We start from the raw sequence: 56,134 nt of genomic DNA, 5'->3' as shown, positions 1-56,134 counted from the left end.
AGACCCGGCCCAGGGCGAGGTAGCTGAAGGCGTCGACCAGACCGGTCACCACGGTCAGGACGAGCAGCAGCGGCGGCAGCGGACCGTGCGGGCCGGTGAGCGGAGGCGCGACGATCGACCGGATCTGGTGGAGCGTGGTGCGCACGGCGAGGTCCCTCCCGGGCGGCGGCGTTGTCCCAGCATGGTGCCCTGCCGCGCGGGTGTGCGGCGGCGCCGACCCGCCGGGGGTGGCGTGCACGCGTGTCGGGCGGCCCGGTGTGAGACTGGCCGCCGAGGAGGTGATCCGCCATGGCGACGTCCGCCGCGGACCGGTCCCGCAGCGAGGGCGGCCGCACCGTCACCACCGACGTGCCGGCCCGGCTGGACCGGCTGCCCTGGTCGGGCTGGCACTGGATGATCGTGGTGGGCCTGGGCACCGTGTGGATTCTGGACGGCCTGGAAGTCACCATCGTCGGCAACATCGCCGGGCGGCTGTCGGAACCGGGCTCCGGTCTTGCCATCTCCTCCTCCGACATCACCGGCCTCGCCGCCGCCCTCTACGTGACCGGGGCGTGCGTCGGCGCGCTCTTCTTCGGCTGGCTCACCGACCGCTACGGCCGCCGGAAGCTGTTCATGGTGACCCTCGCGGTGTATCTGGGCGCCACCGCGATGACCGCGCTGTCCTTCGCGCCGTGGTGGTTCTTCACCTTCCGCTTCCTGACCGGCTTCGGCATCGGCGGGGAGTACGCGGCGATCAACTCCGCGATCGACGAGCTGATCCCGTCGAAGTACCGCGGCCGGGTGGACCTGAGCATCAACGGCAGCTACTGGCTCGGCGCGATCGGCGGCTCGCTGCTGTCCATCGCGGCGCTGAACACGAGCCTGTTCGCCAAGGACGTCGGCTGGCGGCTGACCTTCGCGCTGGGCGTGGTGCTCGGCCTGGTCATCCTGCTGGTGCGCCGGCACGTGCCGGAGAGCCCGCGCTGGCAGTTCATCCACGGCTACGGCGACGAGGCCGAGCACCTCGTCGCCGACGTCGAGCAGCGGGTCGAGACGGAGAAGGGCACCCGGCTGCCGCGCGCCGGCCGCGAGATCACCATCCACCAGCGCAGGAGCATCGGCTTCGGGCTGATCGCCAAAACCGTCTTCGCGAAGTACCCCAGACGCGCGGTGCTGGGCCTGTCCCTCTTCATCGGGCAGGCCTTCCTCTACAACGCCATCACCTTCGGCTTCGGCACGATCCTGATCACCTTCTACGGCGTCGACTCCGGGCACACCGGCTACTACTTCGCGGTGATCGCGGCCGGCAACCTGTGCGGGGCGGTGCTGCTCAGCCCGCTCTTCGACCTGGTCGGGCGGCGGATCATGATCAGCGGCACCTACCTGCTGTCCGGTGTGCTGCTCTTCCTCACCGCCTGGCTCTTCCACCGCGGGACGCTGGACGCCACCACGCTCACCGCGTGCTGGTGCGTGGTGCTCTTCTTCGCCTCGGCCGGCGCGAGCAGCGCCTACCTGACGGTGTCGGAGATCTTCCCGATGGAGACCCGCGCGATGGCCATCGCGTTCTTCTACGCGGTCGGCACGGCGGCCGGCGGCATCACCGGACCGCTGGTCTTCGCCGACCTGACCTCCTCGGGGAAGGTCGCGGACACCGTGCTGGCGTTCTGCATCGGCGCGGGCCTGATGTGCGCGGGCGGCCTGGTCGCGGCGGTCTTCGCGGTCGACGCGGAGCAGAAGTCGCTGGAGGACATCGCCAGGCCCCTGACCGCGGCCGAAGCGGCCGAACCGGCCTGAGCGGCCGCGGTCACCCCTGCCGCACCCGTCCGTGCCGGGCGCGGGCCGTCACTGGGCGAGCAGGCCGGCCCGGAGCTTGCGGACGATACGGCTGAGCAGCCGGGAGACGTGCATCTGGGAGTACCCCAGCTCCTCTCCGATCTGCGACTGGGTCATCTCGTCGACGAAGCGCATCCGCAGCAGCTCGCGGTCGCGGTCGGACAGTTCGGCGATCAGCGGGGCCAGGCTGCCCAGGTCCTCGACCAGTTCGATCGACGGGTCGCAGTCGCCGATGGAGTCGGCCAGGGTGCGGCCGTCGCTCTCGGGGCCGGCGTCGCTATCGGACCACGGCACGTCCAGGGAGCCGGCGGTGTAGCCGTTCGCGGCGACCAGGCCCTCCAGCACGTCCTCCTCGGACATCTCCAGGTGGGCGGCCAGCTCCGCCACCGTCGGGTCGCGGTCCAGCAGCAGCGCCAGCTGCTCCTTGGCCTTGCCCAGCTCCACCCGCAGCTCCTGGAGCCGCCGCGGCACGTGGACCGCCCACGAGGTGTCGCGGAAGAACCGCTTCATCTCGCCGACGATGTACGGGATCGCGAAGGTGGTGAACTCCGTCTCCCGGGACAGGTCGAACCGGTCGATCGCCTTGATCAGCCCGATCGTGCCGACCTGGACGATCTCCTCGCGGTCGGTCGACGGGCGGTTGCGGTAGCGCCCGGCGGCGAAGTGCACGAGCGCGAGGTTCATCTCGATCAGAGTGTTGCGGGCGTAACTGTGGGCGTGGGTGCCCTCCTCCAGCTCCTGGAGCCGGTCGAAGAAGAGCTTCGACAGCACCCGGGCGTCCTTCGGGGCGACGGCTGTGGCGTCCTCGATCCAGGGGAGCCCGCCGGTCGCCTCCTGGGCCTGGTCGGCCGGACCCGGGTAGGTCGCGGTTCCGCTCGTGCCGGCCGGCTGCTGCGCGTTCACGGTCACGGTCACCTCATCGCCTCGAACTGGTAAAACGGTCATCCGCCTTCTGCCCGGACCTCGCGAACGTATTCCTCCCTTTTTCAAAAGCGGTTCGCCGCGCACCCGGTCAACGCGGCGCACCGCCCGCGCCGTTCAGACGTACTTCGGCAGCCACTCCAGCCGCAGCGCCTCGTGGTGGGCGCCGCCGCCCTCGTGGCTGTTGAAGTCGTAGACCTCGATGGTCCGGTCCTGGTGGCCGTAGCCGTTGAACGCGGCGAACACCGTGGAGGGCGGGCAGGTGAGGTCCTGGAGCGCGGTGGAGAACAGCGCGGGGGCGCTGCCGCGGGCCGCGAAGTGCACGTTGTCGAAGTAGGCGAGGGTGCCGAACACCCGCTCCCGCTCCGGGCGGTGGTTGGCCAGGTAGACCGCGACCTCGCGGTACGGGGCCGCGTCGGTGATCCGGACCGCCCGCGGCAGGTCGCACAGGAACGGCACGTCCGGCGCCACCGCGACGAGGTCCGGCACCAGGCCGCCCACCGCGATGCTCAGCCCGCCGCCCTGGCTGACCCCGGTCAGTACCGTGCGGGCGGCGTCGGCCAGCGGGTGGCTGCGGGCCGCCTCGACCGCGCGCACACCGTCGGTGATCACCCGGCGGTAGTAGAAGGTGTCGCGGTCGGCTATGCCGCGGGTCAGGAAGCCGGGCGTCGCGGACGCCGAACCCACCGGGTCGGGGGTGTCGCCGGTCGACCAGGAACCGCCCTGGCCGCGGGTGTCCATCAGGAAGTGCGCGTATCCCGCGGAGGCCCATGTCAGGTTCTGGTGCGGCAGCCCGCGCCCGCCGCCGTAGCCGACGAACTCCACCACCAGCGGCAGCGGTCCGGTGGACCCGGCCGGTACCGAGAACCAGCCCTTGATCCGGTGCCCGCCGAAGCCGGAGAACTCCACGTCGAAGATCTCCACCGTGCGTATCGCCGTCGCGACCGGCTCGAACCGGGCGTCCAGGTCATGGCTGCGGGCCTGCGCGAGGGTGTCCGCCCAGAAGCGGTCGAAGTCCGGCGGCTCGATCGAGGCGCTGCGGTACGTCCTGAGCTCTTCCAGCGGCATGTCGAACTGGGCCATCGGTTGCGTCCCCTCCGCGGCTGATCACCAAAGGTCCCGCACACCGTACTGGCCCGGTCCGCCGCGACGCGCCCCGGGCCGCACCTCCGGCAGGCGGGGGCGCGGCCCGGGGCGGCCGGGCTCACTTCTCGGGAGCGCGCTCAGCGGCGGGCCGGCCTTGACCGGGGTCGGTGGTGCAGCCGCCCTTGCGGCAGTTGACATCGGGGCAGGACATCGCGGATCACCTCTTTTCTGCCAGGTCGTCGGGCACACAGTCCAGGAGCAGCTTGTCCACCCGCCGGCCCTGCCACAGCGCGGCGCTGCGCAGCCGGCCGGCGGTACGGAAACCGGCCTTCAGATAGGCGTTGACCGCGGCGGTGTGCGGGGCCAGCACCTCCAGCCACACCGCGCTCAGCGATGCGATGGAGAACGCCCAGTCCAAGGTGAGAGCGGTGGCTTCGGACGCATAGCCCCGGCCGCGGTGCTCCGGGGCGATCACCAGGGTGAGTTCGGCGGTGTTGACCGCCTGGTCGACGCAGAGGGACGTGGTGCCCACCGGCACCGCGTCCTCGGTGGTGACCACTTCGAAGAGCTGGTAGTGCTCCGAGGTGTGACTGCTCAGGAAACGGGCCTGGAACACCTCCCAGGACACCGGCCAGCGGGCACCGAAACCGACGACCGTCTGCGGGTCGGTCTCCCACCGGTGGTAGTCCTGCATCATCTCTTCCCTCGCCAGTGCCAGTGCCAACCGCTCTCCGGCGCGCAGCGGCAGAGGTGCGGGGGAGTGGGGGGTGGTCATCACGTGTCGTCTCTCCCATACGTGTGCCCGGGACCGGGGGATCGCAGCCGTCAATAAAGCGTCATTCCGTACGGCGTCCCGCGGGGCGGGATCGGCGGTATTGCCGCGGGCGCAACGGGGTTGTGCTTGCCCCGGGCCGGGTCCCACCCGGCCCACGAGTGCACCGACGCCCCATGCGCGAGGAGAAGCCCGCGCCGGCGACTGCGGGCGGTCATGGGTGGCAAACGGGTGGCAACCGGTGGCAACGGGTGGCAAGGCGCCGAGCATGGCCGAATCCGGGTCAACCGCACCACACCGCGGCGCGTCCGCGCACCGGCGCACCCCCGGCCTGCGGCGCCGCCGGCGAACCCGGGCCGCCGCGGTGATAAGTCACCCGCAAGCGGGGAAAGCAAGGAGAACGGTCGCCGACGGCAGGAGGTCCGCGTGAAGGTCGCACTGCTGACCCGGGAGTACCCCCCGGACGTCTACGGCGGCGCGGGCGTGCACGTCGAGTTCCTCGCCCGCGAACTGCGCCGCCTGGTCGACCTCGACGTGCACTGCTGGGGCGAGGGCGACAGCCCGGGCGTCGCCCGCCACCGCGCCCCCGACAGCCTCGACGGCGCCAACGACGCGCTGCGCACCTTCGCCGTCGACCTCCAGATGTCCGCCGCGCTCCAGGGCCGCGACCTGGTGCACTCCCACACCTGGTACGCCAACCTCGCCGGCCACCTCGGCAAGCTCCTGCACGGCATCCCGCACGTGCTCACCGCGCACTCGCTGGAACCCCTGCGCCCCTGGAAGGCCGAGCAACTCGGCGGCGGCTACGCCCTGTCCAGCTGGGCCGAGCGCACCGCGATGGAGTCCGCCGACGCGGTGATCGCGGTCTCCGACGGCATGCGCGGCGACATCCTGTCCTGCTACCCGGCGCTCGACCCCGCCCGGGTGCACGTGGTGCGCAACGGCATTGACACCGCCACCTACCGGGCCGACCCGCGCACCGACGCCCTCGCCCGGCTCGGCGTCGACCCGGCCCGCCCGTACGTGCTGTTCGTCGGCCGCATCACCCGGCAGAAGGGCGTGCCGCACCTGCTGCGCGCCGCCCGCTCGATCGACCCGGCCGCACAGCTCGTACTGTGCGCGGGCGCGCCCGACACCCCCGCGCTGGACCGGGAGTTCAGGTCGCTCTTCGACGAACTCAGCTCGGTGCGCGACGGGGTGCACTGGATTCCGTCGATGCTGCCGCGCCCGGCGGTGGTGCAACTCCTCAGCCATGCCGCGGTGTTCGTCTGCCCGTCGGTCTACGAGCCGCTGGGCATCGTCAACCTGGAGGCGATGGCGTGCGGCACACCGGTGGTCGCCTCCGCGGTCGGCGGCATCCCCGAGGTCGTCGCGCACGGCACGACCGGGCTGCTGGTGCCCTACCGGGAGGGCCACGCCGCCCAGTTCGAGGCGGGGCTCGCCCGGGCGCTGGACCGGGTGCTCGCCGACCCGGCGGCCGCGGCGCGGATGGGCGAGGCGGGACGGCGGCGCGCGGTCGGCGAGTTCGGCTGGGACACCGTCGCGCGCCGCACCGCGCAGCTGTACGAGGAGGTGGCGAAGGCGGGCGCGGCGCCGTAGCGGGCGGGCGCGGGCGGGGCACGGAACGGGCACGTCACGACGACGGACGACGGCGTACAGGCAGCGTACAGACGACGGACAAGGGGGCGCCGATGCGCGGAGGTGGACCTTCGGTCCTTGGCATAGTGCTGGCCGGCGGCGCGGGCAAGCGGCTGATGCCGCTCACCGCCGACCGGGCGAAACCGGCCGTGACCTTCGGCGGGAACTACCGCCTGGTCGACTTCGTGCTGTCGAACCTGGTCAACGGCGGCATCCTGCGGATCTGCGTACTGACGCAGTACAAGTCGCACAGCCTGGACCGCCATGTCTCGACGACCTGGCGGATGTCCAGCATGCTCGGCAACTACGTGACGCCGGTGCCCGCCCAGCAGCGGCTGGGCCCGCGCTGGTACCTCGGCAGCGCCGACGCGATCCTCCAGTCGCTCAACCTCATCCACGACGAACAGCCGGACTACGTCGCGGTGTTCGGCGCCGACCACGTCTACCGGATGGACCCGCGGCAGATGCTGGCGCAGCACGCCGAGCACGGCGCGGGCGTCACCGTGGCGGGCATCAAGGTGCCCCGGGCCGACGCGGGCGGCTTCGGTGTGATCACCCCGGGCGCCGACGGCGTGACGGTGGAGCGGTTCCTGGAGAAGCCGGCCGACCCGCCGGTGCTGCCCGACGACCCCGGGCGGGTCTTCGCCTCGATGGGCAACTACGTCTTCACCACCAAAGTGCTGCTGGAGGCGCTGCAGGCGGACGCGGAGGACCCGCAGTCCGTGCACGACATGGGCGGCAGCATCCTGCCGCGGCTGACCGCGCAGGGCGCCGCCCACGTCTACGACTTCGACGCCAACCACGTCCCCGGCGAGACCGCCCGCGACCACGGCTACTGGCGGGACGTGGGCACCCTCGACACGTACTACGACGCGCACATGGACCTCGTCTCCGACCGGCCCGCGTTCAGCCTCTACAACCGCGACTGGCCGATCCACACCAACCCCGGCTCGCTGCCGCCGGCGAAGATCGCCGCCGGCGGCATCGTGGGGGAGTCAGTGGTCAGCCCCGGCTGCGTGGTGCGCGGCCAGGTCACCCGCTCGGTCCTGTCACCCGGTGTCGTGGTGGAGCCGGGCGCGGTCGTGCAGGGCTCGGTGCTGCACCACAACGTGCGGGTCGGGCGCGGCGCGATCGTCCGCGGGGCGGTGCTGGACAAGAACGTGGACGTGCCGCCCGGCGCCACGATCGGCGTCAACCCGGCGCGGGACCGCGAGCTGTACGCCGTCTCGGACGCGGGGGTGATCGTGCTGGGCAAGGGCAGCCCCGTCGGCTGAACCGGGCCGCGGCCGAGCCGCGGGCGGCGGTCCCCGGTCCCCGGTCACGTCCGCGGGTCGGGAGCTGCCGCGGTGCCGCCGGGGCCGGCCGCGGCCCGCCGGACACGTCGGCGCACGTCGGCGACGGCCGGGGAACCGGTGAACGCCGCCGTCACCTCCAGCAGCCACGCCGTCTCGGCCGCCACCGTCGCCGCCACGGCCGCCGGCGGCTGCGGCGCGGCCCCGGCCGTCCGGGCGCCCTGGGCACTGTGCCGCCGCCCGGCCCGCTTGTTCTCCAGGGCGGCGGCGATCGTGGCCGCTTCCAGCACCGCCTGCCGCGGGCGGCCGTCCTCCGCCGCGCCCGCCGTCCACCGGTCGACGTCGGCGTCGAAGTACGGCCGCAGCGCCAGGTGCCCGTCGCGGATCTCGATCACCCGCCGGTACAGCGCGAACTCCGCCCGGCGCAGACCCGGCCGGCGCTCGGCCGCCGACGGGTCGAGGGCGATCTGCGGCAGCTCGCGGTGCAGCGCCGACCACAGCGGCTCCAGCGCCCGGTAGCGGCGGTAGGCGCGCAGCCACCGCACCGGGGCGCCGAGCGGGCCGCCCCACAAGGTCGCCGTCGCCCCGCCGGTCGCCAGCAGCGCGGTGATCGCGCCCAGTAAGGAGGACACCATGTCCTCGCCCACGCCCTGGTGGCCCGCGCGCAGATCGCCGAGGACGTCGTCCAGCGCCCAGGCCGTCCAGGCGGCGCCGAACGCGGCGGCGAGCATCATCAGCCGCAGCCCCGTCCGCAGCAGCCCCGGCGCGGTCCGGGCCGCGTGGCCGGCGAGTTCGCGGGCCAGCACGAGCAGGCACCAGGCGCCGTAGACCGCGAAGAGCGCGCTGAAGGCGGCCAGCGCCCACCGGTGGCCGTCCGGGACGGACAACTCGTCACCCCGGGTGTGCGGTTGGGCGGCCAGGAACAGCAGCAGCGACGCGGCCAGCGCCGCACCCGCCAGCCGCGCCTGGCGCCGCAGCGCCGTCCGGCCGGCCGCCGGGGACTTGAGGGCGTAGGCGACCAGTGCGAGGAAGGCCAGGCCCGACAGCTTCAGGCTGTGGCTGACGAACATCACCGCCGTGTCGAGCACCGGGTCGGCCGCCAACCCGCCTGTCACCGTAGGGGAGTTGAGCAGCAGCGCGGGGCCCATGCACAGCGCGAAACCGGAGACGTAGCGCTGTGCGGGGTCCGCGCGGGAGCCGCGGGTGATCGTCAGCCGGTGGACGCCGAAGACCAGGAAGAACGCGGCGCCGAGGAAGGAGAGCAGGTCAGTCATCGAGGCGGCCCGGCGCCGGGTCCTCTGGAGTGCCGAACAGCCGGTCCAGCCGGGCCCGCCCCGGGTGCGGCGGCTGCGGCCGGGCGTCGCGGGCGTCCTGGGCGGTGCGCGCCAGGATCATGGAGGCCACCAACTCCGCCTCCTGCTCCTGCGGTTCGGTGTACACGCTGCGGCCGAGCACCCGCTGGACCAGCGACGGCGCCAGGTGCGGCATGAGCACCTCGGCGGCCGCCGACGCGGCGGGCGCGGTCTCGTGGTGGCCGCAGATCAGATGGGCCGCCTCGTGCAGCAGGATGTGCTGCTGGTGCAGCGCGCTGGTGTCGGCCGCGTACAGGATGCAGTCGGCCCGGTCGGTGGTGACCAGTAGGCCGCACGGGGTGTGCAGCGCCGCGGAGATCGGCACCAGCTCGATCGGACGGCCGCGGGTGCCGGCGAGCATCCCGATGAAGACCGCCGCGTCGAACGGGTCGGGCAGGTCGAGCCCGTCCACCGTGCGCCGGCAGCGCTTCCACATCTCCCGGCCGCCGCCGCGTCCTGCCCGCCTCACCCGCTGTCCCTCCCTCCACCGGCCGGAGCCATGAGACCTCACAGCGGAGTTCGGGCACGCTACAAGCCGCGCCCCTGGGAACTGCGCTCCCTGCGGGCGAGGACGTCGATCATGTCGCTGATCGTGGCCGCGTCCTCGGGGGACAGGTTAACCGCGCGCAGCGCCATGCTGCGCACACCGGCGTCGCGCAGCGCCCCGAGGAGTTCGAGTTCCTTGGCGATGGCCGCGCCCTGCTCGTCGTCGAAGAAGTACCCGACGGGGACGTCGAAGAACTGGGCGAGGGCCTCGAGATGGCGCTTGGTGGGATTGTCCCGGCGGCCGGTGCGCAACTGCCACAGGTACGTCGCGGAGAAGCTCTCGCCGGTGGCCTCGCGGCAGGCGCGGGCGACTTCCTCGTGGCTGTACGGCTCGCGGTTGGGGCGCCGGACGACGCGGAAGAGGGCGTCGATCTTGTCGGCGAGGGTGGCGTCCGGCTCGCGGTCGGCGGTGGTGGTGGACGACACGGCGGAAACACGCTTGTCCATGGTCCGCCTCCCCCCGAGTAGTACCGGCCAGGCCCGGGTGCCCTGCCCCCGGCCTCATCGTAGCCGGTGCCCACCCGATCCCGGAATGGCCGTCGGCTGTGTGGCCGATGTGAACCGGGTGACAGGGCGCGGGTGCCGGTGTCCGTGGGTTCGCCTCCGCCGCCGACTTCCGTGCGTGACACGGACGTTGCTGTCCGTTCGGTCCGGCGGGCTGCCGGAGCCGTCGGAACGCCGATCCGGCCGGGCAAGGGGATTTCCGGCCATGTCGGGGACTGGGGGCGGCACTTGGGTGGGGGATGCGAGCCGGTGCCTCGGTCAGACCGCGGCCGGCTCCGGCGCGGGCACAGCGGGGGCCTTTCGGGCGGCCCGCAGCGCGGCCGGCAGGCTCAGCGCGACGCCGCCGAGCGCGATCAGCCCCATCGCCCACAGCGCGCCGCGCACCCCGAGCCAGTCGCCGAGCACACCGCTGCCCAGCGCGCCGACCAGGCCCGCGGTGGCCACGCACACCTGGAGCGCGGCCATCGCGCGGCCGAGCGTCTCCTCGGACATGTCGGCGACGAGCACCGAGCTGACGGCCACATTGGCGATCGACCCGAAGAAGATGGGCAGCCCGATGCCCAGTGCCGCGCAGCACGCGGCCAGCGGCAGCGGCCCGTCGGCCAGCGGCAGCAGCAGGCTGCACGCCATCGCCGCGGTGAACGCCCCGAGCAGCACCCGTCGGGGGTTGCGCCCCGGCGCCAGCACGCGCCCGGCGACGGCCGAGCCCGACAGCCCCATCAGCCCCGACAGCGCGAAGAGCGACCCGTACGCGGCCGTCGGCAGGTGGATCACCCGCAGCAGGAACGGGCCGGTCAGGGCGGTCACCCCGGCCAGGGCCGCGGCCGGCACCACGATGAACACCGCCAGCGCGCGGTGGAAGCCGTCGCCGGTGAACAGCCGCAGGCCGGCCAGCGCGCCGCGCAGCGAGGTCAGCATCGAGGGCGCCGGGCCGCGCGGCACCAGGTCGGGCGAGCGCATGGCGAGCAGCGCTACGGCGCTGAGTAGGTAGCTGGCCACGTCGACCGACAGCGCGGCGGCCGCGCCGAGCACCGCGATCGCGGGCCCGGCCAGCAGCCGGCCGACGAGCGCGGCACCGTACTGCCCGGCCTGGAGCCGGGCCCGGGCGCTGCCGATGCCGTCGGGGCCGACGAGCTGGCGCAGGTGCAGGAAGTACACGGACATCGAGAACGTGGAGGTGGCGCCCATGACGGCGCACAGCAGGCCCAGCCACAGCAGCGAGACGGTGCCCGCGGCCAGTCCCAGGGCGACCGCGCCGACGGCCGCCGCGCAGACCAGGTCGAGCAGCACCAGGGTGCGGCGCGGGTGGGCGAGGCGGTCGGCGAGCGCGCCGGCCGGGAAGCCCAGCAGCAGGATCGGCGCGGTGGCTGCCGCGCTGATCAGGCCGATGGCCCCGGCCGAGGCGTTGAGGTGCACCACCGCCACGACGGGCAGCGCGATGGTGGTGAAGACCGAGCCGAACGCGGAGGCGGTCTGCCCGCACCAGTAGTAGTTGACGTCGCGCCGCACACCCCGGTCCGCGGGGCCGGGCGGCTGCTTCGCGCCCGCGTCCGGTCCGCCGCTCTGGATGTCGGTCGTGTCACGGTCCATCGGGGCACCTCACCTGGCTGCGGCGGTCGGGGCGGGGGCGGCGGCGAGCGCGTCCACGGTGAACAGCGGGTCGGGCGCGGGGTCCAGCAGCTGCGTCAGGAAGAGCAGCACGCCCGCCGAGCCGCTCCACAGGTCGGCGCTGAACCGCATGTTCTGGTCGCCGAGGAAGCGCACCCCGGTCGGGTGCGGCACCGCGAACTTGTACAGGGCCCGCGCGCTGCGGACCGCGGCGTCCCGGGCGGCGGCGTCGCCGGTCAGCCGGGCGTGCTCGGCAGCCGCGAACCCCAGTCCGGCCTGCCCCTGGAAGAGCCCGGACATCGCGGTGTACGGGGTGCGGGCCGCGGCCAGCAGCCGCGGCAGCGCCTGGACCAGCCGCTCGTCGCCGATCGTGCGGGTGTAGCGGACGACGGTGTGCGCCATCGAGGCGGACCCGCAGTACAGGTAGGGCAGGCTGCGGCTGTCGGCGGCGGAGATCGGGAAGGCCAGACCGGGCGCGTCGGGGTCGGTGGCGCGGTCGAGTTCGGCGTGCAGCAGCCGCACCCCGCGCTCCGTGCCCGCCGACGACCCGGTGACGGCGTCGAGTTGCTGGAGCATCAGGGCGATGCCGGTCCGGCCGTGCATCAGGCCGGTGGCGTCGTCGGCGCCGAGCAGCGCGGTGAGTTCGGCGTCGGGCGGCAGCGCCGCGGCGAGCTGCTGCGCGCGGTCGAGGTGCGCGTCCTCGCGGGTGTGCCCGTAGAGGGCGAGGTGGGCCATGGCCAGGCCCGAGCTGCCGCCGAAGAGGGTGGCGCAGGCGCCGGAGGCGGTCAGCGGGTGCCGGTCGGCGGCGGCGAGCAGGTCGCGTGCCTCGTCCAGCAGGCCGTGGTCGGCCAGCACCCAGGCGATTCCGGCGGCGCCGGCCATCAGCCCGGGCCCCAGGCGCTCGATGCCCGCGAAGGTGTCGGTGCGCAGCCGCTCCAGGGCGCCGTCCGGGAGGGCGCGCCCGGCCCGGGTCAGGGCGTGCAGCACGCCCGCGGAACCGTAGGCCAGGCACTGGGTGTTGCTGGCGTAGCCGTCGGCGATGGTGGGGAAGACCCGGGCGGGGTGGCCGGGTTCGGCCATGGCGGTCAGCGCGTCGGCGGTGCGGTCGCGCAACTCGGCCAGGTGGCGCAGCGGTTCGGCGGCCACCTGCTCGGGGGTGGGCAGGGGTACGGCGCCGTCGGCGGCGGGGCGCGGCGGGTGGAAGCGGACCGCCTTGCGCCACAGGGGTTCCGGCACCGGCGCCCGCTCCTGGAGCTCGCCGCGCAGGTGGGCGAGCGTGTCGGGGTTGCGGCGGGCCAGTTGGTGGAAGGGCCCGAGCAGCAGCAGGGCGAGGCCGGCCAGCCCGTAGGTGTCGTGGATCAGCCGGTCGTCGCCGACGAGTTCGGGCGGCGGGGCGTAGCCGGGGGTGCCGATCACCAGGATCTCGTCGCTGTCGGCGCGCTGGGCGGCCTCGAAGTCGACCAGCCGGACGCTGTCGTCGTCGCCGACCATGACGTTGCCGGGGCTGACGTCCACGAAGAGGTAGCCGGCCGCGTGCAGGCGGTCCAGCGCGGTCTCGACCCGTGCGATCAGCTTCTCGCAGCGCGCGTAGTAGTCGTCGAACTCCTCGCGGCGGCGGCCGGTGCCGAGCATGGGCTGATGGGCGACCATCCAGCGCTGGAGGGTCTCGCCCTCGACGAACTCGGTGACCAGGTAGTGGTGTTCCCACTCGCGGAAGAGCTCCAGCGGCTGCGGGGCCAGGCCGGGCACCGCCTCGTGCAGCGCGGTGAGCGTGGCGTGCTCGGCGCGGAGCTGGTCGGGCGCGGTGTGCTCGCCGTGGGCGATCCCGGTGTGCGCGCGGGCCTCCTTGATGAAGACCTGGCGGCCGGTGGCGAGTTCGCGGGCGCGGTAGGTGCCGCCGGAGTTGGAGAACTGGAGGGCCTCTTCGAAGGCGTAGCCGTGGAAGGTGACGGGTGCGGGTGCGGGTGCGGGTGCGTCCGCCGTGGCCGGGGCGCCTTTCGCCCGGGTCGCGCCCCGCGCTTTCGGCCCCTGCGCCTTCGGTCCCTTCGCCTTCGGCCGGTCGGCGGCGAACGGGTCGGTGACGCCGTCGGGCAGGTGGAAGGAGACCCCGCGGCGGTCCTCGGCCAGGACGCCGTCCGGGCGGCGCAGCAGCATGGTGTAGGTGCCGTCGGCGTTGACGCGGTCGCGCGGCAGGTAGGCGCCGTACCGGTAGTGGACGGTGCGCGAGTCGCGGTAGCGCCGGTCGGTGAGGATGAACGGGCCTTCCTCGTCGGCGAGTTCGGTGCGCAGCCGCTCCATGAGCGTGCGGGCGGCCTCGACGCTCGTGGGGTAGGCGGCGACGAACTTCCCGCTCTGCTGGCGGGCGGCCTGCTTGTGGTGCATCCACCAGTAGAACAGTGCGCAGGACATGTTCTTGAAGGCGACGTCCTGCTCGAAGCAGACCGCGGCCACGGTGTCGAGGACGTGCTGCTGGCGGCCGGGCCGCGCGGACACGTGGACCTTCCAGCCGTCCTCGACACCGCGCAGCTGCCGGCCGCGGTGCCACATCGTCCAGATCCCGGCCTCGGCCCCGGTCCAGCCGTCCGGTACGGCCGCGGGCCGGTAGACCTCCCCGCGGTCGCGGGCGGTCTCCAGCGGGGCGTAGAACTCCTTGTCCGCGACGACGTACAGGAACGGGATCATGGGCCTCTCCGGTGCGGGATCGACGTGCGGGGTACGGCGGGGAGTCAGCAGCAGACCGCCAGGCTCGTCGCGCTCGTGGAGCCGAGCAGCTGGTCGGGTTCGGGCGCCTTCACCCCGAGCTCCTGGAGGCCCAGCGGCATCGCGGTGTGCGCCTCGACCTCGGACTCCTCGGTGTCGGCGGCGGTTTCGGGCTCGGGTTCGGGCGCGGACGGTACGGGTTCGGCCATGGTCGTCTCCTGTCGGGGTGCGGGCGCCCGGGCGGCCGGCCCCGGCCGTACGGGCGCACAACGACGTGTGGGCGGCGCGCCGTCGCGGCACGCCGCCCACACGGGAGGATCAGGCGCAGGCGGCCAGGCTGACCGTGCTGCCGGGAGCCTCCAGGTTGCTGACCTCCAGGTCCTGGAGCTCCAGGGGAGCGGCGGTGTGCGCCTCGACCTCGTTGTCGGTCTCGGTCTCGGCAGCGGCTTCCTCGTTGGTCGGGTCGACGGCGTCAGCCATGATCGTCTCCTCGTGTCAGCGGATGTGAAGCGTCGTTCGGACGTTCCACACGCTAGGAGCAGGGGATTCGGAACCGGTCTACTCGCGGTATGCGCCCGGTATCGCCGCAGGTCGCGGCGGGTTGGCCGGCAACTGCCGCGGCTCGGCCGGATGTTGCCTTGTTCACCCGGGCGAATCCGTTTGATATAAGTCATCCGCCTGATGTCATTCATCTCAGCTCATGACCTGGTCCCGGGTCAGCCGGTGGGAAAGGTGAAACCAGAGATGGCCGAACCCCAGCACGACGCCCTGCGCCTCACCGTCCTCGGCCCCCTGTCCGTCGGCACGCCCGACGGCCCCCTCCCGCTCGGCCCGCTCAAACAGCGGCTGCTGCTGGCGATGCTGCTGCTGCGCGCCAACACCCCCGTGTCGCTCGACCTGTTGACCGACACCCTGTGGGACGGCCGGCCCCCGCGCACCGCGCGCAAGAACATCCAGGTGTACATCTCCGCGCTGCGCAAGCTCCTGGACACCGTCGGGGCGGGCGACCGCCTCGCGCACCACGCCGGCGGCTACCTGCTGCGGGTGCGGGACGACGAACTGGACGTGCTGCGCTTCCAGCACCTGGCCAGGGCCGCCCGCGAGGCCACCGCGCAGGGCGCGTTGGGCCCGGCGTCCCGGATGCTGCGCGAGGCGCTCGGACTGCGGCAGGAACTCCCGCTGCGCGAACTGCGGTTCTCGCCCGCGGTGCGGTCCGAGGCCGAACGCCTCGACAGCCGCCACCTCCAGGTCTACGAGGACTGGGCCGAGATCGAGCTGCGGCTCGGCCGCGCCACCGAGGTCGCCGAGACCGTCGCGGACCTGGTCGAGCGGCACCCCGAGCGGGAACGGCTCAGAGCCGTGCAGATGACCGCGCTGTTCGCCCAGGGCCGGCAGACCGAGGCGCTGTCCGCCTACGCGGCGCTGCGCCAGCTCCTCGCCGCCGAGTACGGGCTCCAGCCGAGCGCCGCGCTGGAGACGCTCTACCGCTCGATCCTCGACGGCGGCCCCCAGCAGCCCGGCGGCACCCTCGGCCCGCTCGGCGCCGCCGACCCGCGGACCGCGCCGCGCCGCGCCGGCGGCGAACTGGGCGCCGTACTCCCGCAGGACCTCGCCGACTTCACCGGTCGCGTTCCCCAACTGCGCGAACTGTGCGGCCTGTTGGCGGGCGAACGGCGGCTGACGCTGCTGACCGGGCCGGTCGGCACCGGCAAGACCGCGCTCGCGGTGCACACGGCGCACCTGCTGGCCGCGGAGTTCCCCGACGGGCGGGTGCTGCTGCGGATGCGCGACGAGCACGGCCGGCCGCGCCCGGCCGCCGCCCTGGTGGCCGAGCTGTCCCGGCTGGCCGGCCTGCCGGAACCGCCGCACGGGGCCGGCGCCCTGGACCCCGGGACCCGGCGGCCCGGCGCCGAGGAGGCCGCGGCCGCGTGGCGGGCCTGGCTGGCACCTCGACGCGTCCTGCTGGTGCTGGACGACGCGGCCGACGAGGCGTCGGTGCGGCCCCTGGTGCCCGACAGCGGCGGCAGCGCCGTCCTGGTCACCGCCCGCGCCCAACTGGCGGGCCTGGCCGCGGCCAACCGGCTGGAGCTGGCGCCCTTCGAGCGGGCCGAGAGCCTGGAACTGCTCGGCCGGATCATCGGCACCGACCGCCTGCGCTCCTGTCCGGCCTCGGCCGAACGGATCGTGGCCGCCACCGGGATGCTGCCGCTGGCCGTACGCGTCAGCGGCTTGAAGCTCGCCGTACGCCGCCACCTGCCGCTGGGCGAGTACGCCGCCCGGCTCGGCGACGACCGGACCGTCCTGGACGAACTCGTCGCCGGGGACGCCGACGTCCGGCCGAGCCTGGCCGGCTGCTGGCAGGACCTCGGCCCGGCCGACCGGGCCGCGCTGTGCCTGCTGGGGGAGCTGCCGGACCGGCCCTTCACCCTGCGCCAGGCCGCCGAGGCGCTCACCTGCGACCAGGACGACGCCCTGCACCGGCTGGAGTCGCTGATGGACGCCGGCGTGCTCATGGCACCGCGCAGCGAGGTCACCGCCCACGCCGCCCGCTACGAGCTCCCGCGCCTGACGAAGGTCTACGCGCGTGAACAGGCGCAGCGCCACCTCCTGCCGCTGCCGCGGGCCACCGCCTGAGCCGCACGCGCCGACCCGGCGCGCGCCCCTTCGGGGGCCAACGGTGTCCCGGGCCGCCACCTGCGGATTTACCGCTCCCATACCGCTTCTTACCCCACCTCGAACCGCTCCCGCCGACACTCGGGAGGACGATGAGGAGCGTGCGATGGAACTCGCCGAACTGATGACACAGCGCCCGCTGCCGGGCGCGGGCCTGCTCCTGACCGTCACCGGCCGCTGCCCGCTGCACTGCGCGCACTGCTCCACCGCCGCCACCATGGCCTCCGGCGAACCCGACGCCGCCCGGCTGCGGTCCTTCGTCGGCAGCTTCACCGCCGAGGAGCACCCCGCGGTGCTCATGATGACCGGCGGCGAACCGCTGCTGCGGCCCGGCCTCGTCACCGAACTCGCCGCGAGCGCGCGGGCGGCCGGCACCAGGACCGCGCTGCTCACCGGCGCCTTCTTCGTCGGCCCGGCGGCCCGCGCGGAACGGCCGGGCGCCCACGCCGTGCCGGAGCGGATCTGGCGGGCCGTGACGTCCGTCGACCACTTCTCGGTGAGCATGGACGCCTTCCACGAGCGCGAGACCGGCCGCGCGCCCGTCCTCGCCCTCCTGGCGCAGGTGCTGGACGCCGGGGTCGCCACCAGCGTCCACCTGGTCGGCAGCGGCCCCGACGACCCCTACCTCGCCGATGCCACCGCCGACATCCGCCGCACCTTCGGCGCCAGGGTGCCCATGCTCGTCAACTCCCTGCGCCGGGTGGGCCGGGCCGCCTCCTGGGCCGCCGCGGACACCGCGGCGCCCGACCCGGAGCGCGCGCTGCCCTGCGCCATGGCCGCCTGGCCGGTGGTCGCCGCCGACGGCGCCGTGCTCGCCTGCTGCAACCAGGACGTCGTCGACCGCAGACCCGCCCCCGCGCACCTGGCGCTCGGCCACATCGGCGCCAACGGCTGGCCGGAGATCAGCGCCCGGGTGCGGCGGTCGCCGGTGCTGCGGATGATCAGGACGGTCGGCCCCGCGAACCTGCGGCACCGCTACGGCGCCGCCGACCCCGCCGCCCACGCCGCTCAAGCCGACCCCGCCGCCCAGCCGGCCCCGGCCCGCGGCTACTGCGACGGCTGCCGCGCGCTCGCCGACCAACCGCGCGTCCTGGCCGCCGCGGCCGCCGCGGGCGCCGGACCCGCGGGCGCGCTGCTCGACCGGTACGCCGCCGACGGCCAGGCCGCGGCCGGCGCCGTCGCCCTGGTCCGGCGGCACGGCTGCGCCCCCTACGCCGACCTGGTCGCACCGCGCGGAGCCGCGCGGTGAGCGCGGCCACCGCGGTCCCGCCCGGCACCGCGCTGCGCGCCCGCCTGGCGCTGACCGCGCCCGCGGTGCAGGCGGCCACCACCGCCATGTGGCGCCCGCAGGGCCTGAGTTCGCGCTACGACCGCTACCTGGCCGCCATGCACGGGCTGATCCGCGCGTCCGTGCCGCTGATGGAGCACGCGGCAGGCCGCTGCGCCCGGCTGGGCCCGAGCGACCCGGTTGCCGCGCCGCTCACCGCCTACCTGCGCGCGCACATCGAGGAGGAACGCGGCCACGACGCCTGGCTGCTCGCGGACATCGCCGCGCTGGGCGGCGATGCCGCGGCCGTCCGCGACCGGCAGCCGTCCCCCGTCGTCGCCCGGCTGGCAGGCGCCCAGTACTACTGGATCACGCACCACCACCCCGTCGCGCTGCTCGGCTACATCGCCGTGCTGGAGGGCAACGCGCCCGCGCCCTGGCTGGCGGACCGGATCGCCGCCGCCGGAGTGCCCGCCGCGGCGCTGCGGACCGTACGCGGCCACGCCGAGCTGGACGGCGGGCACACCGCCGCGCTGTTCGCGCTGCTCGACGGGCTGCCGCTCGACCCGCCCCTGCTGCACGCGGTCGTGATGAGCGCGCTGCACACCGTGGACGGGCTCGTGGAGCTGTTCGCGCACATCGGCCGGGCAGCGCAGCAGGAACACCCCAGGGAAAGGACGCACACCTCATGAGCGACGGGGCGGCGCAGAGCCGGGAGCGCGACGGCGGCCACGGCGGCGCGGACATCGGCGGGGCGGACATCGGCGGGGCGGGCATGGACGGCACGGCCGACGACACCCTGGAGGTGCTCCAGGCGCACGGCTTCGGCGTCGCCGACCTCACCGAGGAGCAGCGGGACGTGCTGCGGGCGCTGAGCGCGGAGGAGCTGTCGGTGATGCTCGACATCAAGGCGCGGCTGGACGAGGTCGGCCCGGAAGTGCAGGCGCACAGCGAGATCGCCGGCGGCGCGCTCTTCTGAGCCGCTCCACCACCAGCGGAAGGGACCGAGCATGCACTGCACCGCGTGCGACGCCGAACTGCCCGCCGAGGCGCGCTTCTGCCCCTCCTGCGGCACCCCGGCCGCCCCCGGACCGGCCGGGGTGCGGCAGGAGGAGCGCAAGGTCGTGACCGTGGTCTTCTGCGACCTGGTGGGCTCCACCGCGCTGTCCGGCGTGCTCGACCCGGAGACGCTGCGGACCGTGGTGCTGCGCTACTTCGAGCGGATGCGGGAGTGCCTGGAGCAGTTCGGCGGCACCGTCGAGAAGTTCATCGGCGACGCGGTGATGGCCGTCTTCGGGGTGCCGGTCACCCACGAGGACGACGCGGCGCGGGCGCTGGCCGCGGCACTGGCGATGCTGGACGCCGTACAGCGCCTCAACGACGTGGAGTTGGGGCCCTCGCTCGGCATCCGGATCGGGGTGCGGATCGGGGTCAACACCGGGCCGGTCGTCACCGCCTCCGACGTGTCCTCGCGCCAGGCGCTGGTGTCGGGCGAGACGGTCAACGTCGCGGCCCGGCTGGAGCAGAACGCCGCCGAGGGCGAGGTGCTGATCGGCCCGGAGAGCCGCCGCGCGGCCGGCGCGCGGGCCAGGACCGAACCGGTGGGCGCGCTGCGGCTGAAGGGCAAGGAGGACGCGGTCGACGCCTACCGGCTGGTCGCCGTGGTCGAGGAGGAGCCGGAGGTCAGCCGCCGCTTCGACGTGCCCTTCGTCGGCCGCGACCGCGAACTGGCGGCGCTGCGCGAGGCGTTCACCGCCACCGCCGCACGCGACGGCCAAGGGCCCGACCTGGTCGTGGTCTTCGGCGAGGCCGGCATGGGCAAGACCCGGCTGATCCACGAGTGGCGCAAGCAGTCCGGGCGGGCCTTCGCCCACGGCGCGGGCCGCTGCCGGCCCTACGGCGAGCACGGCAGCCTGGCGCCGCTCGCCGAAGCGGTGCGCCAACTCCTCGACAGCGAGCCGGACATGACTGATGTCACGGACGCCACGGGCATCGCGGACCGCACGGATCGCGAGGAGGCCGCCGCCGCGCTGGCCGTGCTGTCAGCCGGGCTGCTGGAGGACGGCACCCCCAACCCGTCGACCGACGACACCTGCGCCGCGCTGACCGGCCTGCTCGCCGTACTGGCGCGCCGCCGCCCGGTCGTCCTGGTGCTGGACGACCTGCACTGGGCGAGCGAGCCGCTGCTGGCCATGGTCACCGCGCTGCGCGCCGAACTCGCCGGCGCCGGCGTGCTGTTCGTGTGCGCCGCCCGCCCCGACCTCGCCGACCGCCACACCGGGTGGGGCGGCCCCCGGGCGCGCACCCTGACCCTGCCCGGCCTGACCACGGCGCAGGCCGAGACCGTCGCCGAAGCGCTCACCGAGGTCGGCGCGCACTGGGACGGCGCCGCACCCGCCCGCGGGCGTACGGGCGTACCGCCGCAGGTGCTGGAGTCCGCCGGCGGCAACCCCTTCTACCTCGAACAGCTCCTCGCCGCCCTCACCCAGCCCGACTCCGGCTACCGCCCCGACGGCGGCGGCGACCTGCCGACCACCCTCCAGGCGCTGCTCGGCGCGCGGATCGGCGCCCTCGGCCGGGCGGAGCGCGCCGCGCTGGACATCGCGGCCGTCGCGGGCCGGGAGTTCACCGCCGACCAGGTCGCCGACCTGGTCGCCGACGACCCCGAGGGCGCGCCCGGCGGCGCCCTCTACGACGCCGCGGCCCGTACCCCCGCGCCCGGGCCGCTGGGCGACGCGCTCGCCGGACTCGGCCGCCACCGCCTGCTCGCCGGCACCCATCCGCTGCGCTTCAGCAGCGGCCTCGTCCATGAGGTCACCTACCAGTCCATGGCCAAGCGCACCCGTGCCGAACGCCATGAACACGCCGCGCTGGCCCTGTCCAGGCGCCTGTCGCCCGCCGCCGAGGAGGCGCCCGCGGGGCCCCGGGAGGAGGGCGGCCCGGGCGAGGTGCTGCTGCGGGCGCGGTCCGGCGGGGTCGAGGGCGTGGCGGCCGTCGCGGCGCACCTGGAGCGGGCCTACCGCTACCGGGCCGAGCTGGGCGTGTTGGACCCGCACACCGACCACCTGCGGGTGCGGGCCGTGCGGTTGCTGGTGGAGGCGGGCTCGCGGGCGCTGGCGCGGTCGGATCTGGCGTGGGCGGCGGGGCTGTTGGAACGGGCGGTGGAGCTGGCGGCCGAGGACGAGCCCGAGTGGGGCGCGGCGGCGCGGCGGCTCGGCGACGTCCTGCTGGCGACCGGCCGTACCGACCAGGGCCGCGCGCTGCTGCTCGACGTGCTCGGGCGGGAGGCGGTGCGCCCGGTGGAAGCGGCCCACGCGCGGCTCGCGCTGGCCGCGGTGTCGGCGGCGCCGGACGGCAGCAGCGCGGGGACCGTCGCCCAGTGGGCGCTGCCGGTCTTCGAGCAGGCGGGCGACGACCTCGGCCAGGCGCGGGCCTGCATCCGGATCGCACAGGACCGGCAGTCGCAGGGCCGCCATGTGGCCGCGGACGACCTGCTGTCGCGGGCCCTGGCCCACGCGCGCCGGGCCGGCGCCGAGCCCGAACGGGCCCTGGCCCTCGGCGCGATCGGCGTCTCGCTGTGGCGCGGCCCCGAACCGGTCCCGTCGGCGGTCGCCCGCAGCCGCGACCTGCTGGCCGAGCACGGCGAGCAGCGCCCTACCGTACGGCTGACGCTGAACTGCCCGCTGGCGGTGCTGTTCGCCCTCCAGGAGCGGTGGGTGGACGCCGAGGCGTGCCTGAGCCGGGCCCGCCGGCTGGCCGGCGAACTCGGGTACGCCGAGGGCCGCGTGGTGCTCCCGCTGTTCGCCGCGGCGGTGGCGACCCTCGGGGACGACCGCGCCCGGGCCCTGGACCTGCTCGAGGAGGCCGACGCCGCCGCGGCGCGCCTGAAGGCCGACGGGCTGCGCGGTGTGGTCGCCCGCGAGGCGGCCCGGCTGCTGGTGGACGTCGGCCGCCACGACGAGGCCGCCGCCCGCCTCGCCGCCGCCCCCAACGGCTCGGGCCCGGCCGCCGCCTCGGCCGCCGGCCCCGGGGCGCGTACCGGCAGCGGCTCGCACACCGGCCCGGACCCGTACGCCCCGGGGACACCCGCCGAGCCCGGCGCGGCCACCGGTGAACGTCCCGCCGACCACCCCGGCGCGGGCCTGGACCCTGCCACCGGCCCGGGCACCACCACCGCGGACTCCGGCGCCCCCGCCGCCCCCGGCGAGGCCGCCTCCGACACGGCCGACCTCGACGGTCTCCTCGCCCGGATCGCCGCCGCGCGCGGCAGCGCCGAGCAGGCCGAGGCGCTGTCCGCCCGCGCGGTGCGCACCGCCGCCGGCACCGACTCCCCGGTCCTGCTCGCCGTCGCCTGGCTGGACCGCGCCGACGTGCTGCGCCGCGCCGGGAACGCCGAGGCCGCGGGCGAGGCCGCAGCTCAGGCCGCCCGGCACTTCGCGGCCAAGGGCCACCTGCCCGGCGCGCGCCGCGCCGCCCGCCGGCAGCAGGCCCCCGCGTGAGCCGCCCGCCGCCGCTGCCGCCCGTACGGCACGTCACGCCCCGAGAACCCGCGCGGGCCGCCCACCGCACCCGCGACCCCGTCAGAACGCGAGAGGCTGCTGCATGGGAACCGTCGAGAAGGGCGCCGTCCCCTCACTCACCTGGAGCCTGCGCGGCAAGCGCCCGGAGGACGTGCTCGTCGCCGCCGACGGCGAGCCGCCGGCGCCCGGCCGCGGCTGGGCCGACGCGCTCGGCACCGGCGTGCGGGTGTGCGTCGTGGACTCCGGCGTGGAGGGCGGCCACCCGCTGATCGGCCGGGTCGACGGCTCCTGGACGGTCCGCAAGGACGCCGCCGGCACCAGCGTCGTGGCGACCGAGCCGGGCGACTCCTGCGGCCACGGCACCGCCTGCGCGGGCATCATCCGCAGGACCGCGCCGGAGTGCGAGCTGTACAGCGTGCAGGTGCTCGGCAAGGGCTTCGGCGGCACCGGGGACGTGCTGCTCGCGGGCCTGCGCTGGGCGATCCGCCAGGGCTTCGACGTGATCAACCTCAGCCTGTCCACCACCCGCCCGCAGTTCGCCGAGGAGCTGCGGGTCCTCGCCGACGAGGCGTACTTCCGCGGCACCGCGATCGTCGCCTCCGCGCACAACACCCCGGTGGAGAGCTTCCCGTGGCGGTTCGCGTCGGTGATCTCCGTGGGCAGCCACCAGGAGGACGACCCCGAGCTCCACCTGTACAACCCGAGCCCCCCGGTGGAGTTCTTCGCCCCCGGCCAGAACGTCCAGGTGGCCTGGCTCGGCGGCGGGTCGATCAGGACCACGGGCAACAGCTTCGCCACGCCCTACATCGCCGGGCTGTGCGCCCGCATCCTGTCCCGGCACCGCCGGATGACGACCTTCCAGCTCAAGAACGCGCTCTACCTTTCCGCGGCCAACGTCCAACTGGGCATCAGGGGTGCTTCGTGACACAGAGCAACGAGAGCAACGCAGTGACCGACCCGCTCTCCCAGGAGCTGATGCAGTCGGTGGTCGACACCGCCCGGGCCATCTTCGGCGCCCAGGCCAGTTCGGTGTTCCTGCTCGACGAACCGGCTCACGAGCTGGTCTTCCAGGCCGTCTCCGGCCAGGGCGAGAGCTTCCTGGTCGGGCGGCGCTTCCCCGCCGAGAGCGGCATCGCCGGGTGGGTGGTCTCCTCCGGTGAGCCCGTCATCGTGGACGACCTGTCCCGCAGCTCCTCCTTCGACCGGGACTTCGCCGAGTCCACCGAGTACGTCCCCGACGCGCTGATGGCCGCGCCGCTGACCCACGGCGACCGGGTGCTGGGGGTGCTGGAGGTGCTCGACCCGGTGCCGCAGTCCCGCTCCAGCCTGAGCGAGCTGGACCTGCTGGCGCTCTTCGCCCGGCACGCGGCGGCCGCGCTGCGGGTGGTGGTGGACCGGGCCCGGCCCGCGCCGGCCGGCGCGCTCGGCGGCGACGGGCGCGCCGCGGCGCTGCGCATGGCCGAGGACCTGCGCAGGCTGCTGGAGACCTCCGTCTGACCCCCGGCCGGGCGGCGCGCCCCCTCCCGCGACCCGGGGCGCGGGAGGCGGCGCGCCGCCCGGCCGGGGTACGCCCCTACGGCACCCAGTTGAAGGTGTCCGGGTCCGGGCCGGTCCGCTCACCGCGGTCCAGCGCGGAGATGTCCGCCAGATCCTGGCCGGTCAGCTCGAAGTCGAACAGGCGCAGGTTCTCCGCCACCCGCGAGCGCGTCACCGACTTCGGGAAGACGATGTCGCCGCGCTGGAGGTGCCAGCGCAGCGTCACCTGCGCCGCGCTGCGCCCGACCCGCTGGGCGATCGCGGTGATCACCGGGTCGTCCAGGACCATGCCCTTGGCGATCGGGGACCACGCCTCGGTGGCGATGCCGTGCTCTTCGCCGAAGGCGCGCAGCTCGTCCTGCACGAGGTAGGGGTGCACCTCGATCTGGTTGACCGCGGGCACCACCGAGGTCTCCTCGAACAGCCGCTTGAGGTGCGCGATCTGGAAGTTGGAGACGCCGACCGCCTTGACCCGGCCGGACCGGTAGATCTCCTCCATCGCCCGCCACGTCTCGGTGTAGTCGCCGACCTCCGGCAGCGGCCAGTGCACCAGGAACAGGTCCATGTACTCCATGCCGAGGTCGTCCAGGCTGCGGGTGAAGGCGGTCAGCGCGTCACCGTAGGCGTGGAAGCCGTTGTTGAGCTTGCTGGTCACGAAGACCTCGGAGCGGTCCAGGCCGGATTCCGCGACGGCCTGCCCGACCTCCTTCTCGTTGCCGTACATCTCGGCGGTGTCGATGTGCCGGTAGCCGATCTCCAGCGCGGCCAGGACGGCGTCCTTGGTGTCCTTCGGCTCGATCTGGAACGTGCCGAAGCCGAGCTGCGGGATCGTGACGCCGTTGTTGAGGGTGACGTCCGGGATGGTGGGCGCTGAGGCCATGGTGAGCGCCTTCTTCCTTGCGTGGCTGCCGGGGCAGGGGGGGTGCGCGGATACCTACGCGGCCGTACCCCCGCAAACCACCGTAAGGGCACCGGCGCGCCGCGGCCCGCCGGAAGCCCGCGGCCCCCGGAATCGGTCAGATGTACGAACGCGCGGCGCGTTCGACGCGCCCGGCGGGCCGCGGCGCGCGATGATCGGAGCATGAGGCGGATCGGCGCGGGCCCCGGCGTGCCCGAACTCGAACCCGAGGTGTTCGACCGGGCCATCGTGGCCGTCGCGATCACCGCGGGCGAGGACCACCGGCTGGTCTACGTCAACGAGGCATTCCGCGCCCTGTTCGGCCCGCGGCAGCTGGGCGCGCCCGCCGCCGAGGTGTTCACCGAGCCCAATGCCGCCCGCTTCCTGAAGATGCTCGACCAGGTCCACCTCGACCGCGCCGCCCGGCAGGTCACCGAGACCCGCACCACCGAGGGCACCGCGCCCGGCGCGCCCGGCCGCCGGCACTTCGTCTACAGCTGCTCGCCGGTGGTCTCCCGGTTCGGCGCGGGGGTGCTGGCCGTGGCGGTGGACACCACCCCGCAGGTGGAGGCGGTCGAGGCCGCGCAACTGCTCTCCGAGCAGCGGCAGAAGGCGCTCCAGCGGTACGAGGCGCTGATGTCCGCCGTCACCCAGATCGTGTGGCTGATGAAGCCGAACGGCGAGATCGTCGAACTGGTCGGCGGCTTCGAGGAGTTCACCGGCATCCCGTGGCGGCCGGTGATCGACCAGGAGTGGATGGCCGCGGTGCACCCGCACGACCGGCAGCGGCTGGTGCGGACCTGGAACGAGGCGGCCGACGGCCGCGCGCGCTTCGAGTGCACCTTCCGGATGCGCACCGCCACCGGGGAGTACCGGCACGTGCAGTCCCGGGCGGTGCCGGTCGAGCGCGGCGGGGAGCTGGTGGAGTGGATCGGCGCGACCGCCGACATCGAGGACCAGTGGCGCAACCGGCTGCGCGAGCGGCTGCTCGCCCGGGTCACCACGGTCACCACCGCCGACGACGTGCCGGACGCGTTCGCCGCCGTGGCCGCCGCGGTCGTGCCGGAGCTGACCGACGCGTGCGCGGTCTTCATGCTGCCCGCGGCCGGCGTCGGCGGCCCGCTCACCGCGGTCCGGGTCGCCACCACCGCCCGCGCCGGACTGCCGGCCCTGCCCCCGCTGAGCAACCGGCCCTACCTCGTCGGCCAGGCGGCCCAGCAGGTCATCGAGAGCCGCCGCCCCCGGCTGATCACCTTCCCCACCGGCGACCCGCCCGACAGCGTGCTGTCGGAGATGTCCCGGCGGTGGCTGCGCGAGGCGCGCGCCACCAGCCTGACCATGGTGCCGATCGTGATCGACTCGGCCGTGGTCGCGTTCGCCTGCGCGGCCAGCTGCGCCGACAGCCCGCCGCCCGGCGCCGCGGACCGGGCGCTGCTGCGGGAGATCCTGTACCAGGCGCGCGAACCGCTGCGGCAGGCGGTGGAGCTGCAGCGCACCCGGCACACCGCGCTCACCCTCCAGCGCGCGCTGCTCACCGCGACCCCGGTGGTGCCCGGCGCGGAGCTGGCCGCGCACTACCAGCCCGCGAGCAAGACCGCCGAGGTCGGCGGCGACTGGTACGACGCGCTGCTGCTGCCCGACGGCACCGTGGCCCTGACCATCGGCGACATCGCCGGGCACGACCTGGACGCCGCCACCTCGATGAGCCAGCTGCGCAGCATGCTGCGGGTGATCGCCTACGACCAGGAGCACCCGGGCAGCCCGGCCGAGAGCCTCGCCCAGCTCGACCGGGTGGTGGACGGGCTGCGGATCGCGCCGCTGGTCACGGTGGTGCACGCCAACCTGGCGCCGCGGTCCGACGGCCGCTGGCACCTCGCGTGGTCCAACGCCGGGCACCCGCCGCCCCTGCTGCTGCCCGCGGCCGGCGAGCCGCGCTACCTGCTGGGCGACGGCCCCGACCTGCCGCTGTGCGTGGCGCCCGACGCGCCCCGCGCCACCTGGCACCACGAACTCGACAGCGGCGACACCCTGCTGCTGTACACCGACGGCCTGATCGAGGTGCCCGGCACCGACCTCGGCCAGGGCATGGCCGCGCTCGCCGCGACCGCGCAGGCCGCCCGCGCGGACGGGCTGACGCTCGCGCAGATCTGCGCCCAGATGCTGTCGGGCGCCGGCAGCCGCCGCGACGACGCCGCGGTGATCGGCTTCCGCCCGATCCGGCAGGGCCCCAGCCGCGGCGCCCTGCCGCGCGGACGGCTGCTGCACTGAGCGGGCCCGCGTACGGCACGGGCCTCCGCGTACGGCACAGCCGCCGCGCGGTCAGGCCCGGGTCGCCATCAGCACGCCCATGCACACCATCGTCACCGCGATCACCGCGTCCAGCACCTGCCACGACCCGGGCCGGGCGAAGGGGCGGCGCAGCAGCCGCGCGCCGAAGCCGAGCCCGGTGAACCACAGCGTGCTCGCCGCCGCCGCGCCCGCCCCGAACAGCCACCGCGCGTGGCCGTAGCTGTTGGCGACCGAGCCGACCAGCAGCACCGTGTCCAGGTAGACGTGCGGGTTGAGCCAGGTCATCGCCAGGCAGGTCAGGACGGCGGTGCGGGCGGAGGCGCCGGCGCCCTCGGCCGCGGTCAGCTGCTGCGGGCGCAGGGCCCGGCGGGCGGCCAGCACCCCGTACGCCACCAGGAACGCCGCGCCGGCCCACGCGGTGACCGTCAGGGCGGTCGGCCAGCGCCGTACGACCGTGCCGATGCCGCCGACGCCCGCCGAGATCAGCAGCAGGTCGGAGACGGCGCAGATCACGACCACCGCGGGCACGTGCTGCCGCAGGATGCCCTGGCGCAGCACGAACGCGTTCTGGGCGCCGATGACCACCAGCAGGGACAGACCGGTGCCGAGGCCCGCCAGGACGGCGAGGAGAGCTGCGTGCATGCCCCGAGGCTAGGAGCAGGGTGATCTTTCAGGCCAGCTAAGGATTCTTAGGTAGCATGAGCAACACTTAAGGTGTGCCGCCTGTGCTCGGAAGGACCCGGCGGGCGGTGCGGGAAAGGGGCGCGGCGACGGTGGACGGGCTGCCGCTGGACCAGGTGCGCACGCTGCTCGCCGCCGTGGATGAGGGCACCTTCGAGGCGGCCGCCGAGGCCCTGCACGTCACGCCGTCGGCGGTGAGCCAGCGGGTCAAGGCACTGGAGCAGCGCACCGGGCGGGTGCTGCTGCTGCGGACGAAGCCGGTGCGGCCCACCGCGTCCGGCGAGGTGCTCATCCGCTACGGGCGGCAGCTCGCGCGGCTGGAGCAGGACGCGGGCGCCGAACTCGGCCTCGACGACGCGCTCGGTCCGGCCACCCTGCCGATCGCGGTCAACGCGGACTCGCTCGCGACGTGGTTCCTGCCCGCGCTCGTGGACGCCGCCGCCGACCGCGGCATCCTGTTCGACCTGCACCGCGACGACGAGGACCACACCGCGGCACTGCTGCGCCAGGGCCGGGTGATGGCCGCGGTGACCTCCTCCCCGGTGGCGGTGCAGGGCTGCTCGGTGCGGGCGCTGGGCCGGATGCGCTACCGGGCGATGGCCGCGCCGCGGTTCGTCGCCCGCCGGCTGGCCGGCCGCCCGCTGCGCGAGGCGCTGCCGGCCGCGCCCGCGATCGTCTTCGACCGCAAGGACGAGTTGCAGGACCGGTTCCTGGACCTGCTCGCCCCGCGGCGGGCGGCCGGCTCCGCGCGCCTGACCGCCGCGACGCGCGCCCGGCACTGCATGCCCTCGTCCGAGGCGTTCCTCGCCGCGGTCGCCGCCGGGCTCGGCTGGGGCATGATCCCCGAGGCGCAGGCCGGCCCGCACCTCGCGGCGGGCACCCTCGTGGAGCTGGCCGCCCGCCGCCCGGTGGACGTCCCGCTGTACTGGCAGCAGTGGAAGCTCGACTCGCCCGACCTGGCGGCCGTCGCCGACGCCGTCCACCGCACCGCGGCCCGCACCCTCTCCCCGCCCGCCCCCGCGCCCGCGCCGGGCTGACCGGCCGCCGGGCCGCGCCGGGCCGCGGGCGCGCGGGGCGTCACGCGACGGCGCGCCCGCCGTCGACCGGCACCGTCGCGCCGGTGACGTACGCGGCCCGGGGCGAGGCGAGGAAGACCACCGCGGCGGCGATCTCCGCGGTGCTCGCGTGGCGCTTGAGGAGCGTGGTGGCGCCGAGCGTGTCGACCATCTCCAGCGGGGCGCTCTCGGTGAGGGTCGGGCCGGGGGAGACGCTGTTCACGCGGACCCCGGAGGTGCCGAACTCCGCCGCCCAGGTGCGGGTCAGCGAGTTCACGGCGGCCTTGGTCGCGCTGTAGACGGACCCGCCGGGCAGCGCCACGGTCGCGGCCATCGTGCTGATGTTGACCACGCTGCCGTCGCCGCGCTCGGCCATCCGCGGCGCGATCGCGGCGGTCAGGAAGTACAGCGCCCGCACGTTGACCTGGAACATCGCGTCGTAGGACGCCACGGACTGCTCGCCGGTCGGCGCGAAGTCGAAGACGCCCGCGTTGTTGACCAGGATGTCGACGTCGGCGGCCTGCTCGGCGAGCCGGCCGACCGAGTCGAGGTCGGCCATGTCGGCGGCGAAGAAGCGCGCCTTGCCGCCCGCGGCCTCGATCGCGGCGACGGTGGCCGCGCCGCGCTGCGCGTCGCGGCCGCTGACGAGGACCTCGGCGCCCCCCGCGGCGAGTTGTCGGGCGATCTCCCGGCCGATGCCGGAGGTGCCGCCGGTGACCAGTGCCTTGCGGCCTTCGAACTCCATGGTGATCCGCCCTTTTCGGTGGTGGGGGTGTGCGTGGTGGATTGTGTGTGCCGCGCGGCACGGGTGCGCCGCCGGGGATGATCGCCCGCCGCTGAACATTGGAGCGATGACTCCATTCTTGTCACCCAAAGATTGGAGTGTCAACTCCAGTTTTTCCGTGGCGGGCGCCCCGCGGGCCGGGAGGAAGCGCTGGGCAGGGCCTACGCTGAACGCATGAGCATCGACTCGCCCCCCGTGTCCGACCCGACGGCGCCGCAGAAGCTGACCCGCAAGGGCGCCGCCACCCGCGGGCGGATCGTGGCGGCCGCGGCCGGACTGATGCTGGAGCACGGCGTGGCGGGCACCAGCACCGACGACGTACGGGCCGCCGCCGGGGTCAGCACCTCGCAGATCTACCACTACTTCGCGGACAAGAGCGCCCTGGTCCGCGCGGTGATCGCGCACCAGACCCAGGCCGTGCTGGACGCGCAGCAGCCGCTGCTGGGCAGCCTGGACTCGCTGGAGGCGCTGCGCGCCTGGCGCGACCTCGTCGTGGGCATCCAGCGCGAGGCGCACTGCCAGGGCGGCTGCCCGATCGGGTCGCTGGCCAGCGAGCTCGCCGAGACCGACGAGGTGGCGCGCGCCGACCTCGTCGGCGGCTTCGCCCGGTGGGAGGCGGCGATCCGCTCCGGCCTGCACGCGATGCGCGACCGCGGCGAGCTGCGCGGCGACGCCGACCCGGACCGGCTCGCCCTTGCCCTCCTCGCCGCCCTCCAGGGCGGCCTGCTGCTCACCCAGGTCCGGCGCGAGACGGCTCCGCTGGAGGCGGCACTCGACGCGATGCTCGCGCGGATCGCCGATCTGACGGTGCGGCGCGGCGGTTGAGGCCGGGCGCGGCCGGGCGTCAGTGCGAGGTGGGGGTGCCGTGGGTGTCGTCGGGGTCGTCGATCGGGCCGGGGCTGGTGAAGTCGGGGCTGGTGAAGCCGGGGCTGGAGAACCCGGCCTCCTCGGGCACCAGCTCGTCGGCGTCCTCGGCCTCGTAGTCGGGGCCCTCGAAGGGCGGCACCTCGAAGTCGGGCGGGGTGAAGTCGCCGATCCGGTCGCCGCCGGGGCCGGTGAAGTCCGGACTGGAGAAGTCGGGGCTGGAGAACCCCGGCCGGTCGAAGTCCGGGCCCTCGTCGGCGCCCGGCCGGTCGTGGTCCTGCGGTGCTTCGGTCATGGTCTGCCCGTCCCCTCCTGGAGGACCGCCCGCCCGCGCGGAATGAACGCGCGGGCACCGCGGTTGTCGCACCTGCAACCGTAGAGACTACGAGCAGAAGGGCGCCACCATGAAGGTACGCAACTCGCTTCGCTCCCTGAAGGGCCGCCCGGGCGCCCAGGTCGTCCGCCGCCGCGGCAAGGTCTACGTGATCAACCGCAAGGACCCGCGGAGCAAGGCCCGCCAGGGCTGACCCCGCCACGGGCCGGCCCCAGCCTGCCCCCGCACGCGGCCGCCGTACACCCGGGACACGGGCGTACGGCGGCCGCGGCCGGTTCGGACCGCGATGCGGAACGGGGCGGGCGTGCCGGGTGGTGACCGTGGGGAGCGCGGGGGCGCAGCGGTGTGCCCAGCAGCGCCAAGGGGGCGCCCGGATGTGGGAAAATGCAGGGTGCTTGCGGCGCCGTACCCGGCCCGCAGAACCGGCAGCGGCGGACGGGGCGTCCGTTGCCGGTAGGGGACGACCGGCGGGCAGGGGCCCGGCCGGAGGCTGCTCGGGGAGGGCGACCGGTGACCGCGGAGATCTACTTCAGCAACAACTACCGTGATCTGTGCGAGCAACAGGGCACGGGTGCGGGGTTCCAGTTCGAGTTCTCCTGCCACCGCTGCTACGACACGTGGCGCTCGCCGTTCGTGCCGTACACCGGTGGCCGGATGGCCAGTTGGGTCGGCAAGGGGGTCAACGCGGCCTGGGGGATGCTCGGCCGGGCCGGCAGCGGCGTGTCCACCGCGGCCGACGGGCTGGCCGGCGCCGGCTACGGCACCGCCCGCGACGCGGCCTTCCAGCGCGCGATATCCACCGCGGAAGGGCACTTCAACCGCTGCCCGCGCTGCACCGGCTACGTCTGCAACCGCTGCTGGAACGCCGGGCAGGGCATCTGCCTGACCTGCGCCCCCGACACCGCCGCCGAGGCGCTCGCCGCCCAGCAGCGCGGCCTCAACGACATGGTGACCGAGCGCGCCTACGCCGTCGGGCAGACCGCCGGGCAGTCGTTCGACGTGAACACCCCGCGCCAGCTGGTCTGCCCGCAGTGCCGCGCCGAGACCCACGGCTCGGCCTTCTGCCCCGGCTGCGGCAACCGGCTCGCCCAGCCGGACACCTGCGGCTCGTGCAGCGCGCAGCTCCCGGCGGGCGCCGCCTTCTGCCCGGACTGCGGCACCCGCCGCTGACCCCCGCGCCGCGCTGACCTGCGGATGTGTGAGGCTGGGGGCATGAACGACCGCCCCCGGCCCGCCGCCGAACAGACCCCCGCCGAACAGACCCCCGCCGAACAGGCCCCGGCCGAAGCGACCGCCGCCACCCCGGCCTCGGCCGCCGTGCCGGCCACCACCGTCGTGCGCTGGCCCGGCCCGGGCCTCGCCGACGGCCAGGGCCCGGCCGGGCTGCTCGCCGCCTACCACCTCCAGACGCAGGCGGAGAAGGGCGAGGCCGTCACCGACGTGGCGGACCTGCCGGAGCGCTACCGCGCGGAGGTCCTCGACCCGCGGACCGCGTTCGCGGCCGACACGGTGCTGCTGGCCGTCGCCGGGGACGCGGTGCCCGGCTGCCTGGTGCTGACCGGCGCGGTGGGCGGCGCGGCCGAGATCAAGCGGCTGTGGACCGCCCCGGAGTACCGCGGCCGCGGGATCGCCGCGGCCTTGGTGCGCGCCGCGCTCACCGAGGCGGCCGCGCGCGGGGTGGACACCCTGCGGCTGTCGGTGTGGGACTGGCGCACGGGCGCGATCGCCCTCTACGAGCGGCTGGGCTTCGCCCCCGTACCCGCCCGGGACGACCGTCCCCGCCTGCTCCACCTGGCCCGCCCGGTCTGAACGGGCCCGGGCCGCCGCGGTGTCGGGCGGAGCCGGCAGGGCGGGCGGCGCGGGGGAGTTCAGCCCTGGGCGTTGATCCGGGTGAGCTGCTCGCGGGTCACCGCGGGGCGGTCCGGTGCGGGGGAGTGGGCGCGCAGGCCCGCCAGGTGGATGTCGGCGTAGCGCCGCCAGGCGTCCGGGGTGACCGCGCCGCTGGTCTCCACCACGCCGCGCAGCCCCCACATCAGGACCATCACGTCGCCGAGTTCGATGTGCGCGGCCACCCGCCCGGCCGCCTTGGCCTGGTCGAGCAGCAGGTCGACCAGGTCGCGCAGCTGCTCCACGCAGGCGGCCTCGGTGCGGCCCACCAGCTTGTCGGCGTAGCCGCGGTGCAGGCTCACCCAGCGGCCGAACACCCCGACGAACACGTCGAGTCCGGTGCCGTCCGGCAGGGTCAGGGCGCTGCGCGCCTGGTCGACGAGCTCGCGGAGCATCTGCCCGGCGATCTCGTCGACCAGCGCCTCCTTGTTGGGGAACCGCCGGTAGAGGGTGCCGACGCCGACGCCCGCACGGGAGGCGATGAGCTCCATGCTGGCGTCGGTGCCGTACTCGGTGAACACCTCGCGGGCCGCAGCGATCACCAGTTGGTGGTTGCGCGCGGCGTCGCGCCGCATCGGGCGGTGCGGGGCCGCGCCGCCGGCGGGTGTCGGGTCGGCAGCGCCCTTCGGCGCCGGGTGCTCACCGCACACGGCACCGTGCCCCGTGCCGTGCCCGGTGCTGTCGGCTACGGGGCCGTGCCCCGCCTTGTGCGCTGCCATCGTCCACTTCCGATCGGTGCGGCCCTGCCCGGTGCCGGCCCCCTGTGGTGCGGTCGGCACCGGAGTGTCCGGTGCCGGACCTCACTCCGACGTGTCGCTCATGACCGTACCGCCGGGTACGGCCGTGAGCGCGGTGCCCGCCGGCTCGTTGTCCTCGGTGGAGCCGGCCACCAGGGTGGCGCGCCGGGAGACCGGGATCAGCAGCGCGGCCAGCGCGCCGACCAGCAGCGCGACGCCGAGCATCGCGAAGCCGTGGGTGTAGCCGGCCTCGCGGGGCAGGCCGTCGGCCGCCGGGCTGGAGGTCACGACGCTGGCCATCAGCGCGGCGCCGATCGAGCCGCCGATGGTGCGGATGTTGGCGTTCATGCCGCTGGCCACGCCGGTCTGCTCGGCCGGGACCGCGCTCACGATCAGGCTGGACATCGCCGCGAAGGCGAGGCCGAAGCCGACGCCCATCACCGCGGTCGCGATGTACAGCTCCCAGGTGGCGCCGTGCGCGAAGGCGAGCAGCGCCATCGACACCGCGCTGATCAGCGAACCGAGCAGCACCACGGTCTTGCCGCCGATCCGGGCGGCCAGCGAGTTGGCGCCCAGGCCCACCAGGAACATCGCCACCGACATCGGCAGCAGGATCAGCCCGGACTGGGTGATGGTCGAACCGAAGCCGTAGCCGGTGGACTTGGGGGTCTGCACGAACTCCGGGAGGAAGGCGAAGACGGAGTACATGCCGACGCCGAAGAGCAGGGCCACGGTGTTGTTGGTCCACACCGCGGGGCGGCTCATCATCTTCATGTCGATCAGCGGCGTCGCCGACCGGCGCTCGGTCTCGACCCAGGCGACCGCCAGCACCACGGCGGCGACGATCAGGCCGATCACCTTGCCCGAGCCCCAGCCCCACACCGACGCCTGGCTCAGCGCGACCAGCAGCGCCACCAGCCATGCCGACAGCAGCAGCGCGGGCGCCCAGCTGATCCGGCCCTCGGTACGGGTGCGGCTGGCCGGTACGAACAGCACCGTGGCGACCGCCGTGAGGATGGTGAGGATCATCGGCAGCCAGAACAGCCAGTGGTAGTCCAGCGCGTTGACGATCGGGCCGGCCAGCACGATGCCCAGGCCGCCGCCGACCGCGACGAGCGAGGCGATCGCGCCGACCGCGCCGCTCATCTTCTCGCGCGGGAACTCCTCGCGGACGATGCTGAACGCCAGCGGCAGCACGCCGCCGCCGATGCCCTGGATCACCCGGGCGACGATCATCACCCCGACGTTGGTGGCCAGCGCGGCCAGCAGCGAGCCCGCGGCCAGCGCGACCAGGGTGGCCACGAAGACCGGCTTCTTGCCGACGATGTCCCCGACCCGGCCCATGATCGGGGTGAATATGGACGCGGAGAGCAGATACGCGGTCAGGACCCAGGTGACCGTGTTCTGCGAGGTGTGCAGCGACTCCTGGATCGTCGGCAGGACCGGGGTCACCAGCGACTGGAGCAGTGCGTACGCGCTGACGCTCGCCGCCAGCACCGCGAACGTCACCTGGTGAGGGGTGCGCCGGGTTTCGGACGCCATGGAACTCCTTAACGGACGCAAAAGGGGCGGCGCGGACGCGGTGGTCCGGGCCGTACGGAGAACGGGACGAGCGACAGCGCTCGGAGGTGTGCGCGGAGATCCGGAACTGTGATTCCGCTAAAGCCAGCATACGTCAACGGGAATGGCGGTTCCGTTTCGTTCGGGTGAGATCTCGCGCACATCGCGCCGCACCCGGTTCTAGGGTGGGCCGGGTGTTCTCCTCCCAGGGCCCCTCCGTACGCGAGCTGGCCGTCCAGGCGCTGTCCTCCGTCGAGCACGGGTACGACCTGCTGGCACCGGCCTTCGACCACACGCCCTTCCGCACCCCGGACCGCTTCCTCGACGCCACCGCGGCGGCGCTGCGGCCGTACGGGCCGTTCCGCACCGGGCTCGACGTGTGCTGCGGCACCGGCGCCGGCGTCAGGGTGCTGGCCGGGCTGTGCCCCAACGGCGTCACCGGCGCGGACATCAGCCGCGGCATGCTGGAGCGCGCCCGCGCCGCCCACCCCGAGCACGGCTGGGTCAGGGCCGACGCGCGGGCGCTGCCGTTCGACACGGAGTTCGACCTCGCCGTCAGCTTCGGCGCGTTCGGGCACTTCCTGCCCGCCGAGCGGCCCGCGCTGTTCGCCGGGGTGCACCGCGCGCTGCGCCCCGGCGCGCTGTTCGCCTTCCCCGTCGCCGCGCCGCCCCCGGTCGGCTCACCCTGGTACTGGGCACTGGCCGGCTTCGACGCCGCGATGCGGGTGCGCAACGCGCTGTGGCGCCCGCCGTTCGTGATGTACTACCGCACCTTCCCGCTGGAGCCGGTGCGGGCGGACCTGGCGGCCGCGGGCTTCGAGGTGAGCACCCTGGCGCTGGAGGAGTTCGGCCGGCGCCCCGACGGCAGCCCGCGCTGCCGCCTGGTACTGGCCCGCCGGATCGGGTGAGGCGCGGCCGCCCCCTCCCCGGTCAGCGGGCGCTGCCCGCGCCGCGGCCGGACGGCGGCCGGCGCGCGGCGTCGGCGAGGTCCTGGCGCAGCAGGTGGGCGACGCCGGCCGAGCGCAGGCGCTGGGCCAACTCCGCCGGGGTGAGGCCGAGGTCGGCGGCGGTGTCGGCGAAGTGCCAGTCGTGAGCGGCGAGCCGGGACAGCAGGTGGCCGCGGCGCACCTGGGCCTCGGAGAGCCGGAAGGTCTTCAGGTAGGCGATCCGGCCGTCGGCCGCGGTGATGGCCTCGCCGATGTGGTTCTCCTGGCGCGGGCGGAAGGCCGGCAGGAAGCGGTGCAGGGTGAACGGCCCCGCGCGGTGGACCCGTTGGGCCCGGTACTCCCCGTCGAGCAGTCCGGCGGCCATGGTGCCGTCGTGGAACGCGCGCCAGGCGCGCTCCTCGCGGGCCACGGCCGCGCGCAGCTCCGGCACCGACCCGGGGTCGCCGAGTGCGGGCCGGTAGTCGGGCAGGGCGGCGCCGAACAGGGCGTACTGGTAGACGAGTTCGCCGTACAGGTCGAGCAGCAGGGTGTCGTGCAGCGCCCGGTAGTCCGCCGGGTGCGGCACGGCGAACACCGCGGCCAGCGCGTCGGCGACGTAGAGGGCGAGCCCGCACTGCCCCGGATGCACCTCGAAGACCCGCAGCGCGTCGTCGAGGCCGCGCACGTCCGCGCCGAGGTACGCCTCCTCCACCCGCGGCGACAGGCCGTGCCGCAGCGCCTGCCTTGACCACTCGGCCCAGGCGATCGACGGGCCGCCGAAGTGCAGGCTCAGCAAGCCCTCCAGGGCGAGGTGCAGCGGCAGGAAGCGGAGCCGGTGCTTCGCCTCCCGGCGGGCCATGCGCCGGTGCACGCTCAGCGGCATGCCCGCCACCGCCTCCTGACCGCCCTGCCCGCCGCGCAGCTGGGTACCGTACGCGGCGGCCGGGCCGCGCTGCCCGGCGTCCGCGCCCCAGTCCGCGACGAAGCCGTGCGGGATGTAGGAGGTGTACGTCGTGCGCGGCCCGGTCACCACGCTGCCGAACCCGTCGCGGTACAGCTCGGCGTGCAGCCGCAGCCCCTCCACCGGTGCGGCCCGCAGCAGCGGCACCAGCCGTACCCCGCCCCACACCTGGGCGGGACCCGGCTCCAGCCCGGCCAGGTCCAGCCGGAAGGCGGCCGTCACACGGCACCCCCGGCGGCTCCGGGCCCGGGGCCGGAGCCACCCGCCAGGAACTCCGCGACCCGCGCGTCCAGATGCGCCCTCAGCCGCGGCAGGCCGCCGCGGCCGGTGGCGAACGCGGCCAGTTCGGTCAGGGCGGGCAGATCCTCCGCATCGCGGATGCCCACTGTCGGCACTGCGGGTGACAGCCGGCGCATATCGAAGCCTTCCGCGTCGTACACCGGGTTGAGGTGGACCACACCGGTGCGGCCGCCCGGGTCGATCCGGGACCGCCACACTCGCAGCACCTCCGCGGCCAGCCCCGGCGGGGCGTTGTCGAAGCCGTCGGAGACCACCAGCACCAGGTCGGGGCCGGGCTCCAGCGCGTCCAGCAGCCGCGTGCCGAGCGGGGTCGGGCCGTAGGGACCGGCCAGCAGCGCGTCGGTGCGGCCGGACGTCCACAGTGCCCGGTACGAACCAGCCAGCACGGCCAGCAGGAAGTGCGCCGCCAGCGCCACGGCCAGCGGCCGGCGCCGCTTGTGGCCGGAGGCGTACGTGGAGGAGGAGTCGTCGAGCACCGCCGTCACCCGGCCCCAAGTCCCGGCACGCGCACCGGCGACACGGCGCGCTGCGGTCGTCAGCGCCGCGGTCAGCTCGGCCCGGCGCGCCACCCGGTCCGCGCGCGGCAGCCCCAGCACGTAGGAGGCGAGCCTGGTCAGCGGCATCCGGGTCAGGTCGGTGCCGACGGCGCCGACGCCCGACCTGCGGGCCGCCTCCTGGAGGCGCAGCCGCTCCAGCCGGGTCAGGCGCGGCGCGATCCGCTCCAGGAAGACCTCGCGCGGGATGCGATGCCGCGCCGCGAACCCCTCGGCCACGGTGAACGGCAGTTCGAAGACGGCCGCATGCTCGTAACGGGCGCGCCGGTGCGCGTCCAGCAGCGGGTGCCCGTAGCGGGCCCGACTGCGCGGCGCGAACAGGAACGGCCCCAACTCCTCGGGGCCCAAACGCAGATGGGTGTGGCGCAGCGCGGCTTTCAGGCCCGCGCGGTACTTCACCGCGTCGAAGCCCGGGTCGGGCCGCGCGGCGAGCCAGTCCCGGACGATCGCCCGGGTGCGGCGGTTGTTCACCCGGGCCGCGCGCAACTCGGCGAAGAGCGCGTACACCCGCTGGGGCGGCAGCAGGTGCAGCCGCCGGGCGATCAGCGCGCCCTCGGTGCGACGCTGTTCGGGGCTCGCCTCGGCGGCGGTGCGCAGCAGTTCGCGGACGATCAGCGCGGCGTTGTGGTCGTTGACGCCCAGCGCGAGGGCGGCCGCGTACAGCCCGCGGTAGTTGCCGAGCATGTACGCGTGCAGGAACTCCAGGGACATCCGCTGCTCGGCGGCCCCGCTGTGGAACTCGCGCTGGCCGGTCGAGGTGACGGCCGCGTTCACGAAGAGCAGCACGTCCTCGGCGGCGACCAGACCCTCCAGCGCACCCGGCACCGCACACACCCCTCCCCGGTGGATGGATGCCGGCCGGGGTGTGAGGGCGCGAGCTGCGAATCATTGCTTCAGAGGCAGGTTCCGGAAGTCGCGCCGGAGTCCCGCGGCCGGCGCCTCGTACCGTAACAGCGCGGGCATGCCGGATCGACCGGGTATTCGACCGGTGGTCGGGCCGGCCGTACGGCCGTGCGGTCGCGGCTAGTCGGCCGGGTGCGGCGCCGGGGACGGGGGGAACTCGGCCTTGCGCAGCCGGTAGACCTGGAGCCGCAGGTCGTAGTACTTCTCGGTCTCCCCGACCCACTCCATGCCCACCCGCCGCGCGGTCGCGGCGCCGCGCTCGTTGCGCGGGCGCACCACCGCGAAGATCTCGTCGACGCCCGCCTCGAAGGCGTAGTGCGCGACGGCGTGCCCGGCCTCCGAGGCGTACCCCGCGCCCCACGCGGTCGGGGCGAGCTGCCAGCCGACCTCCAGGTCCACGCCGTACGGGGGCAGCGGCAGCAGCGCCGCGCCGCCGACCAGTTCGCCGGTGTCGCGCCGGGTGACCGCCCAACGGCCGGCCGGCGGGTCCAGCTCCTCGCAGTTCGCCCGCCAGCAGGCCAGCAGTTCGCGCATCGCCTCGGCGTCGGGGGTGCGGTGCATGGCCGGGGCCAGCCAGCGGGTCACCTCGTCGGCGCCGTAGACCGCCAGGGCACCCGCCGCGTCGGCGTCCTCCCACGGCCGCAGCAGCAGCCGGGGGGTGAGCACCCGGGCACCGTCGATCTCGACCCGGTATTCGCTGTCGGCCATGTCGCGCCTCCTGCGTGGTTTGGGGGGACTCGGCGGATCGTAGCCCACCGGGTGCGGCCGCCCGCGCCCCACCCGCCTGGCGGGGCGCGGCACGCCCCGTTCGGCGCACGGCGGGGCGGCCGCCCGGCCGCGGCTAGCCGTCCGAGCGGCGCCGGTGCAGGGTGAACCGCTCGAAGACCGACAGCTCGCCGGCGGGCTTGTCCACGTTGTAGTACGTGACGTGCAGCCGGGTGGTGTCGCCCGCGAAGCGGCCCGGGTCCACGGTGAAGGACGCGAAGCCGTAGGGGTGCTCGATGTCGCGCACGCCCGTCCAGACCGCCTCCTCCTTGACGTACGTGGCCGCGCGCTTGCCGCCCTCGGGGCGGCTGTCGGCCACGGCCGTGATCACCTTCGCGGTGCCGTCCTTGAAGAACGACTGGTTGGTGGTCCCGGAGACCCCGCCGCCGCCGAGCACCATGTGCACGGTGCCCAGGCTCGTGTCGATGTCGTCGGTGCGGGTGGAGGCGGGGTTCGGGGTGAGGGTCTCGCTGCCGCTGACCACCCCGCGCACCGCGAGCGACCGCTCATAGTTGTGTTCGTGCCCGCAGACCACAAGGTCGACCTGGTAGCGGTCGAAGAGCGGGCCGTACTTGGCGCGCAGGCCCAGGTCGGCGCCGTTGGCGTCGGAGGAGGAGATCATCACCTGGTGCATGGCCACGACCACCCAGTCGATGTCGCGGTCGGCCCGCGCGGCCTTCAACTCCCGCTCCAGGAAGGCGAGCTGGCGGCCACCGGAGTAGCCGCTGATGTAGAGGTCGCCGCCGTCCTGGAGGCAGTTGTCGTCGTTCTGGAGCACGATGACCCGCACCGAGCCGGCGGTGAACGCGTACCACAGGCCCGCGAGTTCGGCGTCGGTCTCGGTCGACGGCAGCGCGAAGTACGTCTGGTAGGCGCCCAGGCCGATCTCGCCGTTGCCCGACTCGATCTCGTGGTTGCCCGCGGCCGGCATCCAGGGCCGGAAGCGGGCCGAACGGGTGTTGTTGGTGAAGAAGTTGTTCCAGGTCCGCACCCGGTCGACGTCCAGGTTGGCGTAGCACAGGTCGCCGTTGAGCAGGTGGAACAGCGGCGCGACCTGCTCGATGCCGGTGACGATGTCCTTGGTGGCGGGCGTGGAGTTGGCGTCCAGCGCCACGCTGCCGTCCGACGCCCAGGTGACCTGCGGCGCGGACTGGTCGCCGAAGCTGGTGAAGGTCAGCGGGCGGCGACCGCGCGGCGCGGTGGCGAAGGTCCCGCTGTCGGGCGTGGCGCCGTCGTGCGAGACGACGTAGAAGTACTGCTTGCCGGGGGAGAGCCGGTTCAGCGCCGCGTGGTGGACGTAGACCCTGCGGCCGGACTTGCCGTCGGCGTAGCTGCGGGTGACCGCGTCCACGCCCGAGCCCAGGCCGTGTTCGAGAGTGCCGTACATCACCCGCGGCCGCTTCACCGGGGCGTCGGTGAGCCAGGAGACGACCATCTGGGTGGCCGGGTCCTTGCCGAACGTCAGGTGCAGGCCCTGCACCGGCGGGGCGCCGCCCGCGTCCGGCGACGGCAGGAACGCCGGGGCGCCCGCGGTGGCGCTGCTCGCCGGCGCGGCGGCGGCCGGCGCCGCGGTCAGCAGCGGCGCGGCCACGGCGGCGGCGCCGGCGGTGCCGAGCAGGCCGACCGCGGCCCGGCGGCCGATCCGCGGCCCGGCCGGGGCCTGCGCCGCCGCCTGCTCCCCGGGCTGCTGCGACGACGGCTCGGAAGGGTGCGACGGGTCCAACTGTGCGGCCATCAAGACTCCTTGACGCGGGTGCGGTGCGGTGCGCGGTCGTGCCGGGCGGTGCGTGGAGGTGCGGGCGGTGCGGTGCCGTGCCGAGCGGTGCGCAAAAGTGCGGGCCCGCGCCAGGGCGGCGCGGTGACGTCGTGCAGAATCCCGCCCGGCGGCGACGGCCAGTTGAACGGCGCCTTGCGCGCCGGCGACGGAACCCACCGTGACGGGACGGTGCCAAAGGCCGTCGCGGGCGCGGCCGCAACCTCCCCCCGCCGGCGGGCTGTTCGCGGTCCGTACGGCGCCGCGCCACCCGTACGACACCCGCACGTCGCCGGCGCTCGGTGATCTGGGACCGCCCGGCCCGGGCCGCCACCGCCGGGCCCCGCACCACCCGACGTCAGCGGTACGCCGGCCCGCGCACGCCAACTTGTCCGCGCCGCCCGGCCCAGCATCCGCCCCGAGCCCAAGAGGTCCCGCGAGCATGACCGAACTCAACCGGCGCCGCTTCCTTCAGATCGCGGGCGCCACCGCCGGCTTCTCCGCGCTGTCCGGCAGCATCACCCGGGCCGCCGCCATCCCGGCCGGCCGCCGCACCGGCACCATCAAGGACATCGAGCACATCGTCGTCCTGATGCAGGAGAACCGCTCCTTCGACCACTACTTCGGCTCGCTGCGCGGGGTGCGCGGCTTCGGCGACCCGCGGCCGGTCACGCTGCCCAGCGGCAAGTCCGTGTGGCACCAGCCGAACGGCACCGGCGAGGTGCTGCCCTACCACCCGGACACGCAGGACCTCGGCATGAAGTTCATCGAGGGCCTCAACCACGAGTGGACCGGCAGCCACAAGGCGGTCAACGGCGGCCGGTACGACCAGTGGATTCCGGCCAAGTCCGCGGCCACGATGGCCCATCTGACCCGCGACGACATCCCGTTCCACTACGCGCTCGCCGACGCGTTCACCATCTGCGACGCCTACCACTGCTCGCTGATCGGCGGCACCGACCCCAACCGCTACTACATGTGGTCGGGTTGGACCGGGAACGACGGCAAGGGCGGCGGCCCCGTCGTCGACAACTCCGAGGCCGGCTACAACTGGACCACCTACCCGGAGCGGCTGGAGAAGGCCGGCATCTCCTGGAAGATCTACCAGGACATCGGCGACGGCCTCGACGCGGCCGGCGGCTGGGGCTGGATCGAGGACCCCTACCGCGGCAACTACGGCGACAACTCGCTGCTCTACTTCGACCAGTACCGCAACGCCGCCCCCGGCGACCCGCTCTACGACAAGGCCCGCACCGGTACCGACGCCAAGGCCGGCGACGGCTTCTTCGACGTGCTGCGCGCCGACGTCAAGGCCGGGCGGCTGCCCCAGGTCTCCTGGATCGCCGCCCCCGAGGCGTTCTCCGAGCACCCCAACTGGCCCGCGAACTACGGCGCCTGGTACATCTCGCAGGTCCTGGACGCGCTGACCGCCGACCCCGAGGTGTGGAGCAGGACCGCGCTGCTGATCACCTACGACGAGAACGACGGCTACTTCGACCACGTCGTGCCGCCGTACGCCGCCGCGGCGGGCCAGGGCGGCTCGACCGTCGACACCTCCCTCGAGCTCTTCCCCGGCAACTCCACCTACGCCCCCGGCCCGTACGGCCTCGGCCAGCGCGTGCCGATGCTCGTGGTCTCGCCCTGGAGCACCGGCGGCTACGTCTGCTCCGAGACGTTCGACCACACCTCGATCCTGCGGTTCATCGAGCAGCGGTTCGGCGTGCACGAGCCGCAGATCTCGCCGTGGCGGCGCGCGGTGTGCGGCGACCTGACCTCCGCGTTCGACTTCTCGCTCCAGCACGACCGGCCCGCGCGCCTGCCCGGCACCGACGGCTACCAGCCGACCGACTCCGACCGGCACGACTCCTACGTGCCGGTGCCGCCCGCCGAGCAGGCGGTGCCGCGCCAGGAGAAGGGCTCCCGGCCCACCCGGCCGCTGCCGTACGCGCCGCACACCGACGCGGCCGTCTCCGCCGCCGGCCAGGTCACCCTGACGTTCGGCGGCGGCGCCGGAGCGGGCGCGTGCTTCCACGTCACCTCCGGCAACCGCACCGACGGCCCGTGGACGTACACCACCGGCGCCGGGCACACCCTCACCGGGCAGTGGGACACCGACGGCACCTCCGGCACGTACGACCTGACCGTGCACGGCCCGGCCGGCTTCCTGCGGGCCTTCGGCGGCACCGCGCACCGCGCCGGCGCCGAGGTCACCGCCCGGCACGACGCCCGCACCGGGCAGGTCGAGCTGACCCTCGCCAACTCCGGCGCCGGCGACATCCGCTTCACCGTCCGCAACGCCTACGACGGCAGGCAGCGGATGCTCGTCGTACGCGCCGGGCGCCGCGAGACCTACCGGCCAGCCCTCGCCGACCGCTGGTACGACGTGACCGTGCAGTCCGACCACGACGCGGCCTTCACGCGGCGCTTCGCCGGGCACGTCGAGACCGGCCGCCCCGGCGTCAGCGACCCGGCGATCGCGACGGCCTAGGACACACCCTGGTGGGCGGGGGAGCCCTGGCGGCCAGGCCGCCGAGGCTCCCCCGCCCGACGTTTCGTCCCGGCTCGGTCACAGCCGCCGTGCGGGTACGGATTCCGGAGCCCTGCGCCGCTACCGTGGAACGGAACTGACCGGACGCGCGCGCACGGACGTGACGGGTGGTGCGCGCGCCCACGACGTGTACGGGGGACCGATGACGGACTTCGCGGGTGTGAACCCGCAGCGCTTACGGCAACTGGCCAACCGCCTGGCGGATCTGGCCGCGGCACTGGCCTCGGACGGCGGCACGATCCGGACGGACTTCGACCGGTGGGGCGGCTCCCTGAACCTGAGCGCGATCGGACAGCAGGCCCAGCAGGTCGGCGACGACGCGCACGCCATGGCGCTGCGGGCCGACGAGGCGCTGAACCTGCTGGACGGCGCGGGCCAGCCGTACCTGTGCGGCATCAACGGCGACATGTACCAGATTCCCTGGGACACCAAGGACATCGACCCGGCCAAGGAGGCCCAGCAGGAGGCGAGCGAGCTGAGCAAGGCGCTCGCCAACCCCAAGGACCCGAACTCCCGGCAGATCATCCTCAACGTGGCCCAGTCGCTGTCCGACCACGGCAAGGACTCCGCCTACATGACGGCGTTCATGATCAACGGCGGCATCAAGGACATGACCGGAGCCGCCAACGCCCTGCACGCCGAGGACGGCACGCACGACAACACCCTGCTCAGCAAGGAGTCCGTCGCCGCGATGGCCCAGTTCGGCCAGGCCACCCAGACGCTGGCCGACCTCGCGGTCAAGGGCGACTACCCCCATCCCGCCCCCGACTACCTGGCGCCGCTCACCCACCCCACCGACGACGACGCCTGGTCGATCGGCATGCTGCTGAAGTACGGCCCCTCCGGTGACAAGTGGAACGCGCAGGTCCTCTCCGACATCAGCGGCGGCATGCTGGACTGGCGCGAGAAGCAGGGCGCGATGCGGCCGGACTACGAGATGTTCCCCGGCGGCGGCGCCTACCCCGGGTACTACGGGGACGGCAAGGCGTGGTTCGACGACCTGGGCCTCACCGGCGCGGTCGGCTCCAAGTCCGGTGCGGACCAGACCGTCGCGGCCATCCGGGCCAACGACCCGGTGCTCGCCGTCCTGGACCGGCTCGGCGACAACGCGCAGGGCTCCCGCGACCTGCTCGGCCAGAACACCGCCGCCAGCAAGGGGTACGCGGCCGACCTGCTGGAGTACAACTGGCAGACCACCAGCCGGACCGGCACCGTGGACGACTCCGAACCCATCGGCCGGGTGCTCACGCTGGCCGCCAGCGACCGCAGTCCCGACTTCGCCGACCAGTCCGGCCAGGCCGCGTACAACATCCTGGCCGCCGCGGCGAAGGAGAACAGCACCTTCGCCGGCCGCTCCCAGAAGGAGCAGCTCGCCTATTTCACCTATCCGCAGAGCACCGCCGTCGCCCTGGCCGGCATCACCGCCACCTGGGCCGACCAGCTCGGCGCCTCGTCCAAGATCGCCGGTTCGCAGGCGGGCGGGTACTCGACCACGGAGCACGGCCTGGTCCTCCCGCACGACGACCTGCAAGCGGCGATGGAACTGTTCACCCGTGACGACCCCAGTGCCGCCGCGATGTTCGACACCGCGATGCACGCCCAGCTCAGCGACGCCGCCGGCTCCAGCGACGACATCACCAACCTGGGCAACATGATCGGCCTGTTCACCAAGGCCAAGAACAACATCAGCTACAGCGCGGCCCAGCAGCTGGACGAGCAGCACAAGGCCAACCTGGCGGTCCTGAACACCGCGGGCGTCCTGTTCAGCGGTACCTCACTCCCCAAGGGCGTCACCGACAAGGTGGTCACCAAGGGCTTCAAGTACTCGCAGACCCTCGCCACCTGGGGCCGGTCGGTCAAGGCGCCGACCACCGACCCGTTCTCCACCGACAACGCCGCCGCGCAGCAGGCCGTGAACTCCAAGGACGCCAAGGACGTCGAGAAGGCGTACGCGCCGGCGCTGGCCCAGGGACTCATCCGGTCGGGGAAGATCCCCGCGCCCGCCGGCCAGACGTGGTACGACCCCAAGACCCAGACCGTGTCCCCGGACGCGTGGCAGAACACGGATTTCACCAGCTGGTTCACCGGCACGAGCGTCGCCTCCACGACCAACGGCGTCATGGGCGACCTCGACAGCGGCTTCAGGACGTACGAAGGATCACTTGATGGCAACTAGGGCCTGTCGCCCGGGGTCCGGCACCCGGACCAAGCGCACCCGGACCAAGCGGTACCTGGCGGCGGCGGTGGCGGTGGCGGGGCTGCTGGCCGGGTGCTCGGGCGGCGGCGGCCACAAGAGCGCCCGGGCCGGCCTGCCGACCCCGGCCGCCGGGAAGATCGCCGCTTTCGACCTCGGCGCGCTCAGCGACACCTACGACCTCAACGAGGACGTGATGTCCGGCGACACCCTGGTGACCACCAGCCGGTCGGGCGACGTGTACATGGTGGAGTGGGACGGCGCCGACCATCCCGACGTGCTGCGGATGACCCCGCAGGGCGTCGTCGCGAGATACGTGCGGGTCGACCACCGGGTGGGCAACGCCTCCCTGGTGGTCCGCTCGGACGGCTCCGTCGTCTTCGGCGTCCTCAGGCAGAGCCCGCCCACGCGGGTCGCGAAGCTGCCCGTGACGGACAAGGACGGCCGCACCACCGCCCTCGCGATCCCGCCGACCTCCGACAACGCGCTGCCGGTCGGCGAACGCCCGGACGGGTCGCTCGTCATCAGCGAGGGCGGCGACCTCTGGGCGCTCGGGAACGGCACCTCCACCCGCCTCTACCACCAGTCGGCACCGATCTTCACCGGCGCCGTGGTGGACCCGGCGGGAACGGTCTACTCCGCCACCGGCGACCTCTCCGACATCGTGGCCATCCCCGTCGGCAAGGCGCCCGAGCACCTGCACCTGTCCGGCACGCTCCCCGGCACCCACACGGCGATCGCGTCGCTGCGCCTGTCGCACCTGGCCCCCGCGACCGGCGGCGGCTTCTACGCCCTGGCCCAGGACACCGCCGGCTCGTCGGCAGCCGTCGTGTATGTCCACAACGGCCGCGCGACCGTGCTGGCGAAGACCCCGAACGACGGCCACGCCTGCACGCCCGGCCACCAGTACCCCGCCCTGACCAGCACCTGCGGAACCCAGGCGTACATCGCCCAGAGCGGCAAGCGCGTCCTGCTCCTCGGGAACCTGGTGCACCGCAGCTCCGCAGACCCCGCCCTCGCCCTCGCCGCGGCCGGCTCGTGAGCGTCGCGGCGAGGGGCAGGGCGGCGGACGACTTCTCCGAGGAGGACAGATGAGTGACGTGGACGACTGCAAGAAGGACATGGCCGCGGTGAAGACCGCCGAGGGGAACATCCGGGCGGCCATCGAGAAGGTCAACCAGATGATGACCGGGACGTGGGTCGGGACCGCCGCCGACCGGTGGGGCACCGACTTCCACGGCCGGATGGGCACGCTGAGCAAGCTGTTCGACCAGTTCCCGACGGAGGAGCAGCGGCTGATCGACAAGGTCGAGAAGGCGGACAAGACGCCGAAGGGGGCGTCCTGACGTCGGACGGCCGCTCCGGCGTGCTACCGGGCCAGGCGGCGGCGGGCGTAGGCGGCCGGGGTGACGCCGAGGTGGCGCTTGAAGTGGCGGTTCAGGTGCGCCTGGTCGTAGAAGCCGACGGCCGCCGCGACCGAGGCGGGCCGCTCGCCGGTGAGGAGCAGGCGCCGGGCCCGGTCGATCCGCAGCCCCGTGAGGTAGGTGTGCGGGGGCAGTCCGTAGGCGCGGGAGAAGCTGCGGATGAGGTGGGTGGGGTGGGCATGCAGCAGCGCGGTGGCCTCGTCGAGGGTCAGGCCGTCGGCGACGCGGGCGTCCAGCAGTTCGCGCAGCCGGGCCGCGAGCCGGTCGCCCTCCCGGCCCGGTGGCCGGACCCGGTGCGCGTCGAGGTGCACCAGCAGGCGTTCGCGTACGAAGGCGAGGCGGGACTGCGCCTCCAGCGCGTCGTCGCGGTCGCGCAGGGCCGCGTGCAGGCGGTGCACCCTCGCGCGCAGGGCCGCGTCGCCCAGGATCGGGCCGGCCACCGCCTTCCCCGCCAGGCGGGCGGGCAGCACGTCCGTGCTCAGGTACAGCACGCGCTTGCGGAACCCGGCCGGGTTGACGGTGCGGCCGTCGTGCGGGACCCCCGGGGGCAGCAGCACCACGCGGCTGGCGTCCGTCGCGCCGTGCCGCCTGCGGTCCAGGGCGAAGTCCACGACGCCGTCGTCCAGCAGCATCAGGTCCCACGTGGTGTGGGTGTGCACGGGGTACGCGTGGTGCGTGAAGTGGGCGTGCAGCACTTCGGTGATGCCCGGGACCTTCGGGCGCCACGCGTCCACCTGGTGGATTTCGCCGCCGGCCATAGCCCCCAGTCTGCCCCGTCGCCGCAGTCGCCTGGCGTCGCGGTCCGTCCTGGCCGGTCGGCTCCGGTGGCGGACGGGACCGCGGCGAGACGCTGTCTTAAGAAAGCGAGACAGCGGAGCATTTAGCGTCTCACCGTCCCTTCCTACGGTGAGGGGGTGAAGAAAATCATTCTGGGTGATGTCGAGGTCTCGCGGGTGGTCGAGTGGCAGGGGGCCTTCGCCACCACCGATGTCCTGTTCCCGTCCGTTCCCGGCGAACTGTGGCGCCGGCACGAATCCTGGCTGGCGCCCGACTTCCTGAACGCCGAGACGGGTGCGTGGCAGGCACACGTGCAGACCTGGGTGCTGCGCAGTGCGGGCCGCACCATTCTGGTCGATACCGGCCTCGGCAACGACAAGCAGCGCGAGGTCGAGGTGTTCCACCAGCGCGACGGCGACTTCCTCGACCGGCTGGCGGCGGCCGGGGTGCGGCCGCAGGACGTGGATCTCGTCGTCAACACCCACCTGCACAACGACCACGTGGGGTGGAACACCCGGCTGGTCGACGGCGAGTGGGTACCGACGTTCCCGAACGCGCGGTATCTGATCAGCCGGGCCGACTTCGACTTCTGGAACCCCGCAGGCGGCCATGTCCCGAAGTCCCCGTTCCAGTCCGCCGCCGACACCGGGGTGACGTTCAACGACAGCGTCCTGCCCGTCCACCGGGCCGGCCAGACGGTGCTGTGGGAGGGCGACAGCCACCGCATCGACGAGAACCTGGTCCTGGAACCGGCCCCCGGTCACACACCCGGCTCGGCGGTGCTGTGGCTGGAGTCCGGCGCCGACCGGGCGGTGTTCGTCGGCGACCTGGTCCACACTCCGCTGCAGATGATCGAACCCGACCACGACACCTGCCTGAGCGAGGACCAGGCCGAGGCCACCCGGTCCCGGCGCCGCGTCCTGGAGCGGGCCGCCGCGACGAACAGCCTGGTCGTGCCGGCGCACCTGGGCGGCGCGGGTGCCGCCGAAGTCGCGCGGTCGAACGGGGCCGTCTCGATCAAGCGGTGGGCGCCGTTCTCGGACACCTGACGCGGTGCGGGAGGATACGGCGATGGACGTGCTCAGCGACGCGATCGGCACCATGCGCGTGGGACGCCCCTCCCTGACGCTGGAGGACGCGGACCCGTGGTGGGAGAAGGACGCCGGGATCTTCGACGGTGCCCGTTTCTACGTGGGCACCACGGGACGCATCGAGGTGACGGCACCGGACGAAGCGGTCGTCACCTTGCGACCGGGCGACGCCGTTCTGCTCCCGCACGGGACCGCGCACACGCTCGCGAACGCCACCGACCGCACGGCCCGCTTCCTGTCCGGCGCCTACCGGCTGGAGCGGGCCCGCCCGCATCCGCTGTTCCAGGACCTCCCCGACCTGGTGAGCCTTCCGGCGCGGCCGGACCGCTACCAGGGTCTCCAGGCGTCGATCGACCTGCTGCTCGGCGAACTGGGCGAACCGATGCACGGCAGGGACCTGGTGCTGCCGGCGCTGCTCGAAGTGCTCCTGGTGCACCTGATCCGGGCCTGCCTGATCGAACGTGCGGGAGCGCGGGCCACCGGCTGGTGCGTCGCCCTCGACGACGAGGTGGTCGCGCGCTCGCTCCGGGCCCTGCACGAACGCCCGGCCGACCCCTGGACCGTGGAGTCGCTGGGCGCGCACGCGGGCCTGTCCCGTGCCGCCTTCGCCCGCAGGTTCACCGCCATGGTGGGGCAGCCACCGCTCACCTATCTGACGTGGTGGCGCCTCACCGTGGCGGCACGCCTGCTCCAGACGACCGACGTCCCGCTGTCCACCGTCGCGCAGCGCACCGGCTACGGCTCCCCCTACGCCTTCGCCAACGCGTTCAAACGCGAGTACGGGATCTCGGCCGGCCGCTACCGGCAGCAGCACCGCACCGGCCGTTAGACGCGTGGGAAGGCGGCCCATGCGGTGAGGGCGAAGCCGTCCCTGTCCTGCCGGACCTCGGCGGCTCCGTGCCCCGGCCAGTGGGCCGGGATGACGAGCTCGCGCAACTCGGCGGCGCGGGCGAGATAGGCGCGGCGGGTCCTGGCCGCGAGGGGGAGGTCGTCGCAGAAGCAGCTGTTCCAGCCGGGTTCGAGGACCTGGACGGGGCTGTGCAGCATGTCCCCGACGAAGACGGCGCGGTCGGTGCCCGAGCGCAGGGTGAGGACGGACGAGCCGGGGGTGTGGCCCGGCGCTGCCTCCAGCCGCAGGTTGCCGTCGATGCGGTGGGTGTCCTCCCACAGCAGTGCCTGTCCCGCTCGGTGGATGGGGGCGATGCTGTCGTTGAACACGAGTCTGCTGCCCTCCCAGCGCAGGCGCTCGTGCTCGTCCCGCGGGGCCCGGCTGCGGACGGCGCTTTCCGGGTCGAAGTACAGGTTGTCGGCGCGGGGGATCAGGTAGGTGGCGTTGGGGAAGGTGGGCACCCACTGCCCGTCACGCGACTCGGTGTTCCAGCCGACGTGGTCGTAGTGGATGTGGGTGTTGACGACGATGTCGACGTCCTCGGGTGCGACGCCGGCCTCGCGCAGGCGGGCGAGGTAGTCGGTGCGCAGCCCGGTGAACTGCGGAATCTGCGGGCGTTCCCGGTCGTTGCCGACCCCGGTGTCCACCAGGATGGTCCTGCCCTCGCTGCGGAGGACCCAGGTCTGGATGTGGCAGCGGTAGGCGTCGTCGGCCGGGGTCCAGAAGTCCGGCGCCAGCCAGTCCTGATGGCGCCGCCAGGTCTCCCCGTCGCTGTCCGGGATGACGAAGCGGGCGGTACGGATGGGGCCGGACCACTCGACGACGCGCGTGATCTCGACATCGCCGAGTGAAATGGTGGGTGCGGGCACGACGGGTCCTTCGGAGAGCGCGGAACAGGTCGGAACAGGTCGGAACAGGTCGGGAAGAGGCGCGGTGGTCAGGCGGCGGGCGGATCAGGCAGGCCGGCCCGGGGCGTTCGGCCCGGGTGCGTAGCGGGCCAGGAAGACGCGTACGGCCTCCTCGATCACCACTTCCGCGGCCGGCTGGGCGGTGGTCTCCTCCTCGAAGGCCATGACCCTCGGCCAGACGAGGAACTCCTGGACGAGGCCCATGAACTGGCGCGCCGCGAGGTAGGTGTCCGGGCATCGCAGGCGCCCGCTGCGGACCAGGTCGTCGAGGCAGCCGACGAACGCTTCCACGACAGGGCCCTTGCCCACCCGGTAGAACTCGTCCGCGATCCACGGCCGACGCACGGACTCGGCCACCACGAGCCGGGCGAAGCGGATCTGGTCCGTCTCGGCGGCGAAGCGTTGGAGCGACTCGGCGAACCCCTGCAGAACCTCCTCCGCGCTCGCGCCGGCGTCGCACTCGACGCCCCGTCGGTCCGGGCCGGTGAACGCCGACCAGTGGTAGCGGACCATCTCCCGGAAGACGGCGTCCTTCGACCCGAAGCGGTTGTAGACGGTCTGCCGTGAGACTCCCGCGCGCTCGGCGATCCGCTCCAGGGTGACACCGTCGTAGCGGTCGGCCAGGAAGAGGTTCTTCGCCGCCGCGAGGATCTTCTCGTCGGAGCCCGACCTGCGGCGTCCGGGCTCCTTCCGCCGCGCCCCCGGTCGGTCCGCGCTCAGCTGTTCGGTCATGCCGGTCCTCCCCTCCGCCGTTTATTAGACTTGACAGTACAGTCTAATAAACGGACCGGCAAACCCCGAACGCCCCAGCTGCGGTTGTGCGGCGGACTCAGATGCTGTTGGCGATGCGCTCGTGGTCCCGTTCGCCCTCGCGGGTCTGGATGCCGGCGGCCAGCAGCTTGTGGGCGAGTTCGGTGACCTCGTCGCCGAACGCCGCGAACAGGCCCTCGTTCTCCACCGCGTACGCCGCATGAGGGATCGGAGGCGCGACCGCGTCGACCGCGGCCTTGGTGGCGGAGATCACCTCCGGTCGCAGGCCGGCGATCCGCCGGGCGAGGGTGTCGACGAACGCGTCGAGTTCTGCGGCGGGCAGGGCGCGGTTGATCAGGCCGTAGCGTTCCGCGAGCTCCGCGCCCACGAGTTCGGCGCCGAGGATGAGCTCCAGCGCGCGGGCCCTTCCGGCCAGGCGCGTCATGTTCACCGTGCCGCCGCCTCCGGGGAGGATGCCCAGCAAGGACTCCGGCTGCCCCTGCCCCGACTTGCCGATCGCCGCGAACCGCATGTCCAGGTACATGAAGAACTCGTTGCCCGCGCCGCGTGCGAAGCCCGCCAGCTTGCCGATGGTGACCTGCGGCAGCGAGCGGACCTCCTCGCTCATCGCCTGGAGGATGTTCATGCCGTCCGGGACGGTCGCGCCCGGCGCGGCCGCGATCGCCGCGCGAGTGGCCGCGGGCAGCGCGTCGGGGTCGGTGAGGTAGGCCATGTCGCCGTGGGCGACGAAGAACTCCGGGTCGGCGCTCTCGAAGACGATGACGCGGACGTCGGCGTCGTTCCGCACCCGCGCGACGAATGCCCGCAGTGACGGCAGGAGCACCGCGTCCATCAGATTGAGCGGCGGGTGGTCGATCGTCACCGTCGCGACCCCGTCCGAGACGGCGATCGTCAGGGCGGGAAGGTCTTCGTAGGTCATGAGGTGGCTCCGTACCGCGGTAGGGGACAGCCCGTGACCGGGCCGTCGACTGGGGACAGCAACGCGAATCTCAGCATCGCGGCTGACACTGAGTATCAGGTTAGGAACTCATATGCGAAGAAGCAAACGAGTGTGGCGGAGTACACTTGTCCTCATGAGTGCAGCGCCGGTCGGTACCCGTGAGATCAGCCGCCACGCGGTGCAGGCAGAGCTGGCCCGCGTCGCGTTCAACCGCTTCTGCCTCACCGGCTTCAACCAGGTCACCTTCGCCGACCTCGCCGAAGCCGCCGGGGTGTCGCGAAGCACCTTCCTGCGGTACTTCGGCACCAAGGAAGACGTGGTCCTGTTCGTCTTCGACCCGGTCGGTGACGTCATCGCCGACGCGCTCGAGGCCGAGCGGGCCGGACCGGACGACTGGGACAGGCTGCGCAACGCGGTGGAGGCGGCCACCAGGTTCCTCGTGCGCGACGTGCGGGAACTCGTGACGATCCTGGGCCTGGTCGACCAGACCCCGGCCCTGTGCGCACGCCTCCGCGAGAAGCAGGCCGAATGGCGGCCGGAGATCGTCGGCCGCCTGCGGCGGACGGCCTCCTCGGCCGACGCCGACGGGGCGTCGGTCGTCGCCGACGTACGCGTGGCGGCGGCGTTGGAGATCCTGTGGATCGTCCTCGGGCGATGGAGTGCGAGCGACGGCCAGGAGGACCTCGGCGACCTGCTGGACGCCGCGTTCGCCGCCTTCTCGACCCCGGCGCGCCGGCAGGCGGACGCCCCGTCGTAAGAGGCCGAGGCTTCGTCCGCGGCCGGCCCGCCGCCGGCAGGTGGTCCCTCCGCCGGCAGGGCGGAGGAAGCCGGGGGGTCAGGGGCGCGAGGGGACCGCTTCCGTGAGGATGACCTGCTGGAGGACCCGGGCCGCGCGCGGCGGGGCCACATCGCTGCGGTGGGCGAGCGCCACGGTGCGCCGCAGCCCCGGGGCCGCGAGCGGGGTGACCCGAAGGCCCTCGCCGGCGCGAGCCGCCACCGTGGAGGGCACGACACCGATCCCGAGCCCGGCCCGTACGAACCCCAGGACCGCGTCCATCTCGCCGCCCTCGATGGTGAAGGTCGGCTCGAACCCCGCGGAGCGGCACGCCGAGACGGTGAGGTCGCGCAGATCGTAGCCGTGCCGGAACATCACCATGGGCTGCCCGCGCAGGTCGGCGACCCGCAGCGGTGACGGCGGCGCGGCGGCGTCCAGCGCGGAGACGGCGACCAGGTCCTCCTGGAAGAGCTCGACCGTGGTGAGCGCGGGGGAGGGGCTGGGCAGGGGCAGGACCACGAGCGCGAGGTCGAGGGCGCCGCGGGCGAGCTCGCGCACGAGGTCGTGGGAGCCGCCCTCCTCCAGGAGCAGCCGGATACCGGGGTGCCGGTCGTGGAAGGCGCGCAGCACGTCGGGGAGCATGCCCGTGCACAGGCTCGGCGTGGCGCCGAGCCGGACCCGCCCGCTGCGCAGCTGCGCCAGCTCCAGCACCTCGTGCCGCGCGGTGTCGGCGTCGGCCAGGATGCGCAGCGCCAGCGGCAGCAGCGCCTCCCCGGCGTCGGTGAGCGTGATGTTGCCGCGCGCCCGGCTGAACAGCGGCGCCCCCAACTCCTTCTCCAGCGCCCGGATCTGCTGCGACAGCGACGGCTGCGAGACGTGCAGGGACTGCGCGGCGCGGGTGAAGTGCCGGGCCTGCGCGACCGCCGCGAAGTACGCGAGCTGCTGGAACTGCATCCCCCCACGATAACTGTCGATAGGCAGTGGCTATGGAAACAAGCCGAATCATGTCTTGGACCACTCGTCACTCCGCGTCCTACCGTCGTGGACATGGCACTGGCAACGCGGACCGACCGGCGGCCGCCCACGCTGCGCACCGCATGGGACTCCACCGTCGGCAAGAAGGCGGTCATGGCGGTGAGCGGCCTGATCATGCTGCTCTACCTGGTCGCCCACATGCTCGGCAACCTCAAGATCTTCTTCGGCGCCGACGACTACAACGGCTACGCGCACTGGTTGCGCACCCTCGGCGAGCCCGCGCTGCACTACGAGTGGGCGCTGTGGATCATCCGGGTCGTCCTCGTCGCGGCGGTCCTCGCGCACGGCGTGAGCGCCTACCAGCTCAGCCGCCGCGACCTGCGGGCCCGCCCGGTCGGCTACGTCCACCGAAAGGCCCGCGCGAGCTACGCGACGCGCACCATGCGCTGGGGCGGGGTGATCCTCGCGCTGTTCATCGTCTGGCACCTGCTGGACCTGACCACGCTCACCGTCAACCGCAACGCCCAGCCCGGCCACCCGTACCAGAACGTGGAGGCGACCTTCCACACCTGGTACGGCGACGTCATCTACATCGTGGCGATGCTCGCGCTCGGCCTGCACATCCAGCACGGCTTCTGGAGCGCCGCGCAGACCCTCGGCGCGGGCAGCCGCCGCCGCGACCGCGCGCTGAAGGCCACCGCCACCGGCCTGGCCGTGCTGCTGACCGCCGGCTTCATCGCCGTACCGGTCGGCGTCATGACCGGAACCGTCCACTGAGGGAGCCGAGTTGACCGACTACACCCGCTACGGCACCGGCGCGCCCATCGCCGACACCAAGGCCCCCGACGGCCCGATGGCCGACCGCTGGGACACCCGCCGCTTCACCGCCAAGCTCGTCAACCCCGCCAACCGCCGCAAGCACCGCGTGATCGTGGTCGGCACCGGCCTGGCCGGCGGCTCCGCGGGCGCGACCCTCGCCGAACAGGGCTACCACGTCGTGCAGTTCTGCTACCAGGACTCCCCGCGCCGGGCCCACTCCATCGCCGCGCAGGGCGGCATCAACGCCGCGAAGAACTACCGCAACGACGGCGACTCCATCCACCGGCTCTTCTACGACACCGTCAAGGGCGGCGACTTCCGCGCCCGGGAGTCCAACGTGCGCCGGCTGGCGCAGATCTCGGTGGAGATCATCGACCAGTGCGTGGCGCAGGGCGTGCCCTTCGCCCGCGAGTACGGCGGCCTGCTCGACACCCGCTCCTTCGGCGGCGTCCAGGTCTCCCGCACCTTCTACGCCCGCGGCCAGACCGGCCAGCAACTGCTGCTCGGCGCCTACCAGGCGCTGTCGCGGCAGATCGCGGCCGGCA

Annotated in this window: 52 protein-coding genes (2 of these 52 only partly in view); 26 read left to right on the top strand and 26 right to left on the bottom strand. The window is 74.0% G+C overall.

Annotated features, from left to right (window positions below):
• Positions 1–145: the beginning of a YoaK family protein gene (locus tag WA788_RS24885; protein WP_335980912.1), read on the bottom strand. Its footprint begins 596 nt before the window's first position; the window shows 145 of its 741 coding nt (coding positions 1–145); it begins with the start codon at positions 143–145; its stop codon lies off the left edge, out of view.
• Between the two features lie 143 nt (positions 146–288).
• On the opposite strand from WA788_RS24885, the gene WA788_RS24880 reads away from it, so the two are divergent.
• On the top strand, positions 289–1,773 hold the full coding sequence (locus tag WA788_RS24880; protein WP_335980911.1) for an MFS transporter: 1,485 nt from the start codon (positions 289–291) through the stop codon (positions 1,771–1,773).
• Between the two features lie 48 nt (positions 1,774–1,821).
• Here WA788_RS24880 and WA788_RS24875 read toward each other — a convergent pair whose 3' ends face one another.
• The 3 genes from WA788_RS24875 to WA788_RS24865 form a co-directional block, all read right to left on the bottom strand.
• Positions 1,822–2,757, bottom strand: coding sequence for an RNA polymerase sigma factor SigF (locus tag WA788_RS24875; protein WP_435127965.1), 936 nt, complete (start codon positions 2,755–2,757; stop codon positions 1,822–1,824).
• A gap of 93 nt (positions 2,758–2,850) precedes the next feature.
• On the bottom strand, positions 2,851–3,816 hold the full coding sequence (locus tag WA788_RS24870) for an acetylxylan esterase (protein WP_335980908.1): 966 nt from the start codon (positions 3,814–3,816) through the stop codon (positions 2,851–2,853).
• A gap of 220 nt (positions 3,817–4,036) precedes the next feature.
• Positions 4,037–4,594 (bottom strand): GNAT family N-acetyltransferase, encoded by a 558-nt coding sequence (locus WA788_RS24865; protein WP_335980937.1) that lies wholly within the window; start codon positions 4,592–4,594, stop codon positions 4,037–4,039.
• Between the two features lie 423 nt (positions 4,595–5,017).
• On the opposite strand from WA788_RS24865, the gene glgA reads away from it, so the two are divergent.
• Entirely contained in the window at positions 5,018–6,190 is a 1,173-nt protein-coding gene (gene glgA, locus WA788_RS24860; protein WP_335980906.1) for a glycogen synthase, read from the top strand.
• 92 nt (positions 6,191–6,282) lie between these two features.
• Positions 6,283–7,503 carry a glucose-1-phosphate adenylyltransferase gene (glgC, locus tag WA788_RS24855; RefSeq protein ID WP_335980905.1) on the top strand — a complete coding sequence of 407 codons (1,221 nt, stop codon included), beginning with the start codon at positions 6,283–6,285 and terminating at the stop codon, positions 7,501–7,503.
• Positions 7,504–7,547: 44 nt separating this feature from the next.
• Here glgC and WA788_RS24850 read toward each other — a convergent pair whose 3' ends face one another.
• From WA788_RS24850 to WA788_RS24820, 7 genes are all read right to left on the bottom strand, one after another.
• Complete coding sequence (locus tag WA788_RS24850) at positions 7,548–8,795, bottom strand: MAB_1171c family putative transporter (RefSeq protein ID WP_335980904.1); 1,248 nt, start codon at positions 8,793–8,795, stop codon at positions 7,548–7,550.
• Positions 8,788–9,342: a ParH-like protein gene (locus tag WA788_RS24845; RefSeq protein ID WP_335980903.1), complete on the bottom strand. Its 555-nt coding sequence runs from the start codon at positions 9,340–9,342 to the stop codon at positions 8,788–8,790. Before WA788_RS24845 ends, WA788_RS24850 begins: the two co-directional genes overlap by 8 nt.
• A gap of 59 nt (positions 9,343–9,401) precedes the next feature.
• Positions 9,402–9,866 (bottom strand): XRE family transcriptional regulator, encoded by a 465-nt coding sequence (locus tag WA788_RS24840; protein WP_335980902.1) that lies wholly within the window; start codon positions 9,864–9,866, stop codon positions 9,402–9,404.
• A 315-nt stretch (positions 9,867–10,181) separates the two neighbouring features.
• Positions 10,182–11,513, bottom strand: coding sequence for an MFS transporter (locus WA788_RS24835; RefSeq protein ID WP_335980901.1), 1,332 nt, complete (start codon positions 11,511–11,513; stop codon positions 10,182–10,184).
• A 9-nt stretch (positions 11,514–11,522) separates the two neighbouring features.
• Positions 11,523–14,213 (bottom strand): class III lanthionine synthetase LanKC N-terminal domain-containing protein, encoded by a 2,691-nt coding sequence (locus WA788_RS24830; RefSeq protein ID WP_335980900.1) that lies wholly within the window; start codon positions 14,211–14,213, stop codon positions 11,523–11,525.
• A 44-nt stretch (positions 14,214–14,257) separates the two neighbouring features.
• The gene (locus WA788_RS24825) at positions 14,258–14,440 is read right to left on the bottom strand and encodes a hypothetical protein (RefSeq protein WP_335980899.1); all 183 of its coding nucleotides are present in this window, start codon (positions 14,438–14,440) and stop codon (positions 14,258–14,260) included.
• A gap of 109 nt (positions 14,441–14,549) precedes the next feature.
• A complete protein-coding gene (locus WA788_RS24820) occupies positions 14,550–14,711 on the bottom strand; it encodes a hypothetical protein (protein ID WP_335980898.1) in 162 nt (53 codons plus the stop codon).
• A gap of 264 nt (positions 14,712–14,975) precedes the next feature.
• On the opposite strand from WA788_RS24820, the gene WA788_RS24815 reads away from it, so the two are divergent.
• The 7 genes from WA788_RS24815 to WA788_RS24785 all read left to right on the top strand — a co-directional run bounded on the left by WA788_RS24815 (position 14,976) and on the right by WA788_RS24785 (position 24,188).
• Positions 14,976–16,865: a BTAD domain-containing putative transcriptional regulator gene (locus tag WA788_RS24815; RefSeq protein WP_335980897.1), complete on the top strand. Its 1,890-nt coding sequence runs from the start codon at positions 14,976–14,978 to the stop codon at positions 16,863–16,865.
• Between the two features lie 145 nt (positions 16,866–17,010).
• Positions 17,011–18,153 carry a radical SAM protein gene (locus tag WA788_RS24810; RefSeq protein WP_335980896.1) on the top strand — a complete coding sequence of 381 codons (1,143 nt, stop codon included), beginning with the start codon at positions 17,011–17,013 and terminating at the stop codon, positions 18,151–18,153.
• A gap of 86 nt (positions 18,154–18,239) precedes the next feature.
• Positions 18,240–18,863, top strand: coding sequence for an iron-containing redox enzyme family protein (locus WA788_RS24805; RefSeq protein ID WP_335980936.1), 624 nt, complete (start codon positions 18,240–18,242; stop codon positions 18,861–18,863).
• Positions 18,864–18,946: 83 nt separating this feature from the next.
• A complete protein-coding gene (locus WA788_RS24800; protein WP_335980935.1) occupies positions 18,947–19,150 on the top strand; it encodes an aroma-sacti cluster domain-containing protein in 204 nt (67 codons plus the stop codon).
• 31 nt (positions 19,151–19,181) lie between these two features.
• Positions 19,182–22,670, top strand: coding sequence for an adenylate/guanylate cyclase domain-containing protein (locus WA788_RS24795; RefSeq protein WP_335980895.1), 3,489 nt, complete (start codon positions 19,182–19,184; stop codon positions 22,668–22,670).
• 103 nt (positions 22,671–22,773) lie between these two features.
• The gene (locus WA788_RS24790) at positions 22,774–23,616 is read left to right on the top strand and encodes a S8 family peptidase (RefSeq protein ID WP_335980894.1); all 843 of its coding nucleotides are present in this window, start codon (positions 22,774–22,776) and stop codon (positions 23,614–23,616) included.
• A 50-nt stretch (positions 23,617–23,666) separates the two neighbouring features.
• A complete protein-coding gene (locus WA788_RS24785; RefSeq protein WP_335980934.1) occupies positions 23,667–24,188 on the top strand; it encodes a GAF domain-containing protein in 522 nt (173 codons plus the stop codon).
• A 76-nt stretch (positions 24,189–24,264) separates the two neighbouring features.
• Here the strand turns inward: WA788_RS24785 and WA788_RS24780 are convergent, their stop codons facing one another.
• Positions 24,265–25,107: an aldo/keto reductase gene (locus tag WA788_RS24780; RefSeq protein ID WP_335980893.1), complete on the bottom strand. Its 843-nt coding sequence runs from the start codon at positions 25,105–25,107 to the stop codon at positions 24,265–24,267.
• Between the two features lie 201 nt (positions 25,108–25,308).
• On the opposite strand from WA788_RS24780, the gene WA788_RS24775 reads away from it, so the two are divergent.
• Positions 25,309–27,393 carry a SpoIIE family protein phosphatase gene (locus WA788_RS24775; RefSeq protein ID WP_335980892.1) on the top strand — a complete coding sequence of 695 codons (2,085 nt, stop codon included), beginning with the start codon at positions 25,309–25,311 and terminating at the stop codon, positions 27,391–27,393.
• A gap of 51 nt (positions 27,394–27,444) precedes the next feature.
• Here WA788_RS24775 and WA788_RS24770 read toward each other — a convergent pair whose 3' ends face one another.
• Complete coding sequence (locus WA788_RS24770) at positions 27,445–28,056, bottom strand: LysE/ArgO family amino acid transporter (protein WP_335980890.1); 612 nt, start codon at positions 28,054–28,056, stop codon at positions 27,445–27,447.
• An 83-nt stretch (positions 28,057–28,139) separates the two neighbouring features.
• Here WA788_RS24770 and WA788_RS24765 point away from each other — a divergent pair, with 83 nt between their 5' ends.
• Complete coding sequence (locus tag WA788_RS24765; protein WP_443034092.1) at positions 28,140–29,132, top strand: LysR family transcriptional regulator ArgP; 993 nt, start codon at positions 28,140–28,142, stop codon at positions 29,130–29,132.
• A gap of 40 nt (positions 29,133–29,172) precedes the next feature.
• On the opposite strand, the gene WA788_RS24760 is transcribed toward WA788_RS24765, so the two are convergent.
• On the bottom strand, positions 29,173–29,895 hold the full coding sequence (locus tag WA788_RS24760) for an SDR family NAD(P)-dependent oxidoreductase (protein ID WP_335980888.1): 723 nt from the start codon (positions 29,893–29,895) through the stop codon (positions 29,173–29,175).
• 213 nt (positions 29,896–30,108) lie between these two features.
• Here WA788_RS24760 and WA788_RS24755 point away from each other — a divergent pair, with 213 nt between their 5' ends.
• Positions 30,109–30,759 (top strand): TetR/AcrR family transcriptional regulator, encoded by a 651-nt coding sequence (locus WA788_RS24755; protein ID WP_335980887.1) that lies wholly within the window; start codon positions 30,109–30,111, stop codon positions 30,757–30,759.
• 19 nt (positions 30,760–30,778) lie between these two features.
• On the opposite strand, the gene WA788_RS24750 is transcribed toward WA788_RS24755, so the two are convergent.
• On the bottom strand, positions 30,779–31,093 hold the full coding sequence (locus WA788_RS24750; RefSeq protein WP_335980886.1) for a hypothetical protein: 315 nt from the start codon (positions 31,091–31,093) through the stop codon (positions 30,779–30,781).
• 109 nt (positions 31,094–31,202) lie between these two features.
• On the opposite strand from WA788_RS24750, the gene ykgO reads away from it, so the two are divergent.
• From ykgO to WA788_RS24735, 3 genes are all read left to right on the top strand, one after another.
• Positions 31,203–31,325, top strand: coding sequence for a type B 50S ribosomal protein L36 (gene ykgO, locus WA788_RS24745; protein WP_335980885.1), 123 nt, complete (start codon positions 31,203–31,205; stop codon positions 31,323–31,325).
• Positions 31,326–31,642: 317 nt separating this feature from the next.
• Positions 31,643–32,302 carry a zinc ribbon domain-containing protein gene (locus WA788_RS24740; RefSeq protein ID WP_335980883.1) on the top strand — a complete coding sequence of 220 codons (660 nt, stop codon included), beginning with the start codon at positions 31,643–31,645 and terminating at the stop codon, positions 32,300–32,302.
• Between the two features lie 42 nt (positions 32,303–32,344).
• Positions 32,345–32,941: a GNAT family N-acetyltransferase gene (locus tag WA788_RS24735; protein WP_335980882.1), complete on the top strand. Its 597-nt coding sequence runs from the start codon at positions 32,345–32,347 to the stop codon at positions 32,939–32,941.
• Between the two features lie 59 nt (positions 32,942–33,000).
• On the opposite strand, the gene WA788_RS24730 is transcribed toward WA788_RS24735, so the two are convergent.
• Both WA788_RS24730 and WA788_RS24725 read right to left on the bottom strand, forming a co-directional pair.
• Complete coding sequence (locus tag WA788_RS24730) at positions 33,001–33,738, bottom strand: TetR/AcrR family transcriptional regulator (protein WP_335980881.1); 738 nt, start codon at positions 33,736–33,738, stop codon at positions 33,001–33,003.
• A gap of 81 nt (positions 33,739–33,819) precedes the next feature.
• Positions 33,820–35,298: an MFS transporter gene (locus tag WA788_RS24725; protein ID WP_335980879.1), complete on the bottom strand. Its 1,479-nt coding sequence runs from the start codon at positions 35,296–35,298 to the stop codon at positions 33,820–33,822.
• A gap of 212 nt (positions 35,299–35,510) precedes the next feature.
• Here WA788_RS24725 and WA788_RS24720 point away from each other — a divergent pair, with 212 nt between their 5' ends.
• Positions 35,511–36,224, top strand: coding sequence for a class I SAM-dependent methyltransferase (locus WA788_RS24720; protein ID WP_335980878.1), 714 nt, complete (start codon positions 35,511–35,513; stop codon positions 36,222–36,224).
• 22 nt (positions 36,225–36,246) lie between these two features.
• On the opposite strand, the gene WA788_RS24715 is transcribed toward WA788_RS24720, so the two are convergent.
• The 4 genes from WA788_RS24715 to WA788_RS24700 all read right to left on the bottom strand — a co-directional run bounded on the left by WA788_RS24715 (position 36,247) and on the right by WA788_RS24700 (position 41,460).
• On the bottom strand, positions 36,247–37,425 hold the full coding sequence (locus tag WA788_RS24715; protein ID WP_335980877.1) for an ARPP-2 domain-containing protein: 1,179 nt from the start codon (positions 37,423–37,425) through the stop codon (positions 36,247–36,249).
• Positions 37,422–38,882, bottom strand: a complete 1,461-nt coding sequence (locus WA788_RS24710; protein WP_335980876.1) for a hypothetical protein — start codon at positions 38,880–38,882, stop codon at positions 37,422–37,424. Before WA788_RS24710 ends, WA788_RS24715 begins: the two co-directional genes overlap by 4 nt.
• A 198-nt stretch (positions 38,883–39,080) precedes the next feature.
• The gene (locus tag WA788_RS24705; protein WP_335980874.1) at positions 39,081–39,668 is read right to left on the bottom strand and encodes a GNAT family N-acetyltransferase; all 588 of its coding nucleotides are present in this window, start codon (positions 39,666–39,668) and stop codon (positions 39,081–39,083) included.
• Between the two features lie 133 nt (positions 39,669–39,801).
• Entirely contained in the window at positions 39,802–41,460 is a 1,659-nt protein-coding gene (locus tag WA788_RS24700) for a purple acid phosphatase family protein (protein ID WP_335980873.1), read from the bottom strand.
• A 460-nt stretch (positions 41,461–41,920) separates the two neighbouring features.
• On the opposite strand from WA788_RS24700, the gene WA788_RS24695 reads away from it, so the two are divergent.
• The 4 genes from WA788_RS24695 (at position 41,921) to WA788_RS24680 (ending at position 47,566) form a co-directional block, all read left to right on the top strand.
• Positions 41,921–43,966 (top strand): phosphocholine-specific phospholipase C, encoded by a 2,046-nt coding sequence (locus tag WA788_RS24695; RefSeq protein WP_335980871.1) that lies wholly within the window; start codon positions 41,921–41,923, stop codon positions 43,964–43,966.
• A 202-nt stretch (positions 43,967–44,168) separates the two neighbouring features.
• Positions 44,169–46,202, top strand: coding sequence for a hypothetical protein (locus tag WA788_RS24690; protein WP_335980869.1), 2,034 nt, complete (start codon positions 44,169–44,171; stop codon positions 46,200–46,202).
• Entirely contained in the window at positions 46,192–47,262 is a 1,071-nt protein-coding gene (locus WA788_RS24685) for a hypothetical protein (RefSeq protein ID WP_335980868.1), read from the top strand. The genes WA788_RS24690 and WA788_RS24685 overlap by 11 nt, the downstream gene beginning before the upstream one ends.
• 49 nt (positions 47,263–47,311) lie before the next feature.
• Complete coding sequence (locus WA788_RS24680; protein ID WP_335980867.1) at positions 47,312–47,566, top strand: hypothetical protein; 255 nt, start codon at positions 47,312–47,314, stop codon at positions 47,564–47,566.
• Between the two features lie 23 nt (positions 47,567–47,589).
• On the opposite strand, the gene WA788_RS24675 is transcribed toward WA788_RS24680, so the two are convergent.
• Positions 47,590–48,402: a helix-turn-helix transcriptional regulator gene (locus WA788_RS24675; RefSeq protein WP_335980865.1), complete on the bottom strand. Its 813-nt coding sequence runs from the start codon at positions 48,400–48,402 to the stop codon at positions 47,590–47,592.
• A gap of 156 nt (positions 48,403–48,558) precedes the next feature.
• Here WA788_RS24675 and WA788_RS24670 point away from each other — a divergent pair, with 156 nt between their 5' ends.
• Both WA788_RS24670 and WA788_RS24665 read left to right on the top strand, forming a co-directional pair.
• Positions 48,559–49,470 (top strand): MBL fold metallo-hydrolase, encoded by a 912-nt coding sequence (locus tag WA788_RS24670; RefSeq protein ID WP_335980863.1) that lies wholly within the window; start codon positions 48,559–48,561, stop codon positions 49,468–49,470.
• 22 nt (positions 49,471–49,492) lie between these two features.
• Positions 49,493–50,341: an AraC family transcriptional regulator gene (locus WA788_RS24665; protein WP_335980862.1), complete on the top strand. Its 849-nt coding sequence runs from the start codon at positions 49,493–49,495 to the stop codon at positions 50,339–50,341.
• Here WA788_RS24665 and WA788_RS24660 read toward each other — a convergent pair.
• From WA788_RS24660 to WA788_RS24650, 3 genes are all read right to left on the bottom strand, one after another.
• Entirely contained in the window at positions 50,338–51,270 is a 933-nt protein-coding gene (locus WA788_RS24660) for an MBL fold metallo-hydrolase (protein WP_335980861.1), read from the bottom strand. The two genes, WA788_RS24665 and WA788_RS24660, sit on opposite strands and share 4 nt — an antisense overlap.
• Before the next feature lie 84 nt (positions 51,271–51,354).
• Positions 51,355–52,041 carry a TetR/AcrR family transcriptional regulator gene (locus WA788_RS24655; RefSeq protein WP_335980860.1) on the bottom strand — a complete coding sequence of 229 codons (687 nt, stop codon included), beginning with the start codon at positions 52,039–52,041 and terminating at the stop codon, positions 51,355–51,357.
• Positions 52,042–52,138: 97 nt separating this feature from the next.
• Positions 52,139–52,999, bottom strand: coding sequence for an enoyl-CoA hydratase/isomerase family protein (locus WA788_RS24650; RefSeq protein WP_335980859.1), 861 nt, complete (start codon positions 52,997–52,999; stop codon positions 52,139–52,141).
• Between the two features lie 154 nt (positions 53,000–53,153).
• Here WA788_RS24650 and WA788_RS24645 point away from each other — a divergent pair, with 154 nt between their 5' ends.
• Positions 53,154–53,777 (top strand): TetR/AcrR family transcriptional regulator, encoded by a 624-nt coding sequence (locus WA788_RS24645; RefSeq protein ID WP_335980858.1) that lies wholly within the window; start codon positions 53,154–53,156, stop codon positions 53,775–53,777.
• A gap of 78 nt (positions 53,778–53,855) precedes the next feature.
• Here the strand turns inward: WA788_RS24645 and WA788_RS24640 are convergent, their stop codons facing one another.
• Positions 53,856–54,749, bottom strand: coding sequence for a LysR family transcriptional regulator (locus WA788_RS24640; protein WP_335980856.1), 894 nt, complete (start codon positions 54,747–54,749; stop codon positions 53,856–53,858).
• A gap of 93 nt (positions 54,750–54,842) precedes the next feature.
• On the opposite strand from WA788_RS24640, the gene WA788_RS24635 reads away from it, so the two are divergent.
• Entirely contained in the window at positions 54,843–55,547 is a 705-nt protein-coding gene (locus WA788_RS24635) for a succinate dehydrogenase (protein ID WP_335980855.1), read from the top strand.
• Between the two features lie 10 nt (positions 55,548–55,557).
• Positions 55,558–56,134, top strand: partial view of a fumarate reductase/succinate dehydrogenase flavoprotein subunit gene (locus WA788_RS24630; protein ID WP_335980854.1) — the start only. Its footprint extends 1,373 nt past the window's final position; the window shows 577 of its 1,950 coding nt (coding positions 1–577); the start codon lies at positions 55,558–55,560; its stop codon lies beyond the right edge, outside the window.

It is taken from the genome of Streptomyces sp. CA2R106 (genome assembly GCF_037034245.1).
Lineage (GTDB): Bacteria > Actinomycetota > Actinomycetes > Streptomycetales > Streptomycetaceae > Actinacidiphila.
The sequence above is the reverse complement of the archived record's forward strand: the minus strand, read 5'-3'. Positions and strand labels throughout refer to the sequence as shown.

Coding starts and splice junctions, on each gene's coding strand:
- WA788_RS24880 (WP_335980911.1), top strand. CDS start 289: ATGGCGACGTCCGCCGCGGACCGGTCCCGCAGCGAGGGCGGCCGCACC.
- WA788_RS24875 (WP_435127965.1), bottom strand. CDS start 2,757: ATGACCGTTTTACCAGTTCGAGGCGATGAGGTGACCGTGACCGTGAAC.
- WA788_RS24870 (WP_335980908.1), bottom strand. CDS start 3,816: ATGGCCCAGTTCGACATGCCGCTGGAAGAGCTCAGGACGTACCGCAGC.
- WA788_RS24865 (WP_335980937.1), bottom strand. CDS start 4,594: ATGACCACCCCCCACTCCCCCGCACCTCTGCCGCTGCGCGCCGGAGAG.
- glgC (WP_335980905.1), top strand. CDS start 6,283: ATGCGCGGAGGTGGACCTTCGGTCCTTGGCATAGTGCTGGCCGGCGGC.
- WA788_RS24850 (WP_335980904.1), bottom strand. CDS start 8,795: ATGACTGACCTGCTCTCCTTCCTCGGCGCCGCGTTCTTCCTGGTCTTC.
- WA788_RS24840 (WP_335980902.1), bottom strand. CDS start 9,866: ATGGACAAGCGTGTTTCCGCCGTGTCGTCCACCACCACCGCCGACCGC.
- WA788_RS24835 (WP_335980901.1), bottom strand. CDS start 11,513: ATGGACCGTGACACGACCGACATCCAGAGCGGCGGACCGGACGCGGGC.
- WA788_RS24830 (WP_335980900.1), bottom strand. CDS start 14,213: ATGATCCCGTTCCTGTACGTCGTCGCGGACAAGGAGTTCTACGCCCCG.
- WA788_RS24825 (WP_335980899.1), bottom strand. CDS start 14,440: ATGGCCGAACCCGTACCGTCCGCGCCCGAACCCGAGCCCGAAACCGCC.
- WA788_RS24820 (WP_335980898.1), bottom strand. CDS start 14,711: ATGGCTGACGCCGTCGACCCGACCAACGAGGAAGCCGCTGCCGAGACC.
- WA788_RS24815 (WP_335980897.1), top strand. CDS start 14,976: ATGGCCGAACCCCAGCACGACGCCCTGCGCCTCACCGTCCTCGGCCCC.
- WA788_RS24810 (WP_335980896.1), top strand. CDS start 17,011: ATGGAACTCGCCGAACTGATGACACAGCGCCCGCTGCCGGGCGCGGGC.
- WA788_RS24805 (WP_335980936.1), top strand. CDS start 18,240: ATGTGGCGCCCGCAGGGCCTGAGTTCGCGCTACGACCGCTACCTGGCC.
- WA788_RS24800 (WP_335980935.1), top strand. CDS start 18,947: ATGGACGGCACGGCCGACGACACCCTGGAGGTGCTCCAGGCGCACGGC.
- WA788_RS24795 (WP_335980895.1), top strand. CDS start 19,182: ATGCACTGCACCGCGTGCGACGCCGAACTGCCCGCCGAGGCGCGCTTC.
- WA788_RS24790 (WP_335980894.1), top strand. CDS start 22,774: ATGGGAACCGTCGAGAAGGGCGCCGTCCCCTCACTCACCTGGAGCCTG.
- WA788_RS24785 (WP_335980934.1), top strand. CDS start 23,667: ATGCAGTCGGTGGTCGACACCGCCCGGGCCATCTTCGGCGCCCAGGCC.
- WA788_RS24780 (WP_335980893.1), bottom strand. CDS start 25,107: ATGGCCTCAGCGCCCACCATCCCGGACGTCACCCTCAACAACGGCGTC.
- WA788_RS24775 (WP_335980892.1), top strand. CDS start 25,309: ATGAGGCGGATCGGCGCGGGCCCCGGCGTGCCCGAACTCGAACCCGAG.
- WA788_RS24770 (WP_335980890.1), bottom strand. CDS start 28,056: ATGCACGCAGCTCTCCTCGCCGTCCTGGCGGGCCTCGGCACCGGTCTG.
- WA788_RS24760 (WP_335980888.1), bottom strand. CDS start 29,895: ATGGAGTTCGAAGGCCGCAAGGCACTGGTCACCGGCGGCACCTCCGGC.
- WA788_RS24755 (WP_335980887.1), top strand. CDS start 30,109: ATGAGCATCGACTCGCCCCCCGTGTCCGACCCGACGGCGCCGCAGAAG.
- WA788_RS24750 (WP_335980886.1), bottom strand. CDS start 31,093: ATGACCGAAGCACCGCAGGACCACGACCGGCCGGGCGCCGACGAGGGC.
- ykgO (WP_335980885.1), top strand. CDS start 31,203: ATGAAGGTACGCAACTCGCTTCGCTCCCTGAAGGGCCGCCCGGGCGCC.
- WA788_RS24735 (WP_335980882.1), top strand. CDS start 32,345: ATGAACGACCGCCCCCGGCCCGCCGCCGAACAGACCCCCGCCGAACAG.
- WA788_RS24730 (WP_335980881.1), bottom strand. CDS start 33,738: ATGGCAGCGCACAAGGCGGGGCACGGCCCCGTAGCCGACAGCACCGGG.
- WA788_RS24725 (WP_335980879.1), bottom strand. CDS start 35,298: ATGGCGTCCGAAACCCGGCGCACCCCTCACCAGGTGACGTTCGCGGTG.
- WA788_RS24705 (WP_335980874.1), bottom strand. CDS start 39,668: ATGGCCGACAGCGAATACCGGGTCGAGATCGACGGTGCCCGGGTGCTC.
- WA788_RS24700 (WP_335980873.1), bottom strand. CDS start 41,460: ATGGCCGCACAGTTGGACCCGTCGCACCCTTCCGAGCCGTCGTCGCAG.
- WA788_RS24695 (WP_335980871.1), top strand. CDS start 41,921: ATGACCGAACTCAACCGGCGCCGCTTCCTTCAGATCGCGGGCGCCACC.
- WA788_RS24690 (WP_335980869.1), top strand. CDS start 44,169: ATGACGGACTTCGCGGGTGTGAACCCGCAGCGCTTACGGCAACTGGCC.
- WA788_RS24685 (WP_335980868.1), top strand. CDS start 46,192: ATGGCAACTAGGGCCTGTCGCCCGGGGTCCGGCACCCGGACCAAGCGC.
- WA788_RS24680 (WP_335980867.1), top strand. CDS start 47,312: ATGAGTGACGTGGACGACTGCAAGAAGGACATGGCCGCGGTGAAGACC.
- WA788_RS24675 (WP_335980865.1), bottom strand. CDS start 48,402: ATGGCCGGCGGCGAAATCCACCAGGTGGACGCGTGGCGCCCGAAGGTC.
- WA788_RS24665 (WP_335980862.1), top strand. CDS start 49,493: ATGGACGTGCTCAGCGACGCGATCGGCACCATGCGCGTGGGACGCCCC.
- WA788_RS24655 (WP_335980860.1), bottom strand. CDS start 52,041: ATGACCGAACAGCTGAGCGCGGACCGACCGGGGGCGCGGCGGAAGGAG.
- WA788_RS24650 (WP_335980859.1), bottom strand. CDS start 52,999: ATGACCTACGAAGACCTTCCCGCCCTGACGATCGCCGTCTCGGACGGG.
- WA788_RS24645 (WP_335980858.1), top strand. CDS start 53,154: ATGAGTGCAGCGCCGGTCGGTACCCGTGAGATCAGCCGCCACGCGGTG.
- WA788_RS24640 (WP_335980856.1), bottom strand. CDS start 54,749: ATGCAGTTCCAGCAGCTCGCGTACTTCGCGGCGGTCGCGCAGGCCCGG.
- WA788_RS24635 (WP_335980855.1), top strand. CDS start 54,843: ATGGCACTGGCAACGCGGACCGACCGGCGGCCGCCCACGCTGCGCACC.